Genomic DNA, 45,416 nt, shown 5'->3' with positions numbered 1-45,416 from the left:
CCCGCCTCACCACCCAACTCGACGACCAGGGCATCAAGTCGACCCGGCTGAAGGTCAGCCACGCCTTCCACTCACCCCTGATGGAACCCATGCTGGACCAGTTCCGGCAACTCGCCGACACCCTGGACTACCACGACGCGCACCTGCCGCTGATCTCCAACCTCACCGGCGCCCTCGCCGAACCCGGACAGCTCCAGAACCCCGACTACTGGGTCAGCCACGTCCGCGACGCCGTCCGCTTCGCCGACGGCCTGACCACCCTCCACGCCCAGCACACCCACACCACCTGCATCGAGATCGGCCCCGACAGCGCCCTTACCCCCATGGCCCGCGAAACCCTCCCCACCACCACCATCATCCCCACCCAACGCCGCAACCACAACGAAACCGACACCCTCCACCACGCCCTCGCCCAGATCAACGTCACCGGCGTCGACATCGACTGGACCGCCCTGACCGGCACCCGCACCCGCACCCGCACCCGCACCGACCTACCGACCTACGCCTTCGAACACCAGCGGTACTGGCTGGACCGGTCCGCGGCGCGGGTTGGGGCCGGAGAACTGCGGGCCGTCGGGCACCCGTTGCTGCGGGCCGTCGTGGACGTCGCGGGCGGCGGTGTGCTGGCCACGGGGCGCCTCTCGCTGAGCGATCTGCCGTGGCTGGCCGACCACAAGGTCGCCGGGACCGTCGTCGTACCCGGTTCCGCGCTGCTGGACATGGTGCTGGAGGCCGGTGGCCAGGCCGGGTACGACCAGGTCGCTGAGCTGACGTTCGAGGCGCCGATGGTGCTGCCCGCCCAGGGGACGCTCTCCCTCCAGGTCGTGGTGGACGGCGAGGGTCACGCGGTGCGGGTCCACTCCCGCGCCGGTGACGACGAGTCGTGGGTGCGGCACGCCTCCGGCGTGCTGACCAGGGGCGGCGGGGCGGTCACGGAGGCCACCTGTGCCTGGGCGGAGAGCTGGCCGCCCGCGGGCGCCGAGCCCGTGGCTATGGACGGCGCGTACGAGGAACTCGCCGAGCGGGGGTACGAGTACGGCCCCGCCTTCCGCGGCGTGCGGGCGGCCTGGCGGCTCGGCGACGAGCTGTACGTGGAGGCCGGGATCGAGGCGGCCGCCGAGTCCGACGGCTTCGGCCTGCACCCGGCGCTGCTGGACACGGCCTTCCACCCCTACGTCCTCAACAGCGGCTCCGACGAGCTGCGCCTGCCCTTCGTCTTCCGCGGCGTGCGGCTCTCCGCCTCCGGCGCCCCGGTCCTGCGTCTGCGGATGACCGGCAGTGGTGACGAGCTCGCCGTCGAAGCGGCCGACGCCACCGGCCGGCCCGTGCTGACCGTGGCCGGTCTGCGGGTGCGCCCGGTCACCGTGGCCGCGCTCGCCGCCGCCCTGTGCGCCGGTACGGCCACGGTCGGGTACCACGGGCTCGACTGGGTGGAGGTCGATGTTCCGGAGGCTGACCGTGCCGCCCGATGGGTGGCGGTCGGCCAGGGCGTGGAGGGAGTTCCCGGGTACGCGTCCCTCGCTGAACTGGCCGGGGCCGTCCCGGATGATGCCGTCCCGGAGTACGTCGTCGTCCGCTGCGCAGCGGACGACGGGCCCGCCGTCCCCGCCGCGCTGCGCCGGGAGACCGGCCGGGTGCTGGAGCTCGTGCGGGAGTGGCTCGCGTGCGACCGGTTCATCGGGGCCAGGCTGGTGCTGCTCGCCGACCAGGCCCTCCTGGCCGGGGGAGCGGTGTGGGGCCTGGTGCGCGCCGTGCAGGTCGAGCACCCCGGCCGTGTCGTGCTCGGTGACGTGGAGCCCGGCTTCGCCGACTGGCCGCTGTTCGCCGCCGCGGTCGCCGCCGGTGAGCCGCAACTGCGGGTGCGGGACGGCAGGGTGTCGGTGCCGCGCGTGGTGCGCCGTACCCCGCCGCCGGCCGAGGACCGGGGACTCGACGCCGGTACCGTCCTGGTCACCGGTGGTATGGGCGGTCTCGGCGCGCTGGTCGCGGAGCGCCTGGTGGACCTGTTCGGGGTGCGGGACCTGCTGCTGGTCTCCCGCCGGGGCGCGGCCACGGCGGGTGCCGGAGAGCTGGTCGCGCGCCTGGAGGGGAAGGGGGCCTCGGTCCGGGTCGTCGCGTGCGATGTGGCGGACCGGAACGCACTCGAGACCCTGCTCGCGTCGGTGTCCCCGGACCGTCCTCTGGTCGGCGTGGTGCACACGGCGGGCGTGCTGGACGACGTCATGCTCGACGGCCTCTCCCCGGAGCGCCTCGACGCGGTCTTCCGGCCCAAGGCCGACGCCGCCTGGCACCTGCACGAGCTGACGGCAGGACTGCCACTGCGCCGGTTCGTGCTGTTCTCCTCGATCGCGAGCGTGCTGGGCAACGCCGGGCAGGGCAACTACGCGGCCGCCAACGCCTTCCTGGACGCCCTGGCGGCCCACCGCCGGGCCCAGGGGCTGCCCGCCACCTCCATCGCGTGGGGCGTGTGGTCGATGGACTCCGGCATGGCGGCCGGTCTGTCCGCGGCGGACGAGGCGCGGATGGCGCGCTCCGGCGTGGCGGTCCTCAGCGCCGGCCAGGGCCTGGAGCTCTTCGACGCCGCCTTCGGCGCCGGGGACGCAGCCGAGCCGCTCGTCGTCGCCTCCCGCTGGAGCGCCGGCGCGCTTCAGGCCAAGGCCGACACCGGCGGTGACGTCACCCCGGTCCTGCGGGGCCTGGTCCGCACCGCGCGCCGCACGGCCGACGGCCCACGGAACACCGCGGCGACGGGGCTGCGCGAGCGGCTGGCCGGACTCTCCGGCCCCGAGGCGACGGCCCTGGTCGTCGATGAGGTGCGCGCGCAGGTCGCGGCGGTCCTCGCACACGGCTCGGCGGCCTCCGTAGACGCCGCCCGCCCCTTCAGCGAACTCGGACTCGATTCGCTGACAGCGGTGGAACTGCGCAACCGGCTCAACGCCGCGACCGGCCTGGACCTCCCCCCGACCCTCGTGTTCGACCACCCGACGGTGACGGACCTGGCGGCACATCTGGCCGGACGACTGGCGCCGGCTGCCGCTTCCCCCGACGAGCTGCTGCGGCGGGCCCTCGACGAGGCCACCGAGCGGCTCGCGGACGCCGACCCGGAGACCCTCGCGCGAGCCGTGGCCGACCTACAGGCGGCGCTGGCCCGGCTCGGCGGCCGGCCGTCGCGAGACACGGCCACGGCGGACCTGGAAGCGGCGTCGGACGAGGACATCTTCGCCTTCATCGACAACCAGCTCTGACGCGACAGCTTCGAAACACACACGGATGGCGGGGACTTCAGCGATGGCGGACGAACACAGACTGCGGGACTACCTCAAACGGGCCACCGTCGAGCTGGCCGACACACGGCGCCGGCTCACCGACCTGACGGAGCGTCATGACGAGCCCGTGGCAGTCATCGGCATGTCCTGCCGTTACCCCGGCGCGGAGTCCGTCGACGCCTACTGGGAACTCCTCAGCGAGGGCCGCACCGCCGTGACCGAGGAGGTACCGGCCGACCGGTTCGACCTCGACCCGTACGACGACTACGGCCTGTACACGCGCAGCGGCGCCTTCCTGTCGGACATCGCCGGGTGGGACTCCGCCCTCTTCGGGCACTCCCCGCAGGAAGCCCTGCGCATGGACCCGCACCAGCGCATGCTCATGGAGCTGGTCTGGGAGGCCATGGAGAACGCCGGCACGCCCCCGCCGACTCTGGCCGGCAGCCGCACCGGCGTCATGGTCGGCTTCTCCGACACCCTCCAGTACGGGCGGCTCCAGGCCGATGGCCAGGGCCCCCGCGCCTACACCGACCCGTACATGGGCCAGGGCAGCGCCGCCAGCGTGGCCGCCGGCCGGCTCGCGTACCACTTCGACCTGCGCGGCCCGGCGATGACCCTGGACACCGCCTGCTCCTCGTCGCTCGTCGCCGTCCACCAGGCGGTCTCCGCCCTCCGCCGCGGGGAGTGCGACCTCGCCGTGGCCGCCGGCGGGTTCCTGATGATGCAGCCCGACGTCTACATCTACGGCTGCGCCACCTCGATGCTCTCCCCGGACGGCCTGTGCCGCACCTTCGACGAGCGGGCCAACGGCTACGTGATGGGCGAGGGCGGCGGCGCCGTCGTCCTCGCCCGGCTCTCCGACGCCGTGCGCCACGGCCACCGGATCCGTGCCGTCATCCGCGGCTCCGCGGTCAACCAGGACGGCCGCAGCAACGGACTCACCGCCCCCAGCCGCGGCGCGCAGATCGACGTGATCCGACGCTCGCTCGCCGCAGGGAACACGGCACCCGACGAGGTCGCGTACGTCGAGGCGCACGGCTCCGGCACGGCGCTCGGCGACGCGATCGAACTGGGCGCCCTGAACGAGGTGTTCGGCGGCCGGGACCCGCGGCGCCCGCTGCACGTGGGAGCGGTCAAGACCAACATCGGCCACACCCAGGCGGCCGCGGGCATGGCCGGTCTCATCAAGACCGTCCTCGTCCTGGAGAACGGCGTCGTCCCGCCCAACCTCCACATGGAACGGCCCGCCGCGATCCCGGGCGACGGCACCGTCCGGCCGGCCGCCCGGCGCACCGAACTGGCCGCTGGGACCGGTGCCCGCGTCGCCGGGGTCAGCGCCTTCGGCTGGTCCGGCACCAACGCCCACGTCGTCCTGGAAGCGGCCCCGCCGGCCACCGGGACGGACGGCGCCGAGGACGTCGCGGACGCCCCCGCCGTGCCCCGGCTGCTGCCCGTCTCCGCCGCCGACGACGACGCGCTCCGCACCCAGCTCGGCAGGCTCGCCGACGCCGTCGCCGGGCTGCCGCTCGACGACGTGGCCCACACCCTGCGGCAGGGCAGGACCCCGCTCGAGTACCGGCGCGCCGTGGTCGCCGCCGACCCGACCGAGGCTGCCGCCCGGCTGCGCGCGGCCGCGGACGCCCCCGGCGTGCGCCGTACCGAGGGCCGTCCCCGCGTCGCTCTCCTGCTGCCCGGCGTCGGCGACCAGTACCGCGGCCTCGGCCACGACCTGTACCGCGCCGAGCCAGTCTTCGCCGAAGCCGTCGACCGCTGCCTGGACATCGCCGAACGGCGCTGCGGGGTCGACCTGCGGCCGCTGCTGCTCACCGCCCCCGACCTCCGGGACGGCGACGACCTGGCGGCGCTCCTCGGCCGCACCGGCACCCGGCCCGCGGGTGAGGACCCGCTCGACCACGCGGGCGTCGCCCACCCCTTCCTCTTCACCGTCGAGTACGCCCTCGCCCAGCTCCTCGCCCACCGCGGCATCACCCCCGACCTGCTCGTGGGCTACAGCCTCGGCGAGTACGTGGCGGCCTGCCTCGCCGGCGTGTTCAGCCTCGAGGACGCCCTCTGGGTCGTCACCGAACGCGCCCGGCTCATCGAGTCCGCCCCGGCCGGCCGGATGCTCGCGGTCGCCGCCGGCACCGACCTGGTCGCCGACGTCCTCGCCCGCAGCGGCGCCCGCGCCGACGTGGCGGCCGTCAACGGCCCGACGATGACCGTGCTCAGCGCCGCCCCGGACGAGATCGAGACGGTGGCGCGCCGGCTCGCCGAGGAGGGCGTCCCGGCCCGGCCGCTGCGCTCCGCACACGCCTTCCACTCCTCGCAGCTGCGCCCCGTCCGCGACCGGCTCGCCGAGGTCGTCGCCTCCGTGCCCCGGCACGCCCCCGAGCGCACGGTCATCTCCAACACCACGGGCGCGCCGCTCACCGCCGAGCAGGCCACCGACCCCCAGTACTGGGCGGACCACCTGTGCCGACCCGTGCTGTTCGCCGCAGGAGTGCACGCGTGCGTCGAGCAGGGGACGGACGCCTACGTCGAGCTGGGAGCCGGGCAGACCCTCGGCGGCCTGGTCCGGCAGAACGTCACCGGCGGGACCCAGCCCACCGTGCTCGGCACGCTCCCGGCCCAGTGGCCGACGGGCGGGCCGACCGACGGCGTCACCGACGTGCTGGAGACCTGCGGCCGCCTCTGGGAGCTCGGCTGCGCCCTGGACTGGAGCACCCTGCGGCACGGCCGCGAGCGGATCGCCGACCTGCCCTCGTATCCCTTCGGCCGCACCCGCCTGTGGCCGCAGGCCACGGGCGGCCGCCCGGACGGGAAGTCACGGACCGCCGCCGCGCCCGCCCCCGAGGAGCGCTGCTACGCGCCGTCGTGGCAGCGGGACTTCGGCCGTACCCCGGCCGGGACGCCCGCCGTGGACGGGCCCGTGGTGGTGTTCGCCGACCCACACGGCATCGGCAGCGGCCTCGCCGAGCTCCTGGAGGCGGCGGGCACGCCGGTCCTCGAAGTGGTCCCCGGTGACGGGTTCCGCCGCGATGGCTCCCGGCGCTGCGTCATCGACCCGGCCGAGCCGGACCACTACCGCCGGGTGCTCGACACCGTCGGCGGCGGCCCCGTGCACGTCGTCCACCTATGGAGCCTGCGGGGGGACGCCGGGACCCCGGTGTTCGCCGACGACGCGGGGCTGCGCGGGGCGGCCGGCGACGGCTTCGGCACCCTCCTGCTCGCCGTCCACGCGGCGGGCGACGCCGCCTCCGCGTCCGGTGTACGCCTACTGACCTGCAGCGAGGGCGCAGCCGAGATCACCGGAGGGGACGCGGTCGCCCCGGCCCGGGCCGTGGTGCACGGCCTCGGCCGCGTGGTGCGCTCCGAGTACCCCGGCCTGGCCTGGCGGGGTGTGGACCTCGCGGCCGGTACGGAGCCGCGGGACGCCGCCTCGCAGCTCGCCGAGGAACTGCGGCGCGGCCCCTGGACCGACCCCGACCTGACCACCGAACCGACCCTGGTCGGCTGGCGCGGTGGCCGCCGCTGGCTCGAGCGCTGGGCCCCGGTCGCCCCCGAACCCCGGGCCGAGGGCGACACCCCGTGGCGCCCCGACGGCACTTACCTCATCACCGGTGGCACCCGCGGCCTGGGCATGAGCCTCGCCCGCCACCTCGTCCGCGCCGGAGTGCGCCGCCTCGCCCTGGTGGGCCGGACCGACCTGCGCCGGGCGGCCGCCGCCGAACCCGACGGCCGGGCCGCACAGAGTCTGGCCGACGTGCGCGCGCTGGAGGCCCAGGGCGCCGAGGTGCTCCTCCTCAGCGCCGACGTCGGCGACCCCGACCGGCTGCGCGGCGCCCTGCGCGCCTGCCGGGAGCACTTCGGCGCGCTGACCGGCGTCGTCCACGCGGCGGGCGTCCCCGCCGGGGGCATGACCCAGCGCCGTACGGTCGAGGACACCGCCCGGGTACTCGCGCCCAAGCTCCTGGCCATGGGCCCGCTCGCCGAACTCGTCGGCCCCGGCACCCCGGAGGACCTCCGGCCCGAACTCCTCGTGCTGTACTCCTCGGCGATCACCGTGTTCGGCGGCATAGGCGAAGGCGACTACTGCGCGGCGAACACCGTCCTGAACGCCTACGGCAGCGCCCTCGCCGACGCCGCCCCCACCACCCGCGTGCTCACCGTCGCCTGGGGCCCCTGGCAGCACGACGACTGGCAGAGCACCGCGCTCGGCGGCGCCCTCGCCGAACGCGTCGCCGCCTACCGCACGACGTACGGCTTCACGGACGAGGACGGCTGCGCCCTACTGGACCGGTTGGTCGCCGGGACCCGGGGAACCGTGCTCGCGGTCCGCCAGGAGCTGACCGAGGGGCTGCGGGAATGGGCCGCCGGCACCGACCTGTCCGAGCTGTTCGCCCCGGTGCCCGGCGCATCGGACGGCGAGCGGTTCCCCCGCCCCGCGCTGCGCACCGACTACGCGGCACCCCGCACCGAGCTCGAGACCGTCATCGCCGACACCTGGGGCGCCTACCTGGGCATCGACCGGATCGGCGTCCACGATCCCTTCTTCGAACTCGGCGGCAACTCGCTGGTCGGCATGGCCATGGTGGCGGCGATCGAGAAGCGACTCGAACGGCGGATCGCACCCGCGGTGCTCTTCCAGCACCCCACGGTCGCCGAGTTCGCGGCAGCACTCGCCGGGCCCGACACGGGCGGCCCGGCCGAGCGCGGCGCCGGACGGGCGGCCGGTTCGGCCCGAGGTGAGCGACGCCGTGCCCGCGGCGCGAAGGTTTCCGGAACGCGGAAGTGAGGACAGAAGTGACTGAGCACATCCCCGCCGACGTCTCCGACACGGACATCGCGCTGGTCGGAGTGGCGGGCCGGTTCCCGGGCGCCGCGGACGTCGCCGCCCTGTGGGCCGAGATCCGCGCCGGACGCTCGGGCATCACCCGGTTCACCGACGAGGAACTCCGCGCCGCCGGGGTCCCCGAGGACCAGCTCGCCGACCCCGCCTACGTCAAGGCGGGAGCGGTCATCGACGGCTTCGACCGGTTCGACGCGGGCTTCTTCGGGATCAACCCGAAGGAAGCCCAGATCCTCGACCCGCAGCACCGGCTGTTCCTCGAACACAGCTGGCACGCCCTGGAGGACGCCGGCTGCGACCCGGCCCGCTTCGACGGCACGATCGGCGTTTTCGGCGGCGCCGGACTGAGCTCGTACCTGATCAACAACCTGCTGCCCGCCGGAGTCGCCGGCGAGGTCGGAGAGTTCGCCGTCGGCCTCGCCAACGACAAGGACTCGCTGCCGCTGCGGGTCGCCCACACCCTGGGCCTGACCGGACCCGCGTACGGCGTCCAGAGTTACTGCTCGACCTCGCTCGTCGCGGTCTGCGCGGCCGCGACCAGTCTGGCGAATCTCGAGTGCGACATGGCCTTGGCGGGCGGCGTCGCGCTCGGCGTACCGCACCGTGTCGGCTACCTGTACCAGCAGGGCGGCATCACTCCGCCGGACGGCGAGTGCCGGGCCTTCGACGCCTCGGGCCTGGGCGCCCCGCTGGGCAGCGGCGTCGGCGTGGTGGCCCTGCGCCGTCTGGAGGACGCGCTCGCCGACGGCGACCGCGTCTACGCCGTGCTCCGCGGCTGGGCCGTCAACAACGACGGCGGCCGGAAGGTCGGCTTCACCGCCCCCGGCGTGGAGGGCCAGGCCGCCGTCATCGCCGAGGCCCTGGCCGCCGCCGGGTTCACCCCCGCCGACATCGAATACGTCGAGGCCCACGGCACCGGGACCGCCCTCGGCGACGCCGCCGAAATCGCCGCCCTCCAGCAGGTGTTCGACGGCGAGCAGCTCCTCGTCGGCTCGGTGAAGACCAACGTGGGCCATCTCGACCGTGCCGCCGGGGTCACCGGCCTCATCAAGGCCGCGCTCGCCCTGCACCACGGCGAGATCCCCCCGACCCGCAACTTCACCACGCCCAACCCCCAGCTCGCCGCGGGCGGCGCCCGGCTCACGGTCGTCACCGAACCCCGCTCGTGGCCGCGCGGCTCCACGCCCCGCCGGGCCGGCGTCAGCGCCTTCGGCATCGGCGGCACCAACGCCCACGTCGTCCTCGAAGAGGCACCCCTGCCGGCCTCCGCGCCCGCCGCACCGCGCAGCACCGAACTGCTCGTCTGGTCGGGCCGCTCCGCCGAGGCGGCGGACGCGGTCACCCAGGCGCTGGCCGGACACCTGGAGGAGTCCGGAAGAGCGCTGTCCGACGTGGCGCACACCCTGCAGAGCGGACGCGGCGTCTTCGGCCACCGGCGGGTGCTCGTCGCCGGAACCGTCGAGGAGGCCGCCGCCCGCCTGCGCGAAGGCGACGTCCTCTCCCGCGCGGACGGCCAGACGGACCGGCCCGTCGGCTTCCTCATCGCGGGCACCGGCGAGCAGTACCCGGGCATGGCCGCCGACCTGTACGAGACGGAGCCCGTGTTCCGCTCCGTACTCGACCACTGCCGCGCCCTGCTCGTGGAGAAGACCGGCGCCGACCCGCTCACCACCCTGCTCCGCCCCCGCGACACCGTGCCGGGCGGCACCGACCTCGGCCGGCTACTCGGCCGCACCGGCGCGCCCGAAGGCGACGGGGACGACGCCACCGACCGGCTCCAGCCCGCCCTCTTCGCCGTCGAGTACGCCCTCGCCCAGCTCGTCCGCTCCTGGGGCGTCGAACCGTCCGTCATGGTCGGCTACAGCCTCGGCGAGTACGTCGCCGCCTGCCTGGCCGGCGTGCTCTCCGTCGAGGACGCCCTCGCGCTCGTCGCCCACCGGGCCCGGCTCATCCACGCCCTGCCCGCCGGGGCGATGGCGGCCGTGCCGCTCTCCGCCGATGAGGTCCGCGCCCGGATCGACCGGACCGGTCTCGACGGCCTGGACGTCGCCGCCGTCAACGGCCCCCAGGTCACCGTCGTCTCCGGTGAGCCCGAGGCACTCGACGCGTTCCGGCGGGCCCTGGCCGAGGACTCCGTCCCGTGCAGGCCGCTTGCCACGACCCACGCCTTCCACTCGCGGATGCTGGAGCCGATTCGGACCGAACTCACGGAATGGATCGCGACCCACGTCACCCTCCGCCCGCCGGCCGTCCCCTACATCTCCAACGTCACCGGCGAGCTGATCACCGACGCGCAGGCCATCGACCCGGCGTACTGGGCCGAGCACATGTGCGGCCCCGTCCGGTTCGACAACGCCGTCGCCACCCTGCTCGCCCGAACCGAGACCGCCCTGCTGGAGATCGGCCCCGGTCCGTCCCTGGGCGCCCTGGTCCGCGGCCACGCCGCGTGCACCCCCGACCGCTGGCCCCTCATCGTGCCTGCCCTGCCCGCCGAGGGCGACCCGCGGCCCGCCGGCACTGTGCTGGCCGAGGCCGTCGGCAGACTGTGGCTGGCCGGGGTGTCCGTCGACTGGAAGGGCTACCAGGACGGCCGAGAGCCGCGCCGGACCGAGCTGCCGCTCTACCCGTTCCAGCGCGAGCGGTACTGGATCGACGCGCCCGCGGGCGGGACCGGGACTACTGTCGCGCAGCCCGCCGAGACCAGCGCGCCCGAACCCCACGTCCAGCTGCTCACCCAGCGGTGGCGCCCCGCCGGACCCTCGGAGCACACCGGCACGGCCCCGGCCGACGGGCGCCACGTGCTGGTCGCGGACTCCGGAGGCACCGCGGACGCCCTCGCCGCCCTGCTGCGCCGCGACGGCACGGAGGTGACCGTCGTACGCCCCGGCGAGGACCTCCCCGCCGACGGCCGCACCGTCGTCCACCTGGCGGCCCTCGACTCCGCCGAATCGGCCGACGCCTCCGCCGGAGTGCTCCCGGTGTCCCGCACCCTCGCCGCCCTGGGCGCCGATGGCACCGGCAACACTCGGGTCGTCGTGGTCACCCGCGGAGGCCAGGGCGTCGCCGACGGCGAACGCGTCGACCCGGCCCAGGCCGCCGTCGCCGTACTGCCCGTGGTCGCCAACCAGGAGTACCTGAACCTCGACAGCGGCAACGCCGACCTCGCCCCGGGCTCCGGAGTCACCGAAGCCGCCGAGTCCCTCGCCGCCCTCCTGCGCCACCCCACCGGCACCGTCACCGCCGCCCACCGCGATGGCCGCTGGCACGTCCCCGCCTACGCCCCCGCCGAGGCCGGCCAGGCCGCCGTCGACGCCCGGTCCGGCCCGACCGTGTGCGAGGGCAGCACCTGGCTCGTCACCGGCGGCCTCGGCGAGGTCGGCATCACCCTGGCCAAGCACCTGGTCCGTCGCGGCGCCACCACCCTGATCCTGACCAGCCGCAACGGCGTCCCCGACGACCCGGACCACCCACGCGCCGCCGCCGTGCGGCGCCTGCGCGAGCTGGGTGCCGAGATCCGTACCCCGCGTGTGGACGTCACCGACGAGGCGGCGATGCGTGCCCTCTTCGACGCCGGACGCATCGACGGCGTGGTGCACGCCGCGGCCGAGTCGACCCCGGACACCTTCCGGCCCCTGCAGGACTTGGACGATGCCGCCGTGGCCCGGCACTTCGGCGCCAAGGTCGACGGCGCCCGCGTCCTCGACGCGGTCGTCTCCGCCCTCCCCGCCGCACAGCGCCCCGCCCACTGCGTGCTCTTCTCGTCCACCTCGGCCCTCCTCGGCGGCCTCGCCTTCGGCAGCTACGCCGGGGCGAACGCGGCCCTCACCGCGCTCGCCCACGGCCGGACGGGCACCACCCGCTGGACCGCCGCGAGCTGGGACACCTGGGCCTGCACCCTGGACCGGCTCGACGGCCAGGTCGGCGCGACGATGATCAGCCACTCCATGAGCGACCCCGAAGCGCTCGGCGCCTTCGACGCGTTGCTCGACCTGGCCCGCCCCGCCGTGATCGTCGCCGCCGGCGGACTCGCCGACCGGCTCCCCGTGCCCGGCGGCGCCGGAACCACACCGGCCGCGACCACCGGGACCCGGTACGAGCGCCCCGACCTGCCGCAGCCGTACGTCCCGCCGCTCACCCCCACCGAACGCGTCCTCGCCGGTCTGTGGTCGGACGTCCTCGGCGTCGAACCGATCGGCGTCCGCGACAACTTCTTCGACCTCCAGGGCAACTCCCTGCTCGCGCTGCAGATGCTCAACCTGGTCAAGCAGCGCTTCGGCATCGTGATCCCGACGGTCACGCTCTTCGCCGCGCCCACCGTCCACGCGCTCGGCGCCGCCCTCGACGAGCAAGGCGCCGCCGCGACCAGCACCCCGGCGGCGCCCGCCGCGGCCGCTCACCCCGCGCACCGGACCGAACCGTCCCGTCCCGTCCCTGCCACGGCCGGGGAGCCTGAGCAGGACCTGGACCGGCACATCGCCGTCGTCGGCATGGCGGGCCGCTTCCCCGGCGCCGCGGACGTCGGCCAGTTCTGGCACAACCTGTGCGACGGCGTCGAGTCGATCACCTTCTTCTCGCCGGAGGAGCTGATCGAGGCCGGAGTCGACCCCGCAGTGGTCCACGACCCGTCCTACGTCCCGGCCCGCCCGGTCCTCGACGACATCGCCGGCTTCGACGCGGGCTTCTTCGGACTCAGCCCCCGGATGGCCGCGCTCACCGACCCCCAGCAGCGCCTCTTCCTGGAGACCTGCTGGGAGGCGCTGGAGCAGTCCGGCTACTGCCGTCCCGAACACCGCGGCCGGGTCGGCGTGTTCGGCGGCTCCAACATCAGCACCTACCTGCTCGGGATGACCGACCGGCTGGCGGGCGACCAGGACGTCAGCACGTACGAGATCATCATGGGCAACGACAAGGACGCCCTGACGACCTCGGTCTCCTACCTGTTCGACCTGCGCGGCCCGAGCGTCGCCGTCCAGACCTTCTGCTCCACCTCGCTCGTCGCCGTCCACACGGCGGTCCGCGCCCTGCGCGCGGGCGACTGCGAGATGGCGCTCGCCGGCGGCGTCTCCATCCGCGTCCCGGACCGGGTCGGGCACCGGTACACCACCGGCGGACAGGAGTCGGTCGACGGCCACGTACGCACCTTCGACGCCAAGGCCCAGGGCAGCATGTTCGGCGACGGCGCCACCGTCGTCGTCCTCAAGCGGCTCTCCGACGCGCTCCGCGACGGCGACCACGTCTGGTCCGTCATCCGCGGCTCCGCGATGAACAACGACGGTGCCCTGAAGGTCGGTTACACCGCACCCAGCGTCGTCGGCCAGGCCCAGGTGATCGCCGACGCCATGGCGGACGCCCGCGTCACCGCCGAGGACATCGGGTACGTCGAGGCGCACGGCACAGCCACCGAACTCGGGGACCCCATCGAGGTGGCCGCCCTGACCCGCGCCTTCGGCCCCACCGACACCCGCCAGTACTGCGCCATCGGCTCGGTGAAGACCAACATCGGCCACCTGGACCGCGCCGCCGGCACCGCCGGCCTCATCAAGGCGTCCTTGGCCGTCCGTGAAGGCGTCATCCCGGCGACCCTGCACTACACCAGCCCCAACCCGGAGATCGACTTCGAGAACAGCCCCTTCTACGTCAACGCCGGGCTGACCCGCTGGGACGCGGGGGAGGGGCGCCCCCGGATCGCCGGCCTCAACTCCCTCGGCATGGGCGGCACCAATGTCCATGTGGTGGTCGAGGAACCCCCGGTCCGGACCGGGACGCCCCTCTCCGATCCGGCGACCACCCGCCGCTACCAGGTGCTGCCGGTCTCCGCGCGCACCACGGCCGCCGTCGACGAAGCCGTCCGCCGCCTCGGCGAGCACCTGCGGTCCAGGCCGGAGACCCGGCTCGACGACACGGCGTTCACCCTCCAGGTGGGGCGCAAGACCTTCGAGCACCGGCGCGCCGCCGTGGTCACCTCCGTCGGTGAGGCCGTCCCGGTCCTCACCGGCGCCGACGGCGCCGCACCTCTCGCCGCGCGCACCGACGCCGCCCAGGGCAGGCCCGTGGCCTTCCTCTTCGCCGGAGTCGGCGAGCAGTACCCGGGCCTGGTCGGCGAGCTGTACCGCCGCGAGCCGGAGTTCGCCCACGCCCTCGACGCCTGCCTGGACCGGATCTCCGCGGCCCTGCCCGACGAGGACGTCGCCGACCTGCTCACCGGCGCTCGCGGCGGCGCCCAGGACCTCGCGGTCCTCCTCGGCCGGGCGGCCGCCACCGACGCGCGCGCCGCGGCGATGGAACGCACCGAACTCGCGCAGCCGCTGATGTTCGCCGTCGACTACGCGCTCGCCCGCACCCTGATGGCCTGGGGCGTGCGCCCGCAGGCGATGCTCGGCTACAGCCTGGGCGAGTACGTGGCCGCCTGCCTGGCCGGCGTGCTCTCCCTCGACGACGCCATCGCGCTCGTCGTGCACCGCGCCCGGTTGATCGCCGGGGCCGAACGCGGCACGATGGCCGCTGTCCCGCTCTCCGCCGACGCCCTGCGACGGCGCTTCCGGATCGAGCGGCGTGGCCTGGACATCGCCGCGGTCAACGGCCCCGACACGGTCGTCGTCGCCGGACCCGACGCCGACATGGCGCTGCTCGCCGAGGAACTGCGCAAGGCCGAGGTCCCGTACCGGCCTCTGCAGACCACCCACGCCTTCCACTCCCGGATGCTCGGCGGCCTCACCGCCGAACTCACCGCCTGGGTCGAGGCGAACGTCACCCTCCACGCGCCGGAACTGCCCTACTACTCCAACGTCACCGGCGGCCTCGCCGATGCCGACCTGGTCCGCGACCCGGGTTACTGGGCCCGCCACATGTGCGGCACGGTGCAGTTCGCCGCGGGCGCCGCGGCTCTGATCGCCGACCCCGAGCTGGCCGTCGTCGAGATCGGCCCCGGACCGTCCCTGGGCGCGCTGATGCGCGCCGCCGACTGCCCGCCCGAGCGCTGGCCGATGATCACGGCGACCCTGCCGGCCGCGGGCGACCAGCGGCCCGCCGACGCCGTCCTCACCGACTGCCTCGCCCGGCTGTGGCTGCTCGGCGTCGACGTCGACTGGGCCGCCCACCACGGCCGCGGCACCGGCGCGGCGGCCCCTGCCACCGGCCGCGCCCCCGGCCGGATCCCGCTCCCTACCTACCCCTTCCAGCGCCAGCGCTACTGGATCGAGCCGTCCAGGCCGTCCGCCCGGGGCGTCCCGGCCACGGCAGTCCCGGCCGAGCCGATGTCCATGGACGACATCGGCCGCGTCCCCCGGCAGCCCGAGGAGGAGTGGCTCTACCTGCCCGTCTGGCGCCAGACCGCCCCGACGGCGGCCGACGGGAACCAGCCCGCGCACTGGCTGGTCTACGCTCGGGAGGGCACCGCCGACCGGGTCCTCGACGAGCTGCGCCGCGCCGTGGAACCGGCCGGCGCCACCGTCACCGTGGTCCGCCCAGGCGACGCCCACGGCAGGACCGCGGACGGCTGGACGGTCCGTCCCGGCAGCGACGAGGACATGCTCACCGTGCTTCGCGCCCTGCGGAGTGCCGGACACCGCCTGGAGCGGGTGGTCCACCTGTGGACGCTCGACGAGGAGGCCGACGACACCGACGCCCGGACCCTGAACCTGGGCCTGGACACCCTGATCGCCCTCGCCCGGTCCGCCGGTGAACTCGGCCTGGACGACTGGGCCCTGGACATCGTGGCCACCGGCACCCAGCAGGTGCTGGGCGGCGCCGAGGCCCGCCCGGCCACCGCCACCGTCACCGGCCCTGCCCTGGTCATCCCGCTGGAGTACCCCACGGTCACCACGCGGCTGATCGACACCGACCCGGCCACCACGACCACCGCCCTCGTCGCCGAACTGCGCCGACCGCGCGCCGCCGCCACCGTCGCCCTCCGCGGCAACCGCCGCTGGCTGTGCGCGTACGAGCCGCTGCCCGCCGCCGACACGGCGGCGGAGGGCACCGCGGCTCCGCGCGACGCCGGCGTCTACTTGATCACCGGCGGCCTCGGCGGCATCGGCCTCGGCATGGCCGACCACCTGGCCCGCGAACACCGCGCCAAGCTCGTGCTGTTCGGACGCACCGGCCTGCCGCCGCGCGACCGGTGGGAAGCCGTCGCCGCGGGCACCGAGGCCGCCGACGACACCACTCGCAGGCGGGTGACCGAGGTCCTCCGGCTCCTCGCGCACGGCGCCGAAGTGGAGATCGTCACCGGTGACGTCGCCGACCAGGCGGCCGTGCGCAGGGCCGTCGACCTGGCCGTCGAGAGGTTCGGCGCGCTGCACGGCCTGCTGCACACGGCCGGCGTGCCCGGCACCGGGCTCATGCAGTTCAAGCGGCCCGGCGACGGAGAAGCCGTCCTCGCCTCGAAGATCGCCGGATGCCGGTCGATCGCCGAGGCCCTGCGGATCGGACGGCCCGACGAACTGCACCTCGACTTCCTGGTCCTCTTCTCGTCCATCACCTCCGCCACCGGCGGCGGCCCCGGTCAGGTCGACTACTGCGCGGGCAACGCGTACCTCGACGCCTTCGCGAACTCCCTCGCGGCCGACGGACGACGCGTGCTCTCCGTCGACTGGGGCGAGTGGACGTGGAACGCCTGGGACAACGGCCTCGCCGGCTACGACGAGTCCCTGCAGACCTTCTTCCGTAACCACCGCGCCCACTTCGGCATCACCTTCGACGAGGGCTGGCGCTCGCTGGTCAGGGCGCTCGGGTCCGGAGAGTCCCGGGTCGTCGTCTCGACCCAGGACTTCCCGACCGTGGTGCGGTTCAGCACCCGCTTCACCGTGGCCACGGTCACCTCCGAGGAAGTGACCGGCACCGGCTCACGGCACCCTCGTCCAGAACTGGTGACGCTGTATCAGGAGCCTTCCGGGGCGGTCGAGGAGACCATCGCCGGGATCTGGGGCGAGGCGCTCCGCCTGGACCGTGTCGGCGTCATCGACAACTTCTTCGAGCTGGGCGGCAGTTCACTGCTCGGCATCTCGGTCCTCGCCGCGTTGCGCCGGGCGTTCCCCGACGCGGAGCTGCCCCCGCACATCCTCTTCGAAGCCCCGACCGTCGCCGCCCTCGCCAAGGTCGTCGATGCCCCAGCCGCCGGCCCTGCGTCGGCCCAGGACCGGGAGACCACCCGCAACCAGGCGGAACGGCGCAGGACCGGGCTTGAGGTGGCGGCCCGCCGCCGCAAGCGCTGACCGCACACCGGCCATCGAACGCAATACAAGAACGGAGCAAGTCATGACTGTCATCGGCGTAGTCGGTGCCGGCGTCATGGGCGTCGGAGTCGCCCAGAACCTCGCCCAGTACGGATACGACGTCGTCCTGGTCGACAAGGACGAGCGGATCCTGTCCGAGGCCAGGGACGCCATTACCCGCAATGCCCGGATGAGCCGGCTCATGGGCGGCCCGGCGTTGGACGCCGACGCCATCATGGCGAAGATCACCACCGAGGTCGGCGTGAAGGCGCTGGCCGACGCGGAACTCGTCATCGAGAACGTCACCGAGAACTGGGACGTCAAGCGCGAGGTCCACAAGGAGCTGGACGAGGTCCTCTCCCCGGACGCCGTCGTGATCGTCAACACCTCGGCGATCCCGATCACCAAGGTCGGGTCACTGTACGGCCGCCCGGAGCGCGTGGTCGGCGTCCACTTCATGAACCCCGTCCCGGCCAAGCCGGTCGTGGAGCTGATCCCCGGCTTCCACACCTCCGCCGAGACGGTCGAGCGAACCCGTGCCCTGCTCACCGGCATGGGCAAGAAGGGCGTCGACGTCAAGGATTCGTCCGGCTTCGTCTCCAACCGGGTCCTGATGCTGACCGTCAACGAGGCCGCCTACCTCGTGTACGAGGGCGTGGCCACCGCCGAGTCGGTCGACGAGGTGTTCCGCGGCTGCTTCGGCCACCCCATGGGACCGCTGGAGACCGCCGACCTGATCGGGGTCGACACCATCCTGTACAGCGTCGAGGTGCTTTACGAGCACTACGCCGACAGCAAGTACCGCCCCTGCCCCCTGCTCAAGCAGATGACCGACGCAGGACTGCACGGCCGCAAGACCGGCCGCGGCTTCTACACCTACGCAAGCTGAGGAGAGACAGACATGTCCGACACCACCGGCCAGATCCTGACCTTCGTCAAGGGCCGCTTCCCCCAGGCCGAGATCACCGCGACCGAGGACATCTTCTCGCTGGGCTTCGTGAACTCGCTGTTCGCGATGGAGCTCGTCATGTTCGTGGAGAGGACCTTCGGCATCACCGTCCCCACCGACGAGCTGCGCATCGACAACTTCCGCACCGCCGAGGCGATGACGGTCCTGGTCGACCGCCAGCGCGCCGCCGCCGCGTAGGCGCCGCATGACGAACGACACGCAGAGGCGGCGCGAGGCCGCCGTCGTACCGGACCGGGCCTTCGCCCGCGCCTTCGTGGACGAGCACGTCCTGCCGCACGCCGACGCGTACGACCGGCAGGGGGCGATCCCGGAGGAACTCCTGGAGCGCATCGGCGCCGCCGGCCTCTGGGCGCCCTTCCTTTCCCCCGAGATGGGCGGCGCGGGGCTGGACATGGTGACCCTCGGCGAGATCCACGAGGAGGTCGGGCGGGGCTGTTCCTCCGTGCGCAGCCTGCTCACCGTCCACACCATGCTCGCCTGGACCCTCCAGCGCTGGGGCACCGCCGAACAGCGCGAACGCTGGGGACCCTCGCTGGCGAACGGCAGCGTGCTGGGAGCCTTCTGCCTCTCCGAGCCCGGGGCCGGCAGCGACGCGGCCGGGATCACCACGACGGCCGTGCCCAAGGGGAACGGCTGGGTGCTCAACGGCGTCAAGAAGTGGACGACGAACGGGCAGCGGGCGGACCTCTTCCTGGTGTTCGCCCGGACCGAGACCAGCATCGGCGCGTTCCTGGTGCCCAAGGACACCCACGGTGTCACTGTCCGTCCCCTCGACGACATGCTCGGCACCCGCGCCTCCATGCTCGCCGAGGTGGCCCTCACCGACGTGCGGCTCGGCCCGGACGCACTCCTCGGACCGAGCGGCTTCACCGCCGGCATGGTCCTCACCGGCACCCTCGACCTGGGCCGCTACAGCGTCGCCGCGGGATCGGTCGGCATCATCCAGGCGTGCCTGGACGCGTCCGCCTCCTACGCCGCCCGGCGCACGGTCGGCGGGAGCCCGATCTCAGAACTCCCGCTGATCCAGGCGAAGCTGTCCGACATGGTCACCGACGCGCGGGCAGCCCGACTGCTGGTCGCCGAGGCCGGCCGGCTGAAGGACACCGGCGACTCGGCGACGCTCATGGCGACCTGGATCGCCAAGTACTTCGCGTCCACCGCCGCGGTACGGCACGCATCCGAGGCGGTGCAGGTCCACGGCGCCAACGGATGCAGCCCCGACTACCCGGTGGCGCGGTACTACCGCGACGCGAAGGTCATGGAAATCATCGAGGGCAGCAACGAGATCCAGCGGATCACGATCGCCGCCGAGGCACACCGCGAGGGGGGACGATGACCGGGACCACCCGGGACGGGGTGGACACCCTGCCCGCCAAGCCGGCGCAGGGCCGGATCAAGTGCGTCGTATGGGACCTGGACAACACCCTGTGGGACGGCGTCCTGCTGGAGGACGCCGAGGTCACCGTGCGCCCGGCGGCCGTCGCCCACCTGCGGCGGCTGGACGCCATGGGCGTCCTGCACTCCGTCGCGAGCAAGAACGACCACGACGCGGCCATGGCGAAACTGCGGGAACTGAGCCTGAACGACCTGTTCCTGTGCCCGCAGATCAACTGGAACCCCAAGTCCGAGTCGATCAAGCACATCGCGACCCGGCTCAACCTGGGCCTGGACGCGTTCGCCTTCGTCGACGACCAGGAGTTCGAGCGGGCCGAGGTCGCCTTCGCGGTGCCCGAGGTCACCTGCGTCGACGCGCTGGACATCGACGAGGTGCTGACCGGCGTCGCGTTCACGCCCCGGTTCGTCACCGACGAGTCGGCCCAGCGGCGGGGCATGTACCAGAGCCAGCTGGCCCGGGAGAACCTGGAGCAGGAGTTCACCGGGACCAACGACGAGTTCCTCGCCAGCCTGGGCATGACCTTCACCATCGCCCCGGCCCAGCGCGAGGACCTCCAGCGGGCCGAGGAGCTCACGGTCCGCACCAACCAGCTCAACTCCACCGGCCGGACCTACTCGTACGACGAGCTGGACGCGCTGCGCGACTCCCCGGACCACCTGCTGCTGGTCGCCTCCCTGACCGACCGGTTCGGCAGCTACGGCAAGATCGGGCTGGCGCTGGTCGAGAAGGGCATCCCCGACTGGCGCCTGAACATGCTGCTCATGTCGTGCCGGGTCATGTCCCGGGGCGTCGGCATGGTGCTGCTCAACCACGTCATGCGGCTGGCGAGCGAGGCGGGCGCCGGACTCCGCGCCGACTTCGTGGAGACCGGACGCAACCGGATGATGCAGATCACCTACGCGTTCAGCGGATTCCGCGAGATCTCCCGCGAAGGCAGCCACGTCGTCCTCGCCGCCGACCTCGACGCCCTCCAGGAGCCGCCGGGCTACGTCACGCTGGAGGTGACCGGGTGACCACCGTCGCCGACGCCTCCCTGGTGAGCCGCTGGCTCCCCTTCACCGTCCCGGACGGACCGCTGCGGCTGTTCTGCCTGCCGCACGCGGGCGGCTCCGCGTCGGCCTATCGGGCGTGGAACGGACGGCTCGGCCGGGTCGCCATCTGCCCCCTCCAGCCGCCCGGACGGGAGACCCGGCTGCGGGAGACCCCGTTCGACCGCATGGAGCCCCTCGTCGCCGAGCTGGCGGACGTCGTCCTGGCCACCGCGCTGGGCCCGTACGCCGTGTACGGGCACAGCCTCGGCGGCCTGGTCGGCTTCGAGCTGCTGCGCGAGATCCGCCGCCGCGGCGGACCGATGCCTGAGCACTTCTTCGTCTCCGGCTGCCCCGCCCCCCAGCTCCCGGACGAGCACGGCGACCCGCCCGTCGCCGGGATGACCGACGACGAGGTGGTCGGCCTCCTGCGCCGGCTGGGCGGCACGCCCGAGTGGCTGCTGGCGGACCCGGCGGTCCTGCAGATGATCCTCCCGCCCTTCCGGGCCGACTTCTCCGTCAAGGAGACGTACCGGCACCGGGAGGAGCCGCCGCTGGACCTCCCGGTCACCACGCTCGCCGGCACCCACGACCCCAGGGCCGACCCTGCCGCCATGCGGGGCTGGCGCGACCAGACCGTGGGCGGCTTCACCTCCCACGTCCTGACCGGCGGGCACTTCGTGATGCTGGAGCGCCCGGAGCTGACCCACCGGCACCTCGCCGACGCCCTCAGCGCCTGGATCTGACCCACCCCCGTCGCCGGGGCAGCGCCACTGCCCCGGCGACAGCGGAATGATGGCCACCGCATGACCGCTCTCCTTCCGCTATCGAACGGCCCTCACCACACGACGAAGGTGCCCGCCGGCCTCCTGGCCGGCGGGCACCTTCGTGTACGCGGAGCCCCTCCGCGCGGGGTCAGTCGCGGGACCGGGCGGCCAGCGCCGCGATCTCCCGCACCGTCGGGCAGTCCACCAGCGCCGTCACCGGGATCGACGCCGACAGAGCCGTACGCATCCGGGTGACGACCTGGATCGCGATCAGCGAATGACCGCCCAGCTCGAAGAAGTTGTCGAGCGCGCCGACCCGCTCCAGCCCCAGCGTGTCCGCCCAGATGCCCGCGACGGTCTCCTCGAGACCGGCCTCCGGCTCCTCGTACGGAGTCGCCAGCGCAGGACGCGGATGACGCTCACCCGCCTCCTCCGCCTCCCCGGACGCCGCCGGATCACCGGTGACCCACTGCCGCAGCCGCGGCTCCACGGGCCCGGTGGACACCACCACGTGGGCCGCCCGACCCGCCTGGCCGAGGATCCGCTCGAACACGTCGAGGCCCTCGGCGGGAGTCATCTCGTACGCGCGCACGGCCGGTCCGTGCCCCTCGACCCGCTCCTCCGATACGGCCCAGGTGTCCCAGTCCACCGTCGTCCAGCGGCCCGCCCCGCCCAGCCGCGCCGCACGCGCGTACGCATCCAGGGCGGCGTTGGCGGCCGCGTACGGGCCGAGGGCGATGCCGCCGAGCACGGTGGCCAGCGACGACAGGGTCACCCGTCGGCCGGCCGCCTGCTCGCCGAGCACGGACTGCAGCACATGGAAGCCGTGCACCTTGGCCCGGAAGTGGGCGTCGCACACCGCACGGTCCGACAGGTGCGCCAGGTCGAAGAAGTCCGGGTTCTGGACGCCGGCCCCATGGACCACCGCGTCGATCCCGCCGAAGGACTCCACCGCGGCCCGGACCACCTCGCGCATCCGCTCCTCGTCGGCGACGTCGGCGGACAGCGCCAGCACCTCGGCACCGCGCTCCTCCAGGTCCAGCACGCTCCGGATGTGCCGGGCCGTCCGGTCGCCCTCCGCCGCGCCGTCGAGGTACGCCCGCCACTCGTCGCGCGGCGGCAGCTCCGTACGGGCCGTGAGGACCAGACGGCAGCCGTAGGCGCTCGCCAGCCGCCGCGCCAGCAGCAGGCCGACGTCGCCCAGGCCGCCCGTGACGAGCACCGTGTCCCGCGGCCGGAACAGCGGTGCCTCCGGACCGGGCACCGGCAGCGGGCACGGCTCGTAGTTCCGCAGCCACAGCTCCGCGCCGCGAACCGCGACCGGCCCCTCGTGCGGCGCCAGCACGGCGGCCAGCACCTGCTCGGCATCCTCCTCGCCCGCCACGGAGTCGACGTCCACGTGCCGGCACGCCAGCAGCGGATTCTCCTGCGCCAGGCTCGGCGCGAGCGCGGCGAGCGCGGCATGCTCCGGATGGGTCAGGTCCGCCCCGACCACGCCCACGGCGCCGGAGGTGAGCAGCGTCAGCTCGGCCGACGCGGCGTGCGGGTCCTCCGCGAACGCGCGCGCAAGGGCGAGCGCCGAGCGGAACCCCCGGTCCAGCTCCGCGTCGAAGTGCGCCGCGCCCGCCCCCTCCGGAGAGGCCAGGCTGAACCCGTGCACGACCGTGCGGGGCGCGACGAACTGGGCGGCCAGCACCTCGGCCAGATCGTCCGGCTCGGCGGGCCGCACCGTGAAGTCGCCGTTGTCGTCCTGCCCGTACGCCTCCCCGGGCCGCACCGCGACGACCTCGGCACCGGCGAGCACCAGCCGGTTCACCAGCGCCTCGGCACGCGCCTCGGCGGCCAGCACCAGCCACGGCCCGGCCGCCCGCAGCCGCCCGTCCAGGTCCTCCACCGGCACCGGGCGGCGACGCCAGCCCGGCACGTACGTCCACCGGCTCGGATCGTCCACCCGCCCCTCCGGCTCGCGCTCCACCGGCCGGGGCGCCTCGCCCTTCACCCAGTAGCGTCGCCGCTGGAACGGGTACGTCGGCAGCTCGACCCTGCGGCCGCGGCCCCCGTGCTGCGCCGCCCAGTCGACCGGGGCCCCCGCCTGCCAGACCCGGGCCAGCACGGTCAGCAGCCAGTCGGCGGCCCCACCCGGTCCGGGCGCCACGACGACCTCGACAGCCTCGGCGACGGTGGAGTCCGCGGCGCCCAGGACGGGCACCCCGAGCCGCTCCAGCCCCTCCGCGAGCGCCGCCAGAGCGCCGTCCCGGCCGGCCGCGGCCCCCGGGTGGCCCTCGGGCCACCCGGGGGCCACCCGGGGGTGGCCCTCGGGCCGGGGGAGCAGCGCCGCGACGGCGCGGGACAGCTCGTCCCACCACACCTCGGGAACGCCGTCCCCGGCCGTCAGCCGCACCCCGGGCGCCCGGCGGCTCGTCTCGGCGTCGATCCACCGGCCGGGGTCGCGCAGCGCCGCCACGCCGTCCTCGTACCCGTCACAGACCACCGCCCGGCGCAGCGCGAAGTGACCGCGGGAGACCTGGAGCGTGAAGGCCACGTCCGCGAGGTCCTCGGCACGGTGCTCCGCCAGGTGCCGGGCGAGCCGCTCGGTCAGGGCGTCGAGCGCCTCCGGCGTCGCGGCGGAGAAGGCCAGCAGGTGTGGTCCGGGCCTCGCCGGGCGGACCGGGCGCACCGGCGCCTCCTCGAGCACCACGTGCGCGTTGGTGCCGCCGAGCCCGAACGAGCTGACCCCGGCCCGGCGCGGCGTCGGGCCCTCCGGCCAGGGCTGGTCCTCGGTCAGCACCGCGAATCGCTTCCCGGCCGCCGCGAGCGCCGGGTTGGGCGCCTCGAACCCCGGCATGGCGGGCAGGACCCCCTCCCGCAGGCAGAGCGCGGCCCGCATCAGCCCGGCCACGCCCGAGGCCCGGTCCAGGTGCCCGAGGCTCGGCTTGAGCGACCCCAGCACACAGGGCGAGTCCTGTTCGGCGTCGAACACCCGGTTCATCGCGGCCAGTTCGATGGAGTCCCCGAGCTGGGTGCCGGTGGCGTGGCACTCGACGTACCCGATGGAACCCGGCTCGACACCGGCGACGGCCAGGGCGGTCTCGATCACCGACGCTTGGCCGTCGACCCCCGGCGCCGTGTAACCGACGCGCTCCCGGCCGTCGTTGTTCACTGCCGACCCGAGGATCACGGCGTGGATCACATCACCGTCCTCGACGGCGTCCGCCATCCGCTTCAGCGCCACCACGCCGACGCCCGCCCCCATGACGGTGCCGTTCGCCGACGCGTCGAAGCTGCGTACCCGCCCGTCCGGGGACAGGATCCCGCCCTGCTCGTACAGGTAGCCGGACGGCTGCGGCAGCGGCAGGAACGCGCCGCCGGCGAGTGCCAGGTCGCACTCGTACGTCAACAGGCTCTGGGCGGCGAGGTGCACGGAGACCAGGGAGGTGGAGCAGAAGGTCTGCACCGTCATGCTGGGGCCGCGCAGCCCCAGCTTGTACGAGACCAGCGAGGCGAGCGAGTCGCGCTCGTTGCCGACGGCCAGCAGCAACCCGCCGCCCGGCTCCGTGGCCAGATGGGCCACGTTGTTCAGCATGTAGTCGGGGAACCCGCAGCCGGCGAACACGCCGACCTGCGCGGCGGGGGCCATGGGGGAGTAGCCTGCCCCTTCCAGAGCCTCCCACGCGCACTCCAGGAACAGCCGGTGCTGCGGCTCCATCGTCTCCGCCTCGCGCGGATTGAGGCCGAACACCGACGCGTCGAACAGGTCCAGCCCGTCCACGGAGCCGCCGACCCGCACGTAGCGCGGATCGGCGAGCGTGCCCGGAGCGACGCCCGCCTCGGCCAGTTCCCCGTCGGTGACGGCCCGCAGGCCCGGAACCCCCCGGAGCAGGTTCCGCCACAGCCCGGCGACATCGGCCGCACCCGGAAAGCGCCCGGACATGCCGACGAGCGCCACCGCCGATTCGTACGTGTTCTCCGTCACGCTGACCTCCCGGTCGCATCTCGAACGTGTCGATGCAGCCGCCCGCCGTCACAGCAGGTGGCTGCGGCCCCATCCACGGGCCAGGCGATAGGTTGCGAACGTCCCGGCGGCGAGGCCGATCGCCAGACACACCAGGGCGGGTCGCAGCGTGCCGCCGAGGTCGCCCTCGATCGCGGCGCGCATCATGTCGAGGGCCCAGTAACCCGGCGACAGCGGGGCGATGGCCTGGGCCCACCCCGGCATCAGGCTCACCGGAGCGAGGGCGCCGCCGATCGAACTGACCGCCATCGCCCCCAGGTCGGACACCAGCCCCAGGTCACCGCGGCTGCGCACGACCGTCGCCAGTGCCGCACCGATGGCCAGCAGTGTGAAGCCCCAGACCGAGACGGCCAGGGCCAGGTAGCCGAAGTGCGCGGGGACCGGCAGCCCGATGATCAGGCAGCCGTAGACGAGCAGCACCAGCTGCTGGAATATCAGGATGATCAGCACCGGCACCGTCTTGCCCAGCAGCAGCTCGGTGCGGCCCGCCCTGCTCGACCGCATCTGGTCCCAGGTGCGCCACTCCCGTTCGACCAGGATGGAGTTGCCGACGATCGCCAGGGCGAACACCGAGAACATCACCAGGGGGCCGGTGACCGCCTGGAGCGTCCCGCCGTCCAGCGCCCGCACGTACAGCGGCTTGAACACCAGCATCAGCACCATCGGCAGGGCGATGTAGCTGATCAGCTGGCCCGGGTCGCGGAGCCTGAGGACGGTGTTGTGCCGGACCAGTATGCCGACACGGCGCAGGGAGTCAGTCATCGTTCACCGCCAGGGACCGGTAGAGGTCGTCGAGGGTCGGGTTGTGCACTTCGACGGACTCGACGGGCCGGTCCGTGCCCTTGAGCAGCTCCACGAGGGCGCCGCTCGGATCGGTGGTGGACAGCTGCACCTCCTCGTCTCCGAAGGAGACGCGCACCTGGCCCGGCAGGCCGTCGAGCAGTTCGGCGCTGCTGCCGCGAGCGATGATCCGGCCCTTCTTGGCCACCGCGATCGACGCCTGCAGCTCGCCGAGCTCGGTCAGGTAGTGCGTGGTGTAGATGACGGCGGCGCCGTCGGCCGCCCGCTGCTTCACCACGTCGAGCAGCGCCTGACGGGTGTCCGGGTCGGCACCCGCCGTCGGCTCGTCGAGCAGCAGCAGCGACGGCCGGTGGATGAGGGCGACGGCCGCCTGGGTACGGCGCTGCTGACCGCCCGAGAGCACCCCGACCGGCCGGTCGAGGAACCCGGTCAGGTGCAGAGCCGCGGCCAGGTCGTCGATCGTCGACCGCAGCAGGCCACGTCGCAGCCCCGCGAGTCCGCCGAACAGCCGCAGGTGCTCCCGCACGGTGACGGGTGGATAGAGCGCGATGTGCTGCGGGCAGACCCCGACCTGCGCGCGCGCCTTCGACGGCTCCTTGCCGTCGATGAGCACGGTCCCGGAATCGGGGCGCACCAGGCTGGACACGATCTCGATGAAGGTGCTCTTGCCGGCGCCATTGTGGCCGACCAGACCGACGATCTCTCCGGCGGCCACCCGCAGATCGAAGCCCGCGAGGGCCTGCACCTCGCCGTACCGCTTGGCAAGGTCGACGACTTCCAGCAACGTCCTGCTCCTCATTCTGTGAGAACTCGTCGGCCGGGATGGATCCCCCGGCCAATCTGGCATGCGGACAGCGGCCTCGGCCTGGGACTGCGGAGGCACGATGCGGACGTCATTCGATACGTCTCGGGCCGCGGACGGTGAGGGTCCTGCTACGGTCAGTCGAGGTCCTGGCGGGACGAGACCGAGCGGGGCCTCGGGATGCGCAGCGATGTGGTGCCACGCAGCCGCGCCGGCTGCGGAGGCGCCAGGTGCCGTACGGCCGCGACGTCCGGTGTGCCGCGTGAGACGTCCAGCGGCGACTGCCGCACGGCGCCTGCCCGGACCGGGGCCGGCTGCCGCAGGTCTCCCGGACGGCTCCCGCCCTGGCGGATCGGCGTCGCCCCGCCCACCTCGCACGCGTCCCACCGCTGACCGGCCTCGCCGATCGCCTGCTGGGTGAGCCGGCACCACGCGGCCTGGCCCTGCTGCTCGAAGACGCGCAGGGCGAGGTTGAGCCGGACCAGTGCCTGGTCGACGTTCCGCTCGCGAAGGTCCAGCGTGCCCAGGGAGTACAGGAGCACCGCCTCGCCCAGCCGGTCCTCCGCCTGCCGGACCGTCCTGAGGGCGTCGTTGTGGCTCGTGCGCCAGTCGTCGAAGCGGCACCGGGCACCGCTCAGCGCCGCCACCGCCAGGGCCAGGTTCCAGCTGTACTCCGGCGCGACGGCCCGCAGTTCGTGTCCAACGGCAGCCAGCAGACCGGTCCGCTCCTGCTCGTACCAGCTGTGCGGTTCGGTGAGGACGGCGTCGGCCAGCGGCCTGGGCAGCGGCCAGCGGGCCGCGTCGCCGAGCGGGATCCCGTCCTCGCCCCACTGTCTTCGCCGCGCCTCGTCAGTCAGATGGAGCCACGCGCCGCAGAGACGCTCCAGGGCCGCGGCGTGCTCGCCGGCCGACTCGGTATGGAGGGCCAGTCCTCGCGCGTAGACCCGGGCCAGGCCGTGCAGCCGGTACCGGGCGGCGGCGCCGGAGCCGCTCACCACGTCCACCAGCCGCGCGTCCACGAGGGATTCCAGGACGTCTGCGGCGTCCTCCGCATCGACGTCCAGCAGCGGGCCGGCCGTCCAGGCCGCGAAGTCCTCGGTGCCGATCAGGGTCAGCCGGGTCAGCAGACGCCTGCCCTGGTCGGTCAGGCCGGCGTACGAGGACCGCAGGACCGGCAGCACCGCGAGTCCCTGGTGGGTCAGCTCGTCCAGCCGGCCCTCCTCGTCCCGGAGCCTCGCGGTGATCTGGGCGAGTGTCCAGTGCGGGCGGGCGGTCAGCCGGGCGGCGACGATGTACAGGGCCAGCGGCAGCCCGCCGCACAGTTCGACCAGTTCCATCGCCTCGCTGGGCTCGGCGGCGACCCGGTGCCCGCCGATGACCGTCGACAGCAGCTCAACGCCCTCCCGGACGGTCAACGCGCCGAGTTCGAAGACGCTGCAGCCGGGCAGGGCGGCGATCCGCGCCCGGCTGGTGAGGATGAGCCGGCAGGTGGGTGTGCTGGGCAGCAGCCACCGCATCTGCGACTCGTCGGCGACGTTCTCGACCAGGACCAGCACCCGCCGGTCGGCGATGGCGCTGCGGTACAGCGCGGCCCGGCCGTCGAGGTCGTCGGGGATGGACCGGTCCGAGAACCCGAGCGCGTGCAGCAGCAGCTCCAGCACGGCCGAGATCTCCGACACGGTGTCGCCCCGGTCGGACACGGCCGCGTACAGCTGCCCGTCGGGGAAGTCGGGCGCCAGGTCGTGGGCGGCCTGCACGGCCACCGCCGACTTGCCCGCCCCGCGGCCCCCGGTGATCACGGCGACCTGGACGTCCTCCCCTACGCCCAGGTCCGCCGCACCGCCGCCGAGCCGCCCGCGCAGGGCATCGAGCAGTCCGGCGTGGCCGGTGAAGTGCGGCAGCCGCGGCGGCAGCATGCGCGGTACCGGCATGGCCACCCGGCTCGGTGCCGGCGCCACCGCGGGTGCCGACATCTCCGACTCCGCCGACCCGGTGAGGATCGCGTGCTCCAACTGCCGCAGTGACGTGCTGGGTTCCAGCCCCAGCTCGTCGATGAAGACCCGCCGTACATGGCGGTAGGCGGCGAGCGCCTCGGCCTGCCGGCCGGACCGGTACAGGGCCGTGATCAGTTGTCGGGCGAGCCGCTCGCGCAGAGGGTGTTCGGCGACCAGGGCCTTCGCCTCGCCGACCACCTCGTGGTGGCGGCCGAGCTGCAGCTCGACGTCGATGCACTCCTCCAGCGCCTCGATGCGCTGCTCCGCGACGCGCACCACGGCCGCCCGGACCAGGGCGGAGTCCACCCCGTGCAGCGGGTCCCCCTGCCACAGCGCCAGGGCCTCCCGAAAGGCGGCGCGGGCCTTCTCCGGCGACTGGGCGGCGGCCGCGGCACGGCCGTGCGCCACCCGCTCGGAGAACACCCGCAGGTCGAGCTCGCCCGGGCCGACCTCGACCGCGTATCCACGCCCCCGCGTCTGGATACGCTCGCCCAGACCGGCCTGCGACAGCGACCTGCGCAGTGCCGCCACGACCGTCTGCACCTGGGCCCGCGCCGTTGTCGGCGGCGCCACGTCCCAGACGGCGTTGATGAGCTTCTCCAGCGGCACCAGATGGTTGGCGTGGAGCAGGAGCGTGGCCAGCACGATCCGCTGCCGTGGTGCCGTGATCTGGACCGGCTGGGCGCCGCTCACCTCCAGGGACCCGAGGATCCGGAAGCGCGGTGCGCTCTCCGGCGCATCGGGTCTCCTTGCCGATTCACTCGCGTGGCTGGCCAACGCGACCCCTCCATTCGACAGCCTGCTGAGGCCGTGATCGCTGCACGAGGCAGGTGGCTCATACGAGAATCTCGGCCGGGGCGGGGTGGCCGAGGAACGCCGTCGGGCTGGCTGTGAGCCCGTAGGCCCCGGCCTGGAACACCGCGACGAGGTCGCCGATCTCCAGCCGGGGCAGCGTGACCCCGTCCCCCAGGAGATCGAGCGGCGTGCACAGACAGCCGACGACGCTGACCGTCTCGTCCGCCGGAGCGTCCGGGCGACCCGCTGCTGCGATCGGGTAGTTGCGGCGGATGACCTGGCCGAAGTTACCGGAGGCCGCCAGCTGGTGGTGCAGTCCGCCATCGACGACGAGGAACGTCTTGCCGCGGGACTCCTTGCGGTCGACGACCCGCGTCACGTACACGCCCGCCTCACCCACCAGGTAGCGGCCGAGTTCGATGACCACCCGGGCGTCCGGGAAGCGGGGGCGGATGAGCTCGTCCCTCAGCTCCGCGAGGTTCTCGCCGACGGGCCCGAGGTCCAGCGGCTGGTCCCGGGACGAGTACGGGATACCGAAGCCGCCACCGAGGTTGAGGTACGAGACCGGCACCGGCGAGGCGTCGGCCAGCCGGATCATCAGCTCGACGGTGCTGCGCTGGGCCTCGACGATGCTGTCGGCGCGCAGGTTCTGGGAACCGGCGAAGACGTGGAAGCCCTGGAAGTCCAGGTCGTCACCCGAGAGTTCGGCGAGAACGGCGGGAACGTTCTCCGCGTCGATCCCGAACTGCTGGGGGCCGCCGCCCAGGCGCATCCCGGAGCCCCGGAAGGCGAAGGGCGGATTGACCCGGAGCGCGACCCGGGGCCGCAGTGAGAGCTCCCCGCCCGCCCGCCGCACCCGCCGGAGCTCGTTGACGGACTCCAGTTCGATGGTGACACCGGCGGCGACCGCCCGCGTCAGCTCGTCGTCCGTCTTGCCGGGCCCGGCGAAGCTCACCCGGGACGCCTGCATGACCGTGTCGAGGGCGTGCCGCATCTCGCCCGCGGACGCCACGTCGAAGGAGTCCACCAGCCCGCTCATGTGGTGCAGCAGGGCCGGCATCGGATTGGCCTTCACGGCGTAGCTGAGGCTGATCCCCTCCGGCAGCGCGGCCCGGACGTCAGCGACCCGCTCGGTGACGAGAGCCCGGTCGTACGCGAAGAACGGCGTGGCGCCGACCCGGGCCGCCAGCCGGCCCACCGGGACGCCGCCCACCGCCAGCTGTCCGTCGGCCCGTCCGAAGAGCGCGGGACTAGTCCACTTCATCGTTCCACCTCCCGGCGCAGCGCGACCCGGTCGAACTTGCCGTTGGGCGACAGCGGGAGGGACGGCAGCACGACCGTCCGGCGCGGCAGCATGTACGGCGGCAGCTCCTGGGCCAGCGCCTTGCGCAGCACCTCCGGATCGCACCCGCCGGCGACGGCCAGCACGATGTGGTGGCCCAACTGCTCGTCCTCGATCCCGAGCGCCACCGCCTGATCGGCCAGCCCGGTGGCGTAGACGGCCTCCTCCACCTCGGCGGGACTGACCCGGTACCCGGACGTCTTGATCATGTCGTCCCCCCGGCCGACGAAGTACAGGAAGCCCTCCTCGTCCCGGCGCACCAGGTCGCCCGACCAGACGGCCGGCTCCGGCGGCAGCGCGGCGGGACCGCCCGGCACGGGACGGAAACGCTCCGCCGTGCGCTCGGGCGCGTTCCAGTAGCCGAGCGCCACCAGCGGCCCCCGGTGCACAAGTTCGCCCGTCTCGCCCGGCCCGCACTCCGACCCGTCGGGCCGGACCACGAGCACCTCCGCGTTCGGGACGGCCTTGCCGATCGAGTCCGGCCGGCGGTCCACCTCCTGCGGCGCCAGGTAGGTGGACCGGAACGCCTCCGTCAGGCCGTACATCAGGTACGGGGCGGCCTGCGGGAACAGCCCGCGCAGGGTGCCGAGGGTGCTCCGCGGCATCCGTCCGCCCGTGTTGGCGAAGTACCGCAGGCGGGCGGTGGCCTCCTCCGGCCACGTCTGCGCCGCCAGCTGCATCCACAGCGGGGGCACGCAGGTGAGCGCCGTGACCCGGTGCCGTGCGCACAGCCGCACGACCTCGCCCGGCACCAGGTAGTTGACCAGCACCAGGTGGGCGCCCGCGACGAGGCTCGTGGTGAGCTGGCTGAACCCCGCGTCGAAGCTGAGCGGCAGGACCGACAGCACCACGTCGTCGGCGGTGTGACCGAGGTACCCGGCCACGCTCTCGGCCCCCGCGATCAGGTTGCGGTGCGAGAGCACGACACCCTTCGGGCCGCCCGTGCTGCCGGAGGTGTAGAAGATCGCCGCGACGTCGCGGTCGGTGACCGGCGGCTCCTCCGCCGTCGCCCCTGCCTCCGCCCTGGCCCGCGCCGCGCATAGCCGGTGCCACGGCACGGTGCGCCGGCCGTCCCCGGAGACCTCCTCGGCGTCCTTCGGAGCGTTGGCGAGCACCACGTGCTCGACCGAACTGGCCTCGCCGAGGGCGCTGTTGACGGTGGCAAGCCGCTCGGTGGTGGTGATCACCGCGCGGGCCGCGCAATCGGCGACCACGTGCCTGAGATGACGCGCCTTGAAGAGCGGGTTGACCGGTACGAGGACCGCGCCGGCCCGGGACACCGCGAGGAGCGCGACGACCGTCTCGACGCGCTTCTCCATGTAGACGGCCACCCGGTCCCCGCGCCGGATCCCCAGTGCGCGCAGCCCCTCGGCGGCTGCCGCGACACCGAGCGCCAGTTCGCCGTAGGTGATCGTCTCCGACTTGAAGGTCACGGCCGGCCGGTTGGCGCGGCCGCCCGAGAGTAGCTGGTCGAGACGGATCGCGGAGGGAGCCCAGGGCAGGTCGGTGCCGAGGGGACTACTCATCGCCGGCCTGGCGCGGCGTGACGAGCTGCACCACCGTCGACCACAGCGACCCCACGGTCTCGAAGGTCTGCTCCGTGAGGAACTCGTCCGGCAGTTCGAGGCCGTAGGTCTCCTCGAGGTCGGTGAGGAGCTGGACCACGCCCATCGAGTCCAGGCCGAGGGCCGGGAGTTCGTCGGTGGCGGAGAGCGCCCGGCTCTCGGCGTAGGGCAGGTGAGGAAGAAGGACGTCCTGGAAGGACTCAGGTATGGCAAGTTCGGTCACGATGTTCACCCCCGCCCGACCCCCGGTGATCGCTCGGGCGTCGGATTGCTTGTCCTGGTTCAGCGACGGTTTTCCGCCGCTGAACCGACTTCACCACGGTGCTCTCTCGCGCTGCTGCTGGCTGACTATCACCGCTCGCGGGAGGCGTTCCCGCGTTGATCGTCCGCCGATAGCGGTGTGATGACCCCTCCTGTCAACCTGGAGGACCAGGGCGGGGGTTGACGATCGATGTCCCCCCGGCCTGAGCACTCTATACCGGGTCCTGGTCAGGTACCAGCGATCACCGAACGGGGGGAAAGAGTTGACAGTCAGCGAAGCCACGCCGGTGTCGGCGAGTAATCCGGCCATCGGCGATCCCGCCACTGCCGTCTACTGCTACGCGGCTCAAAGCGGCGAAATCTCGTCATTGGAGGGGGCAGCGACCGCGCTCGGTCTGCCGCTGCACGAGGTCTTCACGGCGGTGACCCGGCTGATGGAGCTGCGGTTGCTCCGGACCGACGGCACGGGCGGCAGCCGGCTGGTGCCGGTGGACGCCGAGTACGCGGCCAGTCAGCTCGTCTCGCCGATCGAGCGGGCCATCTACGAGCACCGCGAGCGCCTCGACCGGCTGCGCGACAGCATCGCGGCCGTGACCCGGGCCCCGGGCCGGAGCGGGGAGCCGGTCGGCGCCATCGCGCGGGTCGAGGGGCCCGCCCAGATCCGGGGACTGCTGAAGCTCGCCGCGGATGTGTGCCGGGAGGAGGTCGTGGTCCTGCGGGGGAGCCACGGCGACGAGGAGACCGTCGACGAACTGTTGGAAGCCTGTTACAGCGTGCTCAACCGGGAGATCTCGGTCCGAGTCATCTGTCCGCACCGGAACCGGGCTTCCTTCGCGACGCGGGCGAAGGCCAGACGACTGGTCGAAGGCGGCGCGCAGATCCGCACGATCAGCCAGGTGCCGCAGGCCGGCGTGGTGTTCGACCGGTCGATGGCGGTGGTTCTGGACCTTTCGGAGGACGGCGCCGTGCCGCCGACCGCCCGCCGGGTCCGCGACGACGGCGTGGTCCGATTCCTCGTGGACCTCTTCGACCAACTGTGGGAAGGCGCATCGCAGTTCGAGGCGATCGAGCCCGGATACAGCGATGTCGTCGACGACCTCCACCAGTCCATCGCCCGGCTGATGGCCCAGGGATACACCGACGACGTCGTGGCGCGCCGCCTCGGCATGTCGGTGCGCACCTGCCGTCGTCACATCGCCGCGATGCTGCGCGACCTCGACTCGGTGAGCCGCTTCCAGGCGGGGGTCCAAGCGGCCCACCGGTTCACCATCGAGGGAGCGCGGACCGCCTGAGCCCCCGGCTCGTCCGCTCCGGCTCATCCGCTCCGGCTCATCAGCTTCGCCAGTGCCCGCAGGGGGCGGGCACCGGCGAGCCGGCCCGCCGTGAGCCCCTGCCACCCCGCGGCGTGCAGCTCCTCGACCACCCGGGGGGCCCGCAGGGCGCGCCCGCCGGCGGTCGTGTAGCACTGGGCCGGATCGGCCCCGTCGAGCCCGTTCACCCGCGCCACGGCCGCGAACAGAGCGCGCTCCGCCTCGCTGTCCGTCTCCCCGGCTGTCTCCCCGGTGGCGAGTCCGTCGCCGGCCGAGGTCCGCCCGTCCGGGAGCGTGATGCGGAACAGCGCCGGACAGCGCACCACCGGGTCGTCGTCCACCGCCCCGAGGACGTGCGCCCGCAGCGCCGCGGGCGTGACCGCGTCCGCGGCCTCGACGTCCGCGACCAGCACCCCGTCCTCCAGCCGCAGCCGGGCCGAGCGCACCCGGCCGTCCGCGGCGAGCAGCGCCTCCACAGCGTCCGGGTCCACCCGGTCGGGGCCGGTCCGCACCGTGCGGCGCACGGGCGGGGGCGGGAAGCCGAGCAGCCGCGCAGCCTCGCCGGCGCGCAGGTCCGCCGCCGGATCCTGGTGGTGCCGCAGGAGTTCGGCGTAGCCGCGGAGGAACCGCTCGACGGCGGCGGAGTCCATCACCTCGGCCATGGACCGCAGCGCGAGCGTGACGCCGTCCTGCCACTCGTACACGCGGAAGTACGTGTCGGACCCCGACCGTGCCCAGGCCGCGTGGTCCGTGGTCCAGGCGAAGCGGTCCCGCCGTGTTCCGCAGGAACGGGGCGCGTAGCTCAGGAAGTTGAGGTCCGAACCGAGCCGTATCCGCTGCCCCCGGCGGAACCCCTCCCGGGCGGTGAGCTCGACGATCTCGTCGTACGGGGCTCCGGCGTACGCCGTCGTCTCCCCGGCGCGCTCCGCGACCCGTCGGACCACCTCGGAGAAGACCGGGTCGTCGCCCAGGTCCACCAGCACGATCGCGGGCGAGAACATGCAGGCCATCACAGACATCGCCGGGCTGGTCTCGCGGTGGCTGGCGAACCACCGGTGCCCGACGCGGTCCAGGCCCGTGTACGCGGCCATGGTCACCGCGTAGGCGGCCAGGTGGACCGCCGACGGCCACACCCCCAGCCGTGCAGCGAGCTCATGGACGACGGAGAGCAGCCCCGGCGAGGTCAGCGAGGCGGCGTGGGCCTCATACGGGCCGTCCGCCGCCGGGACGCGCCGCAACGCGAACGGGTCGGCGGGCAGCTCGGCCAGCCGCCCCGCCCAGTGGCCCAGCGCGGCCTCCCGTACGGCGGACGGCACGCCGTCCTCCAGCCGGGCAAGGTCGGCCGGCTGGACGGCGACGGGGGCGAGCCGCGCCTGGCGGCGGGCGAGCGCCGCCGCCAGCAGGGCCTCGAACTCGGCGGTGAGTGCGTCGATGCTCCAGTTGTCGACGGCGATGTGATGGAGGACCAGGACGAGCCGCTTCACCACACCCGCCGTCGTCACCGCACAGGCGCGGATCGGCCAGTCGCGGGCGAGGTCGAAGTCCGCCGCGGCGAGCTCCTTGACCACCTCCGCCGGAGCGGGCGTGCCGTCGCGCTCCGTCGTGACCACGCGCAGCGGCAGGGGGCCGGGAGGGTGCACGCGCTGCTGCGGCCAGGGCGCAACACCGGAGTCGTACGTGGTGCGCAGCACCTCGTGCCGGCGCACCAGGTAGTTGAGGGCGGCCCGCAGGGTCGCCGGCGGGAGCCCCGGAGGGATGTCGTGCCCGAGGACGACATGGGTGTCCTGCCGGGCCTCCGGCGCCGACTGGTGGTGGCTCAGCCAGGCGTACCGCTGCCCCAGGCTGAGGCCGGCACTTTTCACAGCAGACACCCGATCCTCCCGATCGTCATTCGGCAAAGGTCGATGATTTCGCTCGCGGCAATAGCCCGGCAACGGCCTCCGGTGGCAGATTGTGGACGGTCGGAAGCTGACACCGGGCGGGACGCCGGCACCCGGGAACGAGCCTTGACACCCGTTTTCGATATCGGCGAGTCTCGGTGCGTCGGAAGTCGGGGCCTGCCTGGTCACGGCTTTTCTTCGCAATGACGGGGAGGGGGTGTTCGACATGGTGAAGGCTGCTGGCAAGGTCGCGGTCAAGGCCGCGGGCAAGGTCGCTGTCAAGGCTGCGGTCAAGGCCGCGGGCAAGGCCGCTGTCAAGGCTGCTGTCAAGGCCGCCTAAGTGGCTGGCCAATGACCGGCGGCATGACGTCGAGCTGGTGCCGCAGGCACGAGCGACGTCATGCCGCCGTCTCTCGTCAAGGTGAAAAGGGTGGGCTCATGGAACGCCATGAGATTGTCGAGCACGTTCGCATCACGCTCTCCGCAGTTCTCGACCAGGAGATTCCGGAACTCTCCTCGGATACGAGACTGCTCGAAGACTTCGATCTGAATTCGATGCGCTTCATCGAATTGCTGACGGCCCTGGAGGACACGCTGGGGGTCGAGGTCGACCCGGACTCCCTGGAACCCGAAGTCTTCCAGTCTGTCGATGCGTTCGTCGAATACGTCAGCAATCGGATTCCGCAGCCGGAAAACGGCGCATAAGAGTTTCCGTCGTCAGTGAGGAAGGACGCGATGGGGGAAATGATCGACGCCTGCGAGCGCACCGCCCACGCCGAGGGACTGGCCGCCGGCCTGGAACTGGCGCTGCGGGAGGCGGACATCACCACACCGCCGGGGCCGGTCGCCGCCCTCCCCTCGTCGCAGGTGCCCGCGGGCGCCACGCCCGTTCCCCACACCATCGCGGCCGGCGAGGGCATCTCCTTCGTCCGGCACCCGGGCGACGGCCCCGTCGACACCGCGCGCACCTTGCGGTTCGGCCGGTTCCTCGCCGCCGTACGGCTCGGCACCACCCGCCGCCTCACCGAACACGCCGTACGACACCTCGGCAGCCGCACCGTCGGCGGCGAACCGACCCTCGGCAGGCAACTGGTCCAGGGCACCCTCGCCGACCTGGCCACCGAGACCCAGGTGCTCCGCCACCGGCTCGCGGCCCCTGGGGACGACCCCGCCGACCTCGCCGATGTCCAGGACCGGCTCACCACACTCGACTGGGAAGCGGCGAAACTCCTCGGCGCCAGCGGCTACGTCCTCGGAGGCCCGGCGACCACCGCCTACGTCTCCCGGCTGGTCGCCAACTGCTGGACCCTCCGGGAGGGGACCCGATGACCGAACTGACCCCGAGGCTGCAGAAGCTGCGCGCACTCTGCCGCGAGGCGTCCACGGACCTGCGCGCCCGCGCCCTGGCCGTCGACACCGACCCCGCCGACATGGCCCCCCACGTGGACTCCGCGGCACTCGCCCTTGTCCGCAACGCCACCACCCCTGCCCGCTTCCGCGGCGAACCCGTCCCCTACCTCGGCCACGACGCGACCGCGACCTGCCTGGAACGCGTCGTCGCCACCGTCGAACTGGCCCGCGGCGACGCAGGCATGCTGGTGGCCAACCCCGGCCCCGCCCTGGCCGGGATCGTCGTCGACGCCCTCGGCAGCGAAGCACAGCAGGAGCTGTTCTACGACGCCATCTCCGACGGCCGCACCTGGACCTTCTTCGCGATGACCGAGGAGGAACGCGGCAGCGACGCCATCGCGCTCACCAGCCGCCTCGACAAGGACGCCGACGGCGGACACCTCCTCCACGGTGCCAAGCGCTACATCAGCAACGGCACCCGCGGCGGCATCGGCGTCGTCTTCGCCCGCACCGGCCCCTCACCGCTGTCCATCCGCGCCGCCGTCGTACGCCGCCCGTCACCCGGCCTCACCGGCCAGGTCCTCGACATGACCGGCCTGCGCGGGGCCCGCATCAGCGAACTCGCCTTCGACGCGGTGCCCGTCCCCGCCGAACACCTCCTCGGCAGCCACCTGCGGGCCTCCCGACGCGGACTGTGGGGAGCGAGCCGCGCCTTCAACGCCATGCGCGTCCAGATCGGCGCACTCGCCCTCGGCGTCGCCCACGCCGCCCACGACTACGTCCGCGAACACCGGCCCGGCACCACGGACACCGTCGTCACCGCCCGCCTCGACGCCGCCCGCGCGCTCCTCTACGCGGCCGCCGACGCCGTCGACCATGCCCCCGACGACCGGCGCTCCCCCTCCGTGGCCAAACTCCACGCCACCGACCTGGCCGTCCACCTCACCCACTGGGCCGCCGCCCGGCTCGGTCCCGGATCCCTCCTGGAGCACCCCTTGCTGGAGAAGTGGAGCCGCGACGTCCACGCCTTCGAGTTCATGGACGGCACCAGCAACATCCTGCGGCTCCACATCGCTTCCACCCCGGACCCCGCAGGAAGGAACAGGCCATGACACCGGCCACCATCCCGACCGAGGAGACGGCCGCACCGCCGGCCTGGACGGCCCGGCCCCTCACCGAGGCCGACCACGACGCGGTCCTCGCGTTCTTCACCGAACCGGACTTCCACTTCCGCACCGCCCAGCCCGACACCCGCTCCGAAGCGGAGGTCCTGGCCCTCACCGATGAGGACACCCGCGTCCTCCTGGCCGACGGCGTGCCCGTCGGACTGTGGGCCCTGGAGCCCTTGGGCAGCGAACACTTGGCACAGCTCCTGCTCCACCTCCGGCTCACCTCGTCCGCACCGCTCTCCTGGTGGCAGTCCGCCTTCGAAGAGGTGGTACGAGCCGTCCGCTGGCGGCACGAACTCGTCCGCCTCTCCCTGTGGATCGGCGAGTACGACGAACGCGGGCTGGCTTTCGCACGCTCGGCCGGCCTCACCGACGAGGGCGTCCTCACCCACGTCACGCTCCACGACGGCCGCCGGTACGGAACCTGCTTCTTCTCACGGATATGGGCGCCGACATCATGAAGTTCAGGGGATACCGGAGCAGCCACCGGCCGCTGCTCACCGGAACCTGGCTGCCGGGCGAACTGCTCGGCATCCCACTCGCGGACTGGCCGGCCCTCGCCGACCCCACCACGGTGCCCCCGCCCGGGGACGACTCCGAGGAACTCTGCGTGGTCCCGGACACCGGCTTCGTCCGCTACCACGACATCGACTGGGTGCACCGGCGGGCACGCCTGGAGATCGGATTGCGCCCGGACGCCGCCGACGCGGCCGCACCCCTGCTCAAGGCGGCCGTGGACCACGGCTTCGGCGTCCTGGGCCTGCGACGCCTGCACGGCTGGGTCACCCCCGTGACCCAGCCCCCGACCGACGTGCTGACCGGCGCCGGCTTCCGCAGGGAAGCCGTCGTGCCCAGCGCCACCTGGCTGGACGGCCGCCCCGCCGAACGGCAGATCTGGGGAGCGACCCGCCATGACTGACATCCGACCCGTCCCGGTCGCCGAAGCCGTGGCGGCCCTGCGCGCCGCAGGAGACCCGGCCCGCGGCTTCCTCGGCACCGACCCGGTCACCCAGAACGACACCCTCCTCGCCAAGGAACTGACCCGGACCGGCGCACAGCTCTTCCGGGTCGGCGACGCACTCGTCGGCTGCCTCACCAACCACGAACAGCCCCGGCAGGCGTACGTCGCCGCCACCTCGGCCGCCCCCGAGCCGCTCCGCGCCTTCCTCACGTTCCTCGACACCTACCAGCGGGTCACGACTTACGTCGCCCTGCTGCCCGTCGGGAACCCGACGCTGCCCGCGTTCGAAGAATGCGGCTTCACCCAGGTGGGAACCCTGAACGACCACTGCTTCCAGTCCGGCCGGTACCGGGACGTCCTGGTGTACTTCGCGAGCGTGGAGGTCGCATGTCGTCCGTGACGATCAGGCACTTCACGGAGGCGGACATCCCGCTCCGCAGCGAACTCCTCCGCGAATCCCGCTTCCAGGCCAACCTGACCGACTTCGCCGTGGTCACCGGCGACGATGCCCTCGAAGCCAACCAGCGCCACTGCATCGCCGAGGAACACCGCACCAAGCAGATCTACACCCTCTGCGGCCCCCGCGAACAGGTCGTCGGCTTCGCCTGGATCACCTCCATCGACTGGCGGGCCCAGGTCTGCGAGATCTCCTTCGGCATCCTGCCCCGGTACCGCGGTCTGTACGGCGCGGCCGCGGTCACCGCAGCGCACACCTACATCCGGCTGGAACTCAACATGCAGGTCACCATCAACCAGGTCCTCGAACACAACACGATGATGCACAGCGCCGAGGGACTCGCCGCCCAGCGCCAGGTTCGCACCCGGTACGACTCGTACACCGTGGGGGAGTGGCGCGCCTCCTGCTACTGGTCGGAGACCGAGGACGACGTCCGCGCTCACCTCCGCCAGGCCGAGGAACGCAGACGGCAACTGGCCGACCGGATCCGGACGATGACCCAGCCGGCCTCGTGACCGGAGCCCTCACCCCCGGCGGCTACCTGCGCCACCCCGCCCTCCACGGTGACACCCTCGTCTTCTGCTACGAGGACGAGCTGTGGCGGATGACGGCCCCCGCGGGCCCCGCCGCCCGGCTCACCGCCGGCGTGTGCGAAGCGAGCCACCCCCGACTCTCGGCCGACGGCCGCCACGTCGCTTTCATCGGCGCGAACGACGGGCCCGCCGAGGTGTACGTCATGCCGCTCACCGGCGGCCCCGCCCGCCGCCTCACCTACCAGGCCGCGGCCCGCTGCGCCGTCGTCGGCTGGCATCCGCACACCGGGGAGATCGTCTACGCCAGCACCGCCGAGCAGCCGCCCGGCTTCGGCTTCCGCCTCTTCGCCGTCCCCGCCACCGGCGGCCGCCCGCGCCTGCTCGACCACGGCCCCGCCAACGCCGCCGCCTTCGCACCCGACGGCGGCACCGTACTCGGTCGTGCCAACGCCGAACCGGCCCGCTGGAAGCGCTACCGGGGCGGCGCCGCCGGCGAACTCTGGATCGACCCCACCGGCAGCGGAAAGTTCCACGAGCTCGTCGAACTCCCCGGCAACCTCGGCTCACCCTGCTGGGTCGGCGACCGCGTCCACTTCATCAGCGACCACGAGGGCGTCGGCAATGTCTACTCCTGTGCCGCCGACGGCACCGGTCTGACCCGGCACACCGACCACCGGGACTACTACGCTCGCAACCTCTCCACCGACGGACGACGGCTCGTCTACCACGCCGGAGGCTCCCTCCACCTGCTGGACCCCACCACCGGCCGGCACGAGCCGATCGACGTCCGGCTGACCCCCTCGGGCACGCAGCACGCCCGACGGTTCGTCGCCGCCGCCGACTTCCTGGAAAGCGCCCGCCTCAGCCCGGACGGCTCCCGCACGGCCCTCGTCGCCCGCGGCAAGGTCGTCACCCTCGCCCACTGGAACGGCCCCGCCTACCCCTGCGGCGCCCCCGACGGAGTCCGCTACCGCCACGCCGCCTGGCTCGCCGACGGGCATCGCCTCGTCGCGGTCGCCGCCGACGAACGCCCCGAGGAACGCCTCGTCGTCCTCGCGGCCGGCGGCACCACGGACGGCCCCGCCACCGGCCCGGAGACCGAACTCCCCATCCACGGCGTCGGCCTCATCACCGAACTCGTCCCCGCCCCCACCGGCGGCCTCGTCGCCTTCGCCACCAACCGCCAGCAACTCTGGATCGTCGACACCGACGCCCCGACGCCCGAAGCCCGCCCGGTCGACAACAGCGAACACGAACGCATCGAAGACCTCGCCTGGTCCCCGGACGGACGCTGGCTCGCCTACACCTACCCCGACACACCGCGCACCTCCGCGATCCGGATCGCCGAGGCCGCGACCGGCCGTACCCACCCCGTCACCACGCCCGTGCTCCGGGACTGCATGCCCGCCTTCGATCCGGGCGGCCGCTACCTGTACTTCATCGGCCAGCGCGACCTGCGGCCCGAGTACGACCAGGTCAAGTTCGACGTCGGCTTCCCCTTCGGTGCCCGCCCCTACCTGGTCCCGCTCCGCGCCGACGACCTCCCGGCCTTCGTCCCCGGCCACGAGCCGGCCGGACAACCGTCCACCCGCGCCGGACACGTCACCGTCGACCTCGACGGAATCCAGCACCGCGCCGTCCCCCTGCCCGTCCCCGAAGGCCGCTACGCGGGTATCACCGGCCTGTACGACAAGGTCCTCCTGCTCTCCGTACCCGTGGCCGCCCCGGACGCCGACGCCCCCGAGACCACCCCGGACGGCACCGTCACCCACGTCGACCTCACCACCGGCGAGGTCACCGAGGAGTACCTCGGCCCCGTGGACGAACTCGCTGCCGACCCCGACAACGGGATCCTGCTGTACCGCTCCGGAAACCGGCTCAGAGTCCTCGACGCGGCCACCGCCCAGGAGACCGCCGTCGAACACGACGCACCCCACGAGCCACCCGGCCGCCGCAGCGGATGGATCGACCTCGACCGGATCAAGATCGCCCTCACCCCCGCCGCCGAATGGCACCAGATGTTCCGCGAGACCTGGCGCCTCCAGCGCGAGAATTTCTGGAACGCCGGCATGGACGGCGTCGACTGGCAGGCCGTCCACGACCGCTACCTGCCCCTCGTCGACCGCGTCGCCACCCGCGCCGAACTCTCCGACCTCCTCTGGGAGATGCAGGGCGAACTCGCCACCTCGCACGCCTACGAGAAGGGCGGTGACTACCTCCGCCCCGAAGACCACGCCCAGGGCTTCCTCGGCGTCGACTGGGACGACGACACCGACCCCGCTCAGGACACCGTCCCCGGCTGGCGCATCCGCCGCATCCTGCGCGGGGACCCCTGGCACCGCGACGCTACCTCACCCTGCGGACGCCCCGGCCTCGACATCCGCCCAGGAGACCTCGTCACCGCCGTCAACGGCCTCCCCGTCGGCCCGGCCGGCCCCGGCGAACACCTCGTCGGACAGGCCGGCGCCGAAGTCGAACTCACCCTGCTCCGGTCCGCGGAACCACCCCGCCGGGTCGTCGTCCGCGCCATCGCTGACGAAGGCCGCGCCCGCTACCGCGACTGGGCCGAACGCAACCGCGCCTACGTCCGCACCGCCTCCCAGGGCCGGCTGGGCTACATCCACGTGCCCGAGATGTACAGCACCGGATACGCGGAGTTCATCCGCGCCTTCATCGCCGACCTCGACAGCGAGGGCCTCGTGGTCGACGTCCGGTTCAACACCGGCGGCCATGTCTCCCCCCTGATCCTCGACCGCCTCGCCCGCCGTAGGTCCGGCGTCGAACACGGTCGCTGGACCGGCGGCGCACCCTACCCGGCCGAATCCCCGAGCGGCTCCACCGTCGTCCTCGTCAACGAACAGACCGGCTCCGACGGCGAGATCTTCAGCCACCTCTTCCGCGCCCGCGGCCTCGGCCCGCTCATCGGGAACCGCACCTGGGGCGGCGTCATCGCCACCTGGCCACGCCACCCCCTGGTCGACGGCACCATCACCACCCAGCCCGAATTCCGCTACTACTTCCACGAGGTGGGCGACCGCCTGGAGAACCACGGCGTCACCCCGGACATCGAAGTCATCTACCCGCCCCAGAGCGCGACCACCGAAGAGGACCCCCAATTGGCCGCAGGAGTACGTCACTTGCTGTGGATGCTGGACGGGGGGACGGGCGGGCTGCGGTCGTGACGGGGGAACTGGACGCGGGTGAGGCCCCGGCGCCGCGGGCCGCGCCGCGGAGTCCGGTACCGGGGCACGGGGTCGCCGGGCCGGGGATACCCGCGCCCGGCGAGTGCCACCTCTGGTACGTACCCGTACGAGAGCGCCCCGACTGGCTGACCCTCCTGGACCAGGAGGAACGCGCATCCGCCGACCGCTTCGCCAGCGGTCCCGCACGCGACGTCTTCCTGACCTCCCGCGCGGCCCAGCGCCTCGTCGGCGCCCGCTACCTCGGACTGCCGCCGGGCGACGTCGTGGTCACGCGCGACTGCGTCCACTGCGGAGCCGCGACCCCCACTCCGCACGGCCGGCCACGCTTCGCGCACGACCCCCCGGCCCCGGTCGACTACTCCGTATCGCATACCGAGGAGCACCTGCTCATCGCCGTGACCGGACACGGAGTCGTCGGCGTCGACATCGAGAGCCGCACCTCCCTCAGGGACGTCGACGGCCTCGCCAGGACGACACTGGCGACGGCCGAGCAGACACACTTCGCGACGCTGCCGGCCCCCAACCGGACCCGCTGGTTCCTGACCGCGTGGACACGGAAGGAGGCGGCGATGAAGCTCACCGGCCTCGGACTGCGCGCCAGCCCCCGCCACCTCGACGTGAGCGGCCCACTGGTGTCCGCAGGACCGGTGACCGGCTGGCCGGACGCCCCTGTCCACCTGTACGACCTGCCGGCTCCGGAAGGCCACGCCGCAGCGCTCGCGTCGAGCGCTCCGGTGACCCGGGTGCGCACCTACGAACTACCGGAGGCCGCGGCCTCCGGCTTCACCGCAGAGGATTGACACCATGTCTGGAAACGACCCCAAGGTGATCGAGGCGCTCCGCACCTCCCTGAAGGAAACGGAGCGCCTGCGTAAGGAGAACCGGCAGCTCGCCAGCGCCTCCCGCGAGCCGATTGCGATTGTGGGGGTGGGGTGTCGTTATCCGGGTGGGGTGGTGTCGCCGGAGGGGTTGTGGGATCTGGTGGCGGGGGGCCGGGACGTGGTGTCGGGGTTCCCGGTGGACCGTGGCTGGGACGTGGAGGGTCTTTACCATCCTGACCCGGACCATGTGGGGACGAGTTATGCCCGGGAGGGTGGATTCCTCCATGACGCGGCGCTGTTCGATGCGGGGTTCTTCGGGGTCTCGCCGCGTGAGGCGGCCGCGATGGATCCGCAGCAGCGGCTGCTGCTGGAGGTGTCCTGGGAGGCGGTCGAGCGCGCGGGGCTCGATCCGCGGTCACTGCGCGGGTCCCGTACGGGTGTGTTCGCCGGTGTGATGTACCACGACTACGGCACCCGGCTGGGCGTGAGCGCGCCGGAGGGTTTCGAGGGTCTGATGCTCAACGGCAGTGCGGGCAGCGTCGCCTCGGGCCGTGTCTCCTATGTCCTGGGTCTGGAGGGCCCGGCGGTGACCGTGGACACGGCGTGCTCGTCGTCGCTGGTGGCCTTGCATATGGCGGTGCAGGCGCTGCGGCAGGGTGAGTGCTCCTTGGC

Annotated in this window: 27 protein-coding genes; 19 read left to right on the top strand and 8 right to left on the bottom strand. The window is 73.3% G+C overall.

Features of this window, described 5'->3' with window-relative positions; genetic code table 11:
* The 8 genes from ACZ6ZQ_RS35295 to ACZ6ZQ_RS35260 all read left to right on the top strand — a co-directional run.
* Positions 1 to 3,245 (top strand): type I polyketide synthase (locus ACZ6ZQ_RS35295; protein WP_469772609.1); only part of this gene is annotated, 3,245 nt, incomplete at its 5' end.
* Positions 3,246 to 3,288: 43 nt separating this feature from the next.
* A complete protein-coding gene (locus ACZ6ZQ_RS35290) occupies positions 3,289 to 8,061 on the top strand; it encodes a type I polyketide synthase (protein ID WP_469772608.1) in 4,773 nt (1,590 codons plus the stop codon).
* 8 nt (positions 8,062 to 8,069) lie between these two features.
* Positions 8,070 to 17,327, top strand: coding sequence for a type I polyketide synthase (locus ACZ6ZQ_RS35285; RefSeq protein ID WP_469772607.1), 9,258 nt, complete (start codon positions 8,070 to 8,072; stop codon positions 17,325 to 17,327).
* Between the two features lie 43 nt (positions 17,328 to 17,370).
* Entirely contained in the window at positions 17,371 to 18,216 is an 846-nt protein-coding gene (locus tag ACZ6ZQ_RS35280; protein ID WP_469772606.1) for a 3-hydroxyacyl-CoA dehydrogenase family protein, read from the top strand.
* A 12-nt stretch (positions 18,217 to 18,228) separates the two neighbouring features.
* The gene (locus ACZ6ZQ_RS35275) at positions 18,229 to 18,474 is read left to right on the top strand and encodes an acyl carrier protein (protein ID WP_469772605.1); all 246 of its coding nucleotides are present in this window, start codon (positions 18,229 to 18,231) and stop codon (positions 18,472 to 18,474) included.
* A gap of 7 nt (positions 18,475 to 18,481) precedes the next feature.
* Positions 18,482 to 19,633 carry an acyl-CoA dehydrogenase family protein gene (locus ACZ6ZQ_RS35270; RefSeq protein ID WP_469772604.1) on the top strand — a complete coding sequence of 384 codons (1,152 nt, stop codon included), beginning with the start codon at positions 18,482 to 18,484 and terminating at the stop codon, positions 19,631 to 19,633.
* Positions 19,630 to 20,706 (top strand): HAD-IIIC family phosphatase, encoded by a 1,077-nt coding sequence (locus tag ACZ6ZQ_RS35265; protein WP_469772603.1) that lies wholly within the window; start codon positions 19,630 to 19,632, stop codon positions 20,704 to 20,706. The genes ACZ6ZQ_RS35270 and ACZ6ZQ_RS35265 overlap by 4 nt, the downstream gene beginning before the upstream one ends.
* Entirely contained in the window at positions 20,703 to 21,467 is a 765-nt protein-coding gene (locus ACZ6ZQ_RS35260; RefSeq protein ID WP_469772602.1) for a thioesterase II family protein, read from the top strand. Before ACZ6ZQ_RS35265 ends, ACZ6ZQ_RS35260 begins: the two co-directional genes overlap by 4 nt.
* A 169-nt stretch (positions 21,468 to 21,636) precedes the next feature.
* On the opposite strand, the gene ACZ6ZQ_RS35255 is transcribed toward ACZ6ZQ_RS35260, so the two are convergent.
* The 7 genes from ACZ6ZQ_RS35255 to ACZ6ZQ_RS35225 all read right to left on the bottom strand — a co-directional run bounded on the left by ACZ6ZQ_RS35255 (position 21,637) and on the right by ACZ6ZQ_RS35225 (position 33,022).
* The gene (locus ACZ6ZQ_RS35255; protein WP_469772601.1) at positions 21,637 to 25,461 is read right to left on the bottom strand and encodes an SDR family NAD(P)-dependent oxidoreductase; all 3,825 of its coding nucleotides are present in this window, start codon (positions 25,459 to 25,461) and stop codon (positions 21,637 to 21,639) included.
* Between the two features lie 48 nt (positions 25,462 to 25,509).
* The gene (locus ACZ6ZQ_RS35250) at positions 25,510 to 26,262 is read right to left on the bottom strand and encodes an ABC transporter permease (RefSeq protein ID WP_469772600.1); all 753 of its coding nucleotides are present in this window, start codon (positions 26,260 to 26,262) and stop codon (positions 25,510 to 25,512) included.
* A complete protein-coding gene (locus ACZ6ZQ_RS35245; protein WP_469772599.1) occupies positions 26,255 to 27,085 on the bottom strand; it encodes an ABC transporter ATP-binding protein in 831 nt (276 codons plus the stop codon). The genes ACZ6ZQ_RS35250 and ACZ6ZQ_RS35245 overlap by 8 nt, the downstream gene beginning before the upstream one ends.
* Positions 27,086 to 27,240: 155 nt before the next feature.
* Positions 27,241 to 29,874: an AfsR/SARP family transcriptional regulator gene (locus tag ACZ6ZQ_RS35240; protein ID WP_469772598.1), complete on the bottom strand. Its 2,634-nt coding sequence runs from the start codon at positions 29,872 to 29,874 to the stop codon at positions 27,241 to 27,243.
* A 58-nt stretch (positions 29,875 to 29,932) separates the two neighbouring features.
* Positions 29,933 to 31,156, bottom strand: a complete 1,224-nt coding sequence (locus ACZ6ZQ_RS35235; RefSeq protein ID WP_469772597.1) for a pyridoxal-dependent decarboxylase, exosortase A system-associated — start codon at positions 31,154 to 31,156, stop codon at positions 29,933 to 29,935.
* On the bottom strand, positions 31,153 to 32,760 hold the full coding sequence (locus ACZ6ZQ_RS35230; RefSeq protein WP_469772596.1) for an acyl-CoA ligase (AMP-forming), exosortase A system-associated: 1,608 nt from the start codon (positions 32,758 to 32,760) through the stop codon (positions 31,153 to 31,155). Before ACZ6ZQ_RS35230 ends, ACZ6ZQ_RS35235 begins: the two co-directional genes overlap by 4 nt.
* Entirely contained in the window at positions 32,753 to 33,022 is a 270-nt protein-coding gene (locus tag ACZ6ZQ_RS35225; RefSeq protein ID WP_469772595.1) for a phosphopantetheine-binding protein, read from the bottom strand. The genes ACZ6ZQ_RS35230 and ACZ6ZQ_RS35225 overlap by 8 nt, the downstream gene beginning before the upstream one ends.
* A 301-nt stretch (positions 33,023 to 33,323) precedes the next feature.
* Between ACZ6ZQ_RS35225 and ACZ6ZQ_RS35220 the strand changes: the two genes are divergently transcribed.
* Entirely contained in the window at positions 33,324 to 34,352 is a 1,029-nt protein-coding gene (locus tag ACZ6ZQ_RS35220) for a hypothetical protein (RefSeq protein WP_469772594.1), read from the top strand.
* Between the two features lie 23 nt (positions 34,353 to 34,375).
* On the opposite strand, the gene ACZ6ZQ_RS35215 is transcribed toward ACZ6ZQ_RS35220, so the two are convergent.
* A complete protein-coding gene (locus tag ACZ6ZQ_RS35215) occupies positions 34,376 to 36,241 on the bottom strand; it encodes a condensation domain-containing protein (protein WP_469772593.1) in 1,866 nt (621 codons plus the stop codon).
* A 447-nt stretch (positions 36,242 to 36,688) separates the two neighbouring features.
* Between ACZ6ZQ_RS35215 and ACZ6ZQ_RS35210 the strand changes: the two genes are divergently transcribed.
* The 10 genes from ACZ6ZQ_RS35210 to ACZ6ZQ_RS35165 form a co-directional block, all read left to right on the top strand.
* Positions 36,689 to 36,955 (top strand): acyl carrier protein, encoded by a 267-nt coding sequence (locus tag ACZ6ZQ_RS35210; protein ID WP_469772592.1) that lies wholly within the window; start codon positions 36,689 to 36,691, stop codon positions 36,953 to 36,955.
* Positions 36,956 to 36,985: 30 nt separating this feature from the next.
* Positions 36,986 to 37,579 carry an acyl-CoA dehydrogenase family protein gene (locus ACZ6ZQ_RS35205; protein ID WP_469772591.1) on the top strand — a complete coding sequence of 198 codons (594 nt, stop codon included), beginning with the start codon at positions 36,986 to 36,988 and terminating at the stop codon, positions 37,577 to 37,579.
* On the top strand, positions 37,576 to 38,712 hold the full coding sequence (locus ACZ6ZQ_RS35200) for an acyl-CoA dehydrogenase family protein (RefSeq protein WP_469772590.1): 1,137 nt from the start codon (positions 37,576 to 37,578) through the stop codon (positions 38,710 to 38,712). The genes ACZ6ZQ_RS35205 and ACZ6ZQ_RS35200 overlap by 4 nt, the downstream gene beginning before the upstream one ends.
* On the top strand, positions 38,709 to 39,230 hold the full coding sequence (locus ACZ6ZQ_RS35195; protein WP_469772589.1) for a GNAT family N-acetyltransferase: 522 nt from the start codon (positions 38,709 to 38,711) through the stop codon (positions 39,228 to 39,230). The genes ACZ6ZQ_RS35200 and ACZ6ZQ_RS35195 overlap by 4 nt, the downstream gene beginning before the upstream one ends.
* Positions 39,212 to 39,688, top strand: a complete 477-nt coding sequence (locus tag ACZ6ZQ_RS35190) for a GNAT family N-acetyltransferase (protein WP_469772588.1) — start codon at positions 39,212 to 39,214, stop codon at positions 39,686 to 39,688. The genes ACZ6ZQ_RS35195 and ACZ6ZQ_RS35190 overlap by 19 nt, the downstream gene beginning before the upstream one ends.
* Positions 39,681 to 40,130 carry a hypothetical protein gene (locus ACZ6ZQ_RS35185; protein WP_469772587.1) on the top strand — a complete coding sequence of 150 codons (450 nt, stop codon included), beginning with the start codon at positions 39,681 to 39,683 and terminating at the stop codon, positions 40,128 to 40,130. The genes ACZ6ZQ_RS35190 and ACZ6ZQ_RS35185 overlap by 8 nt, the downstream gene beginning before the upstream one ends.
* A complete protein-coding gene (locus tag ACZ6ZQ_RS35180; RefSeq protein ID WP_469772586.1) occupies positions 40,118 to 40,702 on the top strand; it encodes a GNAT family N-acetyltransferase in 585 nt (194 codons plus the stop codon). The genes ACZ6ZQ_RS35185 and ACZ6ZQ_RS35180 overlap by 13 nt, the downstream gene beginning before the upstream one ends.
* The gene (locus ACZ6ZQ_RS35175; RefSeq protein ID WP_469772585.1) at positions 40,699 to 43,902 is read left to right on the top strand and encodes a S41 family peptidase; all 3,204 of its coding nucleotides are present in this window, start codon (positions 40,699 to 40,701) and stop codon (positions 43,900 to 43,902) included. Before ACZ6ZQ_RS35180 ends, ACZ6ZQ_RS35175 begins: the two co-directional genes overlap by 4 nt.
* Complete coding sequence (locus ACZ6ZQ_RS35170; RefSeq protein ID WP_469772584.1) at positions 43,899 to 44,723, top strand: 4'-phosphopantetheinyl transferase family protein; 825 nt, start codon at positions 43,899 to 43,901, stop codon at positions 44,721 to 44,723. Before ACZ6ZQ_RS35175 ends, ACZ6ZQ_RS35170 begins: the two co-directional genes overlap by 4 nt.
* 4 nt (positions 44,724 to 44,727) lie before the next feature.
* On the top strand, positions 44,728 to 45,416 hold a 689-nt coding region (locus ACZ6ZQ_RS35165; RefSeq protein WP_469772583.1), incomplete at its 3' end, for a beta-ketoacyl synthase N-terminal-like domain-containing protein.

The sequence above is a fragment of the Streptomyces sp. NPDC053673 genome (assembly GCF_055585225.1).
The sequence above is the reverse complement of the archived record's forward strand: the minus strand, read 5'-3'. Positions and strand labels throughout refer to the sequence as shown.

Coding starts and splice junctions, on each gene's coding strand:
- ACZ6ZQ_RS35235 (WP_469772597.1), bottom strand. CDS start 31,156: ATGAAGTGGACTAGTCCCGCGCTCTTCGGACGGGCCGACGGACAGCTG.
- ACZ6ZQ_RS35210 (WP_469772592.1), top strand. CDS start 36,689: ATGGAACGCCATGAGATTGTCGAGCACGTTCGCATCACGCTCTCCGCA.
- ACZ6ZQ_RS35275 (WP_469772605.1), top strand. CDS start 18,229: ATGTCCGACACCACCGGCCAGATCCTGACCTTCGTCAAGGGCCGCTTC.
- ACZ6ZQ_RS35230 (WP_469772596.1), bottom strand. CDS start 32,760: ATGAGTAGTCCCCTCGGCACCGACCTGCCCTGGGCTCCCTCCGCGATC.
- ACZ6ZQ_RS35205 (WP_469772591.1), top strand. CDS start 36,986: ATGGGGGAAATGATCGACGCCTGCGAGCGCACCGCCCACGCCGAGGGA.
- ACZ6ZQ_RS35290 (WP_469772608.1), top strand. CDS start 3,289: ATGGCGGACGAACACAGACTGCGGGACTACCTCAAACGGGCCACCGTC.
- ACZ6ZQ_RS35195 (WP_469772589.1), top strand. CDS start 38,709: ATGACACCGGCCACCATCCCGACCGAGGAGACGGCCGCACCGCCGGCC.
- ACZ6ZQ_RS35200 (WP_469772590.1), top strand. CDS start 37,576: ATGACCGAACTGACCCCGAGGCTGCAGAAGCTGCGCGCACTCTGCCGC.
- ACZ6ZQ_RS35185 (WP_469772587.1), top strand. CDS start 39,681: ATGACTGACATCCGACCCGTCCCGGTCGCCGAAGCCGTGGCGGCCCTG.
- ACZ6ZQ_RS35280 (WP_469772606.1), top strand. CDS start 17,371: ATGACTGTCATCGGCGTAGTCGGTGCCGGCGTCATGGGCGTCGGAGTC.
- ACZ6ZQ_RS35270 (WP_469772604.1), top strand. CDS start 18,482: ATGACGAACGACACGCAGAGGCGGCGCGAGGCCGCCGTCGTACCGGAC.
- ACZ6ZQ_RS35190 (WP_469772588.1), top strand. CDS start 39,212: ATGGGCGCCGACATCATGAAGTTCAGGGGATACCGGAGCAGCCACCGG.
- ACZ6ZQ_RS35265 (WP_469772603.1), top strand. CDS start 19,630: ATGACCGGGACCACCCGGGACGGGGTGGACACCCTGCCCGCCAAGCCG.
- ACZ6ZQ_RS35250 (WP_469772600.1), bottom strand. CDS start 26,262: ATGACTGACTCCCTGCGCCGTGTCGGCATACTGGTCCGGCACAACACC.
- ACZ6ZQ_RS35180 (WP_469772586.1), top strand. CDS start 40,118: ATGTCGTCCGTGACGATCAGGCACTTCACGGAGGCGGACATCCCGCTC.